Below are 57,671 nucleotides of genomic sequence, written 5' to 3' on the forward strand. Positions count from 1 at the left end.
GTAACTTAACTTTAACACAAAAATGAGATCTCGCAATTTTTTTTATTCAGTTGTAACACATCTATTGTAAACCTACACAAACTCCTCAGTCTCTCCTAAATACTATTTGACAATCCCGTCCAAAACCCATATAATAATATGTGCGACTAAAACGTACAAACTTTGTAGAGAAAACTGAATCATTGCCCTTTTATAGCTTCGCCTGGTATGGTTTGGGTCCTGCGCAATGGGATGCCGTGAACCTTGTCAGGTCCGGAAGGAAGCAGCAATAAGCGGAAGTTCTTATGTGCCGCAGATAAGCCTTCTCCAACGCCTGCGGAGCTATAAAAGGGCAATTTTTTTATAACATAGGAAATATCCACTGGTCGATATTTCCATATGTTTCGAGAAAAGCACTTTGTGAAGCGTCGCCGCGAGGCAGACGCCATGTGTGCATAGGAATTTATAATTCTGTCATGTACACTTTTCTTATTCGGAAACAGTCAGAGCAGTGTGATGTGCATATATAATAAAAAAGTATCGAAAATATGCACACCGGTGTGCATATTTTCGGCAAAATAGAGAAATTTATGCATATTTGCTCGGATAAAGGCTGAATTTTGTAGCGTATTTCGGTGTAATTCCTTGATTTTGGAAGGGGAATGTGCATATTTTCAGGTATTTTTTGAGAAATATGCATAAGGGAGCGATAACTTGTGCATATTTTAGGGATTTTTTTAAAAAATATGCACAACGAGCCGGAGAGCAGGCACGCTGCGCGGGGCACAACGAGCCGAGCCGAGTCAGGAAGCAGCAGGCACGCTGCGCGGGGCACAACGAGCCGAGCCGAGTCAGGAAGCAGCAGGCACGCCGCGCGTGGCACAACGAGCCGAGCTGAGCCAGGAAGCAGCAGGCACGCCTCCTACCACATTAAGCACCGTTAAAAACAAGGAGAGGAACTTCATGTATACAGCTTTATATAGGGCGCAGAGACCGGAGGTCTTTTCCGAGGTGATCGGGCAGGACCACATTGTCAGAATCTTAAAGAATCAGATTCAGACTGGAACGGTCAGCCACGCATATTTATTTTGCGGGACCAGAGGGACGGGTAAGACCACGACTGCAAGGATTTTAGCTAAGGCAGTTAATTGTCTTACAGAGGAAGAAAAACCCTGCGGTCACTGTGCAAACTGCATGGCGATCAAAGATGGAACTTTTATGGATGTCATTGAGATTGATGCGGCGTCCAACAATGGGGTGGATAATATTCGAGAACTCAGGGAAAGTGTAAAATATCCGCCGGCAGTGGGACGGAAAAAAGTCTACATTATAGACGAAGTTCATATGCTGTCAACAGGCGCTTTTAATGCACTGTTGAAGACTTTGGAGGAACCGCCGGAAAATGTAATCTTTATTCTTGCAACTACCGACCCGCAGAAACTGCCTCAGACGATTCTGTCAAGATGTATGCGTCTGGATTTTAAAAGAGTACCGGAAAAAGTGCTCATCGACCATATGGGTAGAATTTGCGCAGAGAAGGGAATTGAAATTACAGAGCGGGCGTTGCGACTTCTGGCAGCCAATGCAGATGGCTCTGTCCGTGATGGACTCAGCATCTTAGACCAGTGCCTGTCAGCAGGTGATCGTAAACTTGACAGAGACATTATTCTGGAATTTCTGGGAACGGTTTCCGAAGAATTCTTTATCAATCTGACAGACAAAGTTTCCCTTCATGACGTTGCAGGGGCGCTGGTGATTCTGGATGAAGCGCTGCAGGAAGGTAAGGATGTCAAACAGCTGATGAAAGACTGGATGAGTCACTACCGAAGCCTGTTGATTACAAAATACATTAAGAATGCAGAAGACATGCTGAACATGTCTACAGAAAATATAGAAAAGCTGCGGGCTCAGAGCGGTCAAATCTCTTTGGATGAAATTAACAGCGGAATTGTTACTTTGTCACGAACTATCAATGACGCAAGATATTCCAGCCAGCCGAGGATACTGCTGGAGCTTGCCATCGTAACAATTGCTTCAGGTCTGACGGAGGCAGCGCCTATAGGCAAAAGTGTTCGTCAGGTGCAGCAGGCAAGCGTAAGACCGCAAGGGCAGCCACAGATGGCACAGCCAGCGCCAGTGGGAGCAGCAACAGCACCGTTGCAGCAGCCTCAGGCGGCATCAGTGCAGGCAGCAGCCTCAGCGCAGGTAGTTTTAGAAGAAAACGGTGCAGGCAATGCACTGCAGCAACAGCCGCAGACCGTGCAAATACCCAATTACGATTTGGATGAAATCTGGGAGCGCATTTTTGAAGAGGGCGAGGATATTAAGGGTAGCTTTAACCTGATTCGTACCGGTGCAGTACTGGCAGAGATAAATGACAGTCAGTTTAAGGTTATCGCACAAAACGCTTTCACCAAACAGTATGTAGAGAGTAATCAGCAGCAGATTTGTCAGCTGATGGAGAAGATTACGGGAAAGAACCTGAAACTGGTCTGCAAGACAGAGGAGCAGAATGAAGAAGTATCACCTCATAGACAGGAAGCGGAACAGCTGGCATCAGAGGTTCGCAGCAAACTGGATTTGGGTGTGGACATCACGATTAAATAAAGAGTAAACCATAGGAGGATAAAGACATGGGAAAAGGAATGAGAGCAGGAAAGAAACCGAAAGTTGGCGGAGGAGCAGGCAATATGCAGAAGCAGCTTGCGCAGATGCAGCAGATGCAGCGCCAGATGGAGCAGATGCAGGCAGAACTTGAAGAAAAGGAAATTACCACAACTTCTGGCGGTGGTGCAGTGAGCGTAACTGTAAACGGAAAGAAAGAAATTGTTAGTCTGAATCTGGATAAAGATATTGTAGATCCTGATGACGTGGAAATGCTGCAGGATTTAGTGATTGCCGCTGTCAACGAGGCAATGCGCCAGATTGACGAGATTTCTAATACTGAAATGAGCAAGCTGACCGGCGGGCTCAACATTCCGGGATTGATGTAATGAGACAGTATCCAAGACCATTGGGAAAACTGGTCAATGAACTGTCCAAATTGCCAGGAATCGGCGGAAAAACAGCACAGCGCCTTGCATTCCATATTCTGTCGTTGACAGATGGAGAGGCGCAGGGGCTGGCGCACTCTATTCTGGAGGCAAAACAGACGATGAAATATTGTTCTGTCTGCGGAAATCTGACCGATCAGGATCCGTGCAGCATTTGTACTGACCAAAACCGCAGACAGGATGTGATTTGCGTAGTGGAAAGTCCGAAAGACGTAATGGCGATGGAGCGTATCAAAGAATTCGACGGGCTTTATCACGTGCTTCATGGAGCAATCTCTCCTATGGATGGCATAGGACCTGAGGATATCAACTTGAAGCAGCTGATTGTAAGGCTGCAGAACAGTCAGGTCAAAGAACTGATTTTGGCAACAAATCCTAATATCGAAGGGGAAGCGACGGCTATGTATATTGCAAGGCTGATTAAACCCTCCGGAATCAAAGTCAGCAGAATTGCTAACGGTATACCTGTAGGCGGCGATTTAGAATATGCTGACGAAGTAACACTTTTGAAAGCTATGGAAGGGCGCAGAACATTATAAAGGGACAGATTTTTGGAATCTGTCTCTTTTTTTGGATTATGAAGGTAAAGGGGCAAAAGGGGCAGACTGGTGCAATGAGACTTCTGCACTGCGCAAAATTGCCGAGCCGACTGTCATCCTTGCACCCGCAGCCCTTCTTCCTTTGCAATCTGCATAAAATAGTTATATTTCTTTGTTGCCGCAAGAAGACTGTAAGCAGCACAGTCGATAGCGGCAGTATCGGTCAATTCATTGAAAAGGTTTGTCGCTGCTTCCATTTCGGAGCGGGCGATTTTGATACAGGACAAAATTTGGTTCTCTTTGTTTTTCAATGGAATCACATCCTTTGTAGTTATTTTATTCTATTTTATTCCACCTGCGCATATTTTATACAACGAGTACATTATTTTAGGCGGAGGATTTACTATGGGCACAGAACTGAGCGTATTTTTGACTTTTGGCGGTACGTTGATTTTAATCTTTTTATTGGGAAAAGCACTGCTTGTTCCAGTGAAAGTAATTTTGCGGCTGCTGGCGAACAGTCTGATGGGTGCTGTTTTAATTATTGTAATAAATTACATTGGAATGAATTTTGGAATTCTCGTCCCTATTAACGTTGTTAATTCTTTAACAGTGGGTGTTTTAGGGGTTCCTGGCGTTGTCACATTGCTTTTGTTATGCAATTAAATGTATATTTTGTGCATATTTATATGTATATTGTATTTTTAGTTGTACAATCTTGACAAAGTTACTTTTCTGTATTAAAGTAGATACATTACGATTTTTATTACAAAAAATTAGAGTTTAAAACTATTTTTTAGAAATGAGAAGAGAGAATGGGAGGAAAATCTTATGACTAAAAAAAGAATGAAAACTATGGACGGCAACACCGCAGCAGCGCAGGTTTCCTACGCTTTTACCGATGTGGCGGCTATTTACCCGATTACACCTTCATCGACAATGTCAGAGGTGGTAGATGAATGGGCAGCATATGGCAAGAAAAATATTTTTGGACAAACTGTCAGAGTTGCGGAAATGCAGTCTGAGGCGGGCGCTGCAGGAACAGTGCACGGCTCTCTTTCATCAGGCGCTTTGACGACTACATATACTTCGTCACAAGGGCTGCTTTTAATGATTCCAAATATGTACAAGATTGCAGGCGAAATGCTGCCGGCAGTATTTCATGTAGCAGCAAGAACTGTTTCCAGTCATGCCCTTTGTATCTTCGGCGATCATTCCGATGTTATGGCAGCAAGACAGACAGGCTTTGCAATGCTGGCTTCAAGTTCTGTGCAGGAGGTTATGGACCTGGGTGCTGTAGCGCACCTTGCGGCAATCAAAGGCAGTCTGCCTTTTGTACACTTCTTTGACGGTTTCAGAACTTCTCACGAGATTCAGAAAATCGAAACCATCGAGTACGATGAACTGCGAAAGTTAATCGATTTAGATGCAGTCGATAAGTTTAGAAAGAGAGCGCTCAACCCGGAACATCCGATGATTCGCGGTACTGCACAGAATCCGGATATCTTCTTTCAGGCAAGAGAAGCTTCCAACAAGTTCTATGATGAGCTGCCGGAAATCGTAGTAGAATACATGGATAAGATCGGCGAGGTAACCGGTCGCAAGTACAAGCCTTTTGACTATGTCGGTGCGCCTGACGCAGAGAACGTAATCGTGGCGATGGGATCTGTCTGCGAAACCATCGAAGAATCCATGGAAAAACTTCTTGCGGACGGTCACAAGGTTGGTCTGATTAAGGTTAGACTTTACCGTCCTTTCGTAAAGAAATATTTTATGGATGTTCTGCCAAAGACTGTTGAGCGAATTGCAGTGCTGGACAGAACCAAGGAACCGGGTGCCATCGGCGAACCTTTGTATCAGGATATTAAGACCATGCTTTACGGCGAAAAGTATGCACCGGAAGTTTACGGCGGCAGATACGGTCTGGGCTCCAAGGATGTAACGCCGGGTATGATTCGTGCGGTCTTTGATAATCTGTATCACAAGCATCCGAAAGACCACTTTACCGTAGGTATCGAAGATGATGTAACCGGTCATTCCCTGGGATATACCGTGGGCATTTCCAGAGAACCGGAAGGCACCATCAAATGCAAGTTCTGGGGTCTGGGCTCTGACGGTACAGTCGGCGCTAACAAGACAGCCATTAAGATTATCGGTGATAAGACTGACTTATATGCACAGGGATATTTTGCGTATGACTCCAAAAAATCTGGCGGCGTAACCATTTCTCATCTGCGTTTTGGTAAAAATCCGATTAAGTCGGCTTACGGCATTAACAGAGCGGATTTCGTTGCCTGTCATAACCAGGCATATCTGAGACAGTACGACATGCTGAAGGATCTGCAGAAGGGCGGCACCTTCCTGCTCAACAGTTTGTGGGCACCGGAGGAAATGGACGAACATTTGCCTGCAAGCGTAAAGCGCGCACTGGCAAAGAAAGAAATCAACTTCTATACCATCGACGCATGGAAAATTAGTGAAGCCATCGGTCTTGGCAGCAGAATCAACATGATCATGCAGGCAGCTTTCTTCAAACTGACGGAAGTAATTCCTGTAGATGATGCGATCAAATATCTGAAAGAAGGTATCGAAAAGACATACAAGAAAAAAGGTCAACAGGTCATCGAGATGAACTGGAAGGCTGTTGATGAAGGTATCAACGCAATTCAGAAGGTCGAGATTCCGGCAAGCTGGCTGGATGCAGAAGATCCGAAAGAAAAGGTTCTGGATCTGCCGGTATTCGTAGAAGAAGTGCTGATTCCGATGAATAAACAGGAAGGCGAAGATCTTCCGGTCAGCACCTTTATCAATCACCCGGATGGCTCTTTCCCTCTGGGCACCAGCAGATACGAAAAACGCGGCGTAGCTGTACATCTGCCGAAGTGGGATATGACAAAATGTATCCAGTGCAATCAGTGCTCCTTTGTCTGCCCGCACTCTGCAATCAGACCTGTGCTGCTCAATGATGAGGAACTGGCAGCAGCGCCAAAAGGTTTTGAGACCATCAAAGCGCAGGGCGCACAGCTTGACGGACTGCACTACAGGATGCAGCTTTCTGCTCTTGACTGTATGGGCTGCGGCAACTGCGCAGACATCTGTCCAGCAAAGGAAAAGGCACTTAAGATGGAAGCTTATGCCGATGTGGTTCACGAAGCAGACAACTGGGATTATGCTATGACCATCAAGAAAAAAGACCTGCCAGTTGAAAAGACCAGCGTAAAAGGTAGTCAGTTCTTCCAGCCTTACTTCGAGTTTTCCGGCGCATGTGCAGGCTGCGGTGAAACGCCTTATCTGAAGGTTATCACACAGCTCTTCGGCGACAGAATGATGATTGCCAATGCGACAGGCTGTTCCTCCATCTGGGGCGCATCTGCGCCGTCCATGCCATACTGCACGGATGAAAAGGGACACGGACCTGCGTGGGCAAACTCCCTGTTTGAAGATAATGCAGAATTTGGATACGGTATGGTTCTGGCAACCAAACAGATCCGCGACAAGATTGAAAGCAACATGAAAGCGCTTCTCGAGCTGGATATCGATGACGAAATGAAAGACGCTTTCAAAGACTGGTTAGAATACAAGGACCACGGCGAAGAATCTATTGCAGCCAGCCAGAAGGTTCTGGATGCAATAGAGAATATGAAGACTACCGACGAAGTGCTGAAACAGCTTTGTGACAGAATTTTAAGATACAAGGATTACCTCGTAAAGAAATCTATCTGGGCTATCGGCGGTGACGGCTGGGCTTACGATATCGGCTACGGCGGTCTGGATCACGTACTGGCTTCCGGCGAAAATATCAACGTACTGGTATTCGATACAGAGGTTTACTCCAACACTGGCGGTCAGGCATCCAAGGCGACACCGGCAGCAGCAATTGCAAAATTTGCAGCCTCTGGTAAAAGAATCAAGAAGAAAGACCTCGGCATGATGGCAATGTCCTACGGCTATGTATACGTAGCGCAGGTAGGCATGGGCGCTGACAAAGCCCAGTTCATGAAAGCAATCGCTGAAGCTGAAGCTTACGATGGACCATCTCTGATTATCGCTTATGCGCCTTGTATCAACCACGGCATCAAGAAAGGCATGGGCAAATCTCAGGAGAACATCAAGGACGCTGTAGAATCTGGCTACTGGCATCTCTACAGATACAATCCTGAGTTAAAGAAAAAGGGCAGAAATCCGTTTATTTTGGATTCCAAGGCGCCAAGCAAACCGTTCAAAGACTTTATCATGGGTCAGAACAGATATGCTTCTCTGGCAAAGGAATTTCCGCAGAAAGCGGATAAGCTCTTTGAAATGACAGAACAAGACGCTCGTGAAAAATACGAAAACTACAAAAAATTGTCGGAAGAATAATCTCTAAGGCTTTCGATAAAAAGAGAATCGATGACGGCATCAGCCGAATCATCGGTTCTCTCTTTGGTTCAAATCTATTTTACCCCTTTCTGCCAACTTTCGCTGACTGCCGCTGCGATGTATTCTGTAACTTTCGGGTTAAATACATCTGGGATGATATAGTCAGCGGATAGTTCTTCTTCGGGGATAACTGCTGCAAGCGCCTGAACTGCTGCTATGCACATCTCTTCTGTGATTTTTTCCGCACAGGCGTCGAGCGCGCCGCGGAACAGAGCAGGGAAAACCAGCACATTGTTAATTTGATTGGGAAAATCAGAACGGCCTGTACCGACTACGGCAGCGCCGGCTTTTTTTGCTGCATCCGGGTGTATTTCCGGATTTGGATTTGCCATAGCGAAAATAATCGAATCCTCTGCCATGGAAGCTGCCATTTCTTCAGTAACGCAGTTTGGCGCAGAAACACCGATAAAGACATCGCTTCCACTCAGTGCGTCTGCTAGAGTGCCGGACTGGTTTAAAGGGTTCGTAAAGGTCAGCAGTTTTTCTTTTGCGGGATTAAGCGGGCGACTGGCAGAAATAATGCCCTTACTGTCGCAGACTAATATTTGTGAAAATCCAAGCTTTGACAGCATTTCAGCGATTGCGCAGCCTGCAGCACCGGCACCGTTTATGACCACTTTGGGTTTTTCAGGAGTACGGCCGGTAACTTTGAGCGCGTTGAGCAGGGCAGCACAGGTTACAATAGCAGTTCCGTGCTGATCATCGTGAAAGACAGGAATGGAAAGCTCTTCTTTTAATCGCTGTTCGACTTCAAAACACGCGGGTGCAGCGATGTCCTCCAGGTTAATACCTCCGAAACCCGGCGCGATATTTTTGACGGTTGCGATGATTTCCTCCGGATTCTGCGTCGCAAGGCAAATGGGAAACGCGTCCACATCAGCAAAGCGTTTAAACAGTACGGCTTTTCCTTCCATAACGGGAAGTCCGGAAAGGCTTCCGATATTGCCAAGACCTAAAATAGCGGAACCATCCGTTACAACAGCGACAGTGCGGGGTTTTGCCGTGTATTTGGACGCCAGCTTTTCGTCTTCTGCAATTGCAAGGCAGGGTGCGGCAACGCCGGGTGTGTAGTAAACAGAAAGATCTTCTCCGTTCTCTACTGAAACAGTAGGCGTGATTTCAATTTTTCCATGAGCGGCCTCATGAAGGCGCAGTGACTTCTCACCGTAATTCATAGTATTAGCTCCTTTCCGTGTATCGGATTTATTTGCCTATAGTATAGTGCTATCTGCTTTTTTCGTAAAATACCGAAAAAACAGTTTGCCATAATTAAAAATTATGGAAAATCAAATTTTTAGTATTTTACAAATATTAAAAGCAGAGGCATAATAGAATCGTAAAAGGAATTATCAGACAATTCAAAAGAAAGGTGGAGCAATTATTATGAAAGAAACAAAGAAACGTTTTAAGGTGCCGCATACATATGTAATTCTGTCAATTGTTGTTTTGATTATGACAGTCTGTACGTGGATTTTACCGACGGGTGAATACGATCGTGTAGAGGTTGATGGAAGAACGGTTGTGGATGCAAGCAGCTATCATGCAGTTGATGCTAACCCAATCGGATTCTTTGACTTATTTAAAGAAATCCCGAAAGGCTTTAACGATGGTGCGACTGTTATCTTCTTTATCTTCTGCACTGCCGGTATGTTCAACATCATTATGGCATCAGGTGCTATTGAGAGAGGTATCGGCAAGCTTGCACTGGCAACCAGAGGAAAAGAAAAATTACTGATTCCGGTAGTTATGGCAGTATTTGCTCTGGCAGGTGCTACATTCGGAATAAATGAAGAAACGATTATCTTTGTGCCGGTGGGAATTGCACTTGCAAGGGCACTGGGGTATGATGCCATCGTAGGCATGTCGATTGTTATGCTGGGGGCATCCATCGGATTCAGTTCTGGTATCATGAATGCATTCACTGTAGGTGTAGCTCAGGGTATTGCAGAATTGCCGATTTTCTCTGGATATGGCCTCAGAATAGCAGTTTGGGTTGTGATGTTGATAGTTACAGTGATTTATGTATCTCGCTATGCAAAAAAAGTGAAGGGGAATCCGACTTTGTCTTATGTGCGTGATTTGGAAGTGGAAGAGCATGGACAGAGCATGAATTTGGACACATTAGAAAAAATGAACAAGAGGGACATTCTGATTCTTCTGTGGGTGTCAATCTGCTTTAGCATTATGATTTTTGGTACATTCAATTATGGCTGGTACATGACAGAACTGTTTGCTATGTTTGTCATTATGGGAATCGGTGCCGGAATTTTAGCAGGCTTCGGTCCAAGTAAAATAGCGACAGAATTTGTCAATGGTGCAAAGAGCATTGTTTTCGGCGCGCTGGTCGTAGGTGTTGCCAGAACTATTCTGATGGTCATGAGCGACGGTATGATTATCGACAGCGTATTACATGCGTTGTCAGGTGTGATTGCATATTTGCCAAAGAGCGTTGCTGCGGTAGGAATGCTTTTTGTGCAGGCAATTACCAATTTCTTTATCCCGTCAGGAAGCGGACAGGCAGCAGCGACGATGCCGTTGATGACGCCGCTTGCCGATGTATTGGGACTGACAAGACAGACCGCTGTACTGGCATTTCAGTTTGGCGATGGCTTTACCAACAATATCATTCCGACTTCGTCTGTTTTGATGGGATGTCTTGCTGCAGCGCACATTCCTTATGAGAAATGGGTGAAATATATTGCGCCGCTGATGGGCATTTGGGTTTGCATTTGCGCGGTATTCATGATCATCGCTACAGCGATAAACTATGGTCCGTTTTAAGCGTAGGTGTGAATAAATCTTCGGAGTGCGTACCGATATAGTGATAAAGCTGGGAGGCGCCTTTTGCCAGGCGCTTTCCCTTTTTCTTAATCAGGCAGATCGGCAGCGGAATATTGTCTGAGAGGGGAACAGCGGTAATCTGCGGGTAATGGGCGAAAGCTTCCGGAAACTGCAGGGTTGACGCCAGATTGGCAGCTAGATAATTGCAGATTGTCAGCATTTGATTGGACTTCAGAATATATTTTGGTGTGACGGAATGACGCTCAAAGGTTTGCTGCATCAGTTCGCCAGGATAAAAGAAAATGATTTTTTCATCTGCAAGCTGTTCGATTTTGATTTGCTTTTCTTTTGCTAGGGGATGGTTGATGTTGGTGCAGAAGCAGAGAGATGTATCTTTTAGCACATAATACTCCAGCATCGGATATTCCTGATCGCCAAGAAGACAGATTGTAAAATCCAGGTTGTCATTTTCTATTGCAGTGAGCGCATCATAGGAGGAGAGCTCAGAAATTTCCAGCTCCAGTTGGAACTGCTCTGCGGCAATGATAGGCAGGCGTGGTAAAATCAGCGTGCCAATAGTTGGCGGCACACCGATGCGAATGCTGGTGCGGCGCAGATATCCTAAATCACGCATTTCATCGGTCAGTGAATCGAGGTTTGACAGGATTTCGGAGGAACGGTACAAGAACAGCTTGCCTTCGTTAGTTAGAGAAACATTTTTGTTGGTACGGGTGAATAAAGTGACGCCCAGTTCTTCTTCCAAGTCATGGATGGAACGGGTGATGGCAGGCTGCGAAATATGCAGCTCTTCCGCGGCTTTTGTGATATTGCTGTGTTTGCACACACATTTGAAGTAGTACAGCTGATTGAGTTTCATATTGTTTACCTCCTAAAAGGAGTATATAATAAATTTTGAAAAAAGGAAAGGAAAAAGTATATGTGGAATATGGAACAATTCCGCAAAGAACTTGCGGAAATCGTAAATTTGGACAGCAGCAGCGAGAATTTGCAGGATATTGCCGTGATAGGCAGAATGCTCGCGAACCGATTGAGAGACGAAGGCTATCTGGTGGAAACCTTCGATGAGGATACACGCATTGAGGCAAGGACACATTCGGAGAAGGATTTTGATGTGATGTTTGTCGGTCACATGGACACAGTATTTCCGAAAGGAACTGCAGCAGAAAGACCGTACAGAGAAGAAGGTAATCTGGCTTATGGACCGGGCGTTACTGATATGAAAGCGGGGCTGATTTTAGCCATACATCTGGCGCAGCGCCTTCGGGAGGAAAGACCGGAACTTCGAATCTGCTTTGCATTTAACAGTGATGAGGAAATCGGTTCAGGGCGTTCTAAGACTTGGCTGCAGGGACTGGCAAAACATACCCGATATGCCTTTGTTTTTGAGCCGGGAAGATTAAACAACGGCTTTGTCAGAAGCAGAAAAGGCGGCGCAGATTTGGAAGTGTCTTTTCAGGGGATTGCTGCCCATGCCGGGGTTGCGCCGGAAAAAGGGGCCAATGCCCTTGTGGAAATGGCACGCTGGATTACAGAACTGACGGCGCTGCAGGATTTTGACGCAGGTACATCGATTACAGCGGGAATTGCGTCCGGCGGCACGGCAGTTAATGTAGTAGCTGAACATGCACAGGTAAAGCTTGACATTCGTTTTAAGAACCCTGGAGAGATTGAGCGGATTCGCGAGACGGTTTCTCGTTTGCAGCAGAATCCTGTGGTTTCCGGTGTGAGTGCGGGGGTGGTGTTTAAAGATGTGGTAATGCCGATGAATCCGTCGGAGGTAACAGAGCAGCTAATGGAGAAGATGAACCAAGCAGCGTCCGGTTTGGGGCAGAGTATTTGCTGGATAGATACCGGCGGCGTATCAGATGCTAATCACATCGCAAGTTTGGGTGTGCCGACTCTTTGTGGATGCGGACCTGTGGGTAACGATATGCACAGCAGCGGAGAGTATTTGGAACTGGACACCATCGAAAAAAGACTGGAACTGATGTATCGACTGATTGTACAACTATAAATATCCTAATTAAAAAAATGCCGCGTCGGTTTTCAACCATGCGGCATCTTTGTGGTCTATATTATGAGAAAATACCCATTTTAAAGAAGGTATCGATTTGTCCCAGAAGAACCAGAACCATCAGCAGCGGCGCTGCGAATTTGATGCAGAAATCGAAGAATTTCTGGGTTCTGAACTTGTTGCCGTTCAGGGTCACTTCTTTGTCTACCAGTTCTGTCGGCAGGATGATTGCCATGTAGCATGCGCCCAGCGGCATGAGAATACCCTCGGATACTAAGTCGAAGGAATCAAGCCAGGTGCTCTGACCAAAAATCTGCGGGAATCCATTGCCGCCAAGTCCATCCAGCGCTACGAAAACGCCTTCCAGACCTACGATAATACCCATAATAGTTACAACCAGTTTTCTGTCAATCGGTTTGCCTTTTTCTGCGCGCTTGTCCATGACGGTGGAGCTGACAGCTTCCAGCAGAGCGATGGAAGAGGTGATAGCTGCGATGAATACCAGACCGTAGAAGATGAATCCGAAGATTGGACCAATTCCTCCCATTGCAGAGAATACAGTCTGCAGTGTTACAAAGAGCAGACCAGGACCGCCTTTAGGATCAAGACCGGAAGCGAATACTGCTGGCATGATGGCAAGTCCTGCCATGATGGCGATGATCGTATCTGCAAGTGGAATAATCAGTGCGCTGCGTTCCAGACTGGCGTCCTTTGTCATATAAGAACCGTAAGTAACAGTGATGCCCATGCCCAGCGACAGGGAGAAGAACATCTGACCGCCTGCTGCGGCAAGAACATTGATAAAGCCTGCGCCCTGGAATACGTCCCAGTTTGGTTTAAACATAAATTCCAGACCTGCAGCTGCGCCCGGCATGGTAACGCTTCTTGCGATAACAATGAGCAGACATACGAATAGCGCCGGCATAGCCACTTTGGTAAACTTCTCAATACCGCTGGAAACGCCGCCGCGAACGATAAAGATAGTCAGCGCGACGAAGATAATGGTGTAAACAGAACTTTGCACCATATCGGTGGAAAATGTACCGAAAAATTCACCGCTATCTGTGGATCCAACGCCAAAGCCTGCACCAAAGAGATCTCCGATATTGGCAATCGCGTATTTCAGACAGTAGCCGCCCAGCATGCAGTAAAAGCCCAGAATCAGCAGCGGAGAAATCCATCCGAACCATCCGATAAACGCATATTTTTTACTTAATGCTTCGTAAGCGCCGACAACACCTTTGCCGGAGTTTCTTCCCAGAGAAAGCTCACCAAGGCAGATTACGTAGCCTACCAGTACGACTAAGATTAGATACAGGATGAGGAAAGCAAATCCTCCACTGATTCCCATCTTGTACGGGAATCCCCATAAGTTGCCAAGACCAACAGCGGAGCCGATTGCGGCCATTAGAAAGCCGAAATTGCTCGCCCATTGACCTTTACCTTGTTGTTGTGTCATGAGATAAAGTCCTCCTAATTGATAATTGCAAATATATAGTTTGTCCTACCATTATATCTGGCTGTAGTGAAGTTGTCAATCATAACATAAAGCCTTTTGGAAATTTGTTATATGACATAAAAAACTGAATAAAATTGGATTCCTTTTAATGTATGAAAATAGACGAAAGAAAGCAGAAACCGGGATTGAGAAGAATCCCGGTTTCTGCGTCGTTTATGCAAATCGTGCATATGTATGTGGTCTTATTAGAATAAATCTGTGAAGTCGAAGAATCCGTCTAGAGATACGATAATCAAAATACCGCAGATGATTGGATCCAGCCATTTTAGACAGAAATGTACGAAACCTTTTGTTTTGAAGTCGGAACCTTCTGAAACTTCCTCGTCGAGGAATCTCAGTCTGGTCCAGCCAAGCATGACTGCCATACCGGTAGCACCGATTGGCATCAGCAGACCTTCTGCAAACAAATCGAAGAAGTCCAGCCATACCTTATCAGCTTCAGGCCCAAGGAGTGCAGCCAGCGGATTCCACCAACCGGAAGAACCAAGACCATCACCGGTTACGATTAAGTTACCAGCAAGAGCAATTACTGCAGTCAGGGCAACGCATTTTGCTCTTCCGCCCATCTTGCCTTTTCTTTCCTGTGCGTCTACCATAGCCTGGATACCGCCTTCCATCATACCGATGGAGGAAGACAGTGCTGCGAAGAATACCAGCAGGAAGAAGATTACGCTGAAGATAGGACCGATTGCGCCCATGTTCTGGAATACAGTTACCATAGTGGAGAACAGAAGCCCAGGACCTGCACCCGGTTCCAGACCGTATGCGAATACTGCAGGGAAGATGCAGACGCCAGCCATAACCGCAACCAGAGTATCTGCAACAGCTACGATTGCTGCGTTCTTTTCTAGGTTTTCACTCTTGTTCAGTTTAGCACCATATGCAATCAGACAACCGGATGCCAGTGACAGTGAGAAGAAGCACTGATTTCCTGCAGCGCCCAGAACACCAATCCAGCCAGTGCCTTTAAATGCGCTCATATCAGGCTTGAAGATGAAAGCGAGACCTTCGCCTGCGCCTGGCAGAGTAACTGCTCTGATAATGATGATAATCATGCATACAATCAGGGCAGGAATGGCTACCTTACAGAATTTCTCAATACCGGATGTACCCAGATAAACGATAAGTACAGTCAGTGCCCAGAAAGCTACCATGTAGAGAATTGCCGGCATACCGCTGGAAATGAAACCGCTGAAGTATTCACCGGCATTAGCGGTACCAAGATCGCCGGCACCCACTAACCAGCCGATGGATGCAACCAGATATTTGGTGATGTATCCGCCGAATGTGCAGTAGAATGCAACCAGGAAATAAGGTACGATTGTTTCAATGATACCAAAAATCTTGAAACTCTTGTTTGTGTTTTCAAAGCCCTCAATTGCAGCTTTGCCTGTTTTACGACCGATGGCAAATTCACCCATCAGCAGCGGATAACCTACGACTACCAGGAAGAACAGATAACAGAGCAGGAATACAAATCCACCCATGTTACCCATCTTAAACGGGAAGGACCAAAGGTTACCCAGACCTACAGCCGATCCGATGGAAGCCATCAGGAATCCAAAGTTACTGTTAAAGCCTTTGTTGTTCTTGTTGTCCATTGAACTACCTCCTAATTAGGATAAAATAAATGCATAAAAATAACTTATACAGCTTCATTATATGTGAAAGATGGGTAAAAAGTCAACATGTATACACATCTGAACAAAGAAAAATCTGATAATTGAAAAAACACCACCAAAAAAGAAAGGTTTTTTGGTTCGGTGACACAAAAATGCACAATCTGGCATATATTACATGTAATATGACTTTAGGACAAGAAGGTTTGATATGGGAAACAGAAATTTTCTGATTGGTAACTATTGAGATTTAGATAGATTTCACGTATACTAATTAGAAAGCTTTTTATAGGAGGTATACTTGTGGCAATAGAGAAAGTGAGAGAATATTTTGGGCAATATGGACTAGAAGATAGAATTCAGGAGTTTGACGTTTCTAGTGCAACTGTGGAATTGGCGGCTCATGCGGTAGGTGTTTCGGGCGCAAGAATTTGTAAAACGCTGTCTTTCAAAAGTGAAGACGGCTGTATTCTGATTCAGATGGCGGGAGATTCGAAGGTAGATAACCGGAAGTTTAAGGACTATTTTGGATTTAAGGCAAAAATGCTGTCTGCTGAAGAAGTGGAATTCTATACAGGACATGCCGTTGGCGGCGTTTGTGCTTTTGCTGTCGAAAATCCCAAAGTGCGGATTTTTTGTGATGTGTCTATGAAACGATTTGAGACGGTGTTTCCTGCCTGCGGCAGTGCAAACAGTGCCATCGAACTGACTTGCGATGAGATTTTCGGGTTTTCCAAGTCAGAAGCGTGGATTGATGTAAGCAAACTGCCAGAGGAGGAGTAAACTGCATGGAACTGACAAAAAAACAGAGAACAAAAAAAGAATTACGAAGAATTCTTTTCTGTACGGCAGGGGCACTCCTTTACGCTTTTAATCTGAGAAGCTTTGTTCGAACCGGGGGATTGTTTCCTGGAGGCTTTGCGGGAATTACGATTCTGCTTCAGCAGATTGCGGATACATTTCTGGGACTGTCCATTCCGTATACGGTACTGTATATTCCGCTGAATTTGGTTCCTATTTATATAGGTATTAAGTATCTGGGAAAACGATTTACATTTTATTCCGTTTATGTGATTGTATTGAGCAGTTTCATGACGGATATTCTGTCAGCTGTGACAATTACTTATGATGTACTTCTGATCTGCATTTTCGGAGGCATTCTAAACGGTGTAGCAATCAGTCTGGCGCTTTACGTGGGGGCCAGTGCAGGTGGTACCGATTTCATATCCATTTACTTCTCTCAGAAGAAAGGCATTGACGCGTGGAACTATATCTTTATGGGCAATGTGTGTATTCTTGTTGCGGCAGGCATTCTTTTCGGTTTTGATAAAGCATTGTACTCAATTATTTTTCAGTTTTGCTCTACGCAGGTTATACAGATGCTGTACAAAAGATATCAGAAGCATACGCTGCTGATTATCACGGAGCAGCCCAATGTAATTTACGGTAGGATCAAGGCGATTACCAACCATGACGCAACCCATTTTAAGGGAATTGGGTGTTATCAGGGAACAGAACGGAATATGCTGTATTCTGTGGTTTCCAGTGAAGAGGTAAACAAAGTTCTTGCAGCGATTATGGATGCTGATCCGGGCGCGTTTGTTAACGTGATTAAGACGGAACAAATTGGCGGCTGGTTCTATAACAGACCTAACGACTAACATATATTTAAATACAAAAAAGGGATGCATGACTGCACCATTTTCCTTAAACGGTATCCGCACCATTTATGAACCAATAAGGTCTTATGGTGCGGATTTTTACGTTCCACTTTGAGATGGCTTCCTTTAGAGCAAATTGAAAGAAAAACGAACATTTGTTTGCAAAGGCGATGAGTTTATGGTATAATAAACTCATTCTTGCAAAGAATTTTTTATTAGATTAAGATTAAGAAGGAACTCTTTTGGGTAAACAGATTGAATTGCTGTTTTTTACAGTAGTTCCAAAGATATTCAAGACAAAGACTGATTCATAGGGGAGGAACTTTCATGAGTCAATTCAAATTAGTATCAGAATATAATGCTATGGGTGACCAGCCACAGGCAATAGATAAGCTGGTCAGCGGGATTCTGGACGGAAAGAAGCACCAGACACTCATGGGCGTCACCGGTTCCGGAAAGACCTTTACCATGGCGAACATCATAGAAAAGGTACAGAAGCCGACCCTTGTTATTTCTCATAACAAGACGCTGGCAGCTCAGCTTCACGGTGAGTTTAAGGAGTTTTTTCCAGAGAACGCGGTAGAGTATTTTGTGTCCTACTACGATTACTATCAGCCGGAGGCGTATGTGCCGTCTACCGATACCTATATTGAGAAGGATTCCGATATCAACGACGAAATAGAAAAGCTGCGCCACTCGGCAACAGCAGCTTTGGCCGAGCGGCGCGATGTCATCATCGTGGCATCTGTTTCCTGCATTTATGGACTGGGAAGCCCTTTTGATTATGAAAATCAGATGATTTCATTGCGGCCGGGGATGGAGAAGCCCCGCAATGAAATTTTGCGCAAACTGATAGACATCCAGTATGCCCGAAACGATTTGGAATTTGAGAGAGGCACCTTCCGCGTGCGGGGAGATATCATCGATATCTTTCCGGCAGGGTCCGATAAGGCAGTTCGCATAGAACTCTTCGGTGACGAGGTGGAGAGTATTAAAGAGATGAATCCGCTGACAGGAGAAATTCTGGGACTTAGGAACCACATCGCAATTTACCCGGCATCCCACTATGTTACCTCCAAGGAGAACATGGAGCGGGCGCTGGTCACCATAGAGGATGAGCTAGATCAGAGAGTGCGCTGGTTTAAGGATCGGGGTAAACTGCTGGAAGCGCAGAGAATTGAGCAGAGAACCAGATACGATATGGAAATGCTCAGAGAAATCGGCACCTGCAAGGGAATCGAAAACTATTCCCGTCATATCAATGGCCTTGCGCCGGGCACCAGACCGTATACTTTGATAGACTATTTTCCTGATGATTTTCTGCTGATGATAGACGAGTCTCATGTCATGCTGCCGCAGCTTCGTGCCATGTATGCAGGGGATCGATCGCGGAAATCATCGTTAGTAGAGTACGGATTCAGACTGCCGTCAGCGCTGGATAACAGACCGCTGCAGTTTGAAGAATGGCAGGGACTTGTCAATCAGGCAGTGTATGTCAGCGCCACGCCGGCACCTTATGAAAAGGAAATGGCCGGCGGCATTACAGCAGAGCAGATTATCAGACCGACAGGTCTTTTGGACCCGCCGATTGAAGTGCGAAAGACCGAAGGACAGATTGACGACCTGATTGGCGAACTGAAACAGACCGCTGCCAAAGGAGAACGTGCCTTTGTCACCACTTTGACCAAGAAGATGGCAGAGAGCCTGACAACCTATTTGACCAATGCTGGAATCAGAGTCAGATACCTTCATTCGGAGGTGGATACTTTGGAACGCCTTGAGATTATCAGGGATTTACGCCTCGGAGAGTTTGACGTGCTGGTTGGCATCAATCTGCTGAGAGAGGGACTGGATATTCCGGAGGTATCGCTGGTGGCAATTTTGGATGCCGACAAGGAAGGTTTCCTCAGAACGGAGACTTCACTGATTCAGACCATCGGCCGTGCCGCTCGTAACGTAGATGGCAAGGTTGTTATGTATGCAGATTATATCAGCAAAGCTATGAAGGCGGCAATCGACGAGACGCAGCGGAGAAGAGGCATTCAGGCGAGGTATAACGAGGAACACGGAATTACGCCGAAGAGTGTACAGAAATCAGTCCGCGCGGTCATTGAGGCAACCAAACCAGCAGAGGATGAGGGCAGATATAAGGGCAAGAAGCCGATAGAAATGACCCAGAAGGAACTGAAGGATTACGTAAAGGAATTAGAAAAAGAAATGAAGGATGCTGCGCAGAACTTGCAGTTTGAACGTGCGGCGCAGCTGCGTGACCAGATATTTGAATATAAGAGCCGGCTGTCATAAGGTTGGCGTGATTTGCGGCGCAACCGTCGGTATAGACTAGACGTAACATAGAGATAATTTTACAGAAACGGAGTTAGATATATGGCAAATGAAATTATTGTAAAAGGTGCCAACGAGAATAATCTGAAACACATCGATGTAAAAATCCCGAGAGATAAGATGGTGGTTTTGACCGGTCTTTCCGGTTCAGGAAAATCTTCGCTGGCATTTGATACGATTTATGCAGAGGGACAGAGACGATATGTGGAGAGTCTTTCTTCCTATGCGAGACAGTTTCTGGGACAGATGGATAAACCGGATGTAGAGCTGATTGAAGGGCTTTCACCTGCGATTTCCATCGACCAGAAGACCACCAGCAAGAATCCCCGCTCCACAGTGGGAACGGTGACAGAAATCCACGATTACCTGAGACTGCTTTATGCGAGAATCGGACAGCCGCACTGCCCGGTCTGCGGACAGCCTATCACCAGTCAGTCTGTGGATCAGATGGTGGATACGATTATGGAATTCCCGGAAGGCACCAAACTGATGATTATGGCGCCGGTTGTCAGGCAGCGTAAGGGCGAGCACGAGAAGATTCTGGAGCGAATTCGCAAAGAGGGATTTACCAGAGTCAGAATCGATGGGGAAATCAGGCTAATTAATGAAGAAGAAATCAAGCTGGACAAAAAGTTCAAGCATACCATAGAAATTGTCGTCGACCGTATCATCATCAAAGACGGACAGGAAAGCCGTATTTCGGAAGCAGTTGAATTGGCAATGCATCAGGGTGACGGTCTGGTTGTGGTGCAGTTTGTGGACAAGGATTATTCTGTAGAGAAGACCTTCTCTACCAAGCTGGCGTGTCCGGAACACGGTGTCAGCATTGAGGAACTGGAACCGAGAATGTTCTCTTTTAACAGTCCCTTCGGGGCGTGTCCGTCCTGCAACGGGCTGGGATTTACCCAGAAAATTGATCCGGAGTTGATTATCCAGACGGACAAGAGCATTATCAAAGGAGCCCTCGGCAATATTTTTGCGTCCATGGAATTTTCTGGGTTTTACAGACAGATGATTGATGCTTTGGCAAGAGACCACGGTGTGGATTTGAATACCCCTTATGAGGAACTACCTGAGAAGTTCAAGAAAGAACTGCTCTATGGCACAGGTACGCGCCACCTGAAATACACTTATGTCAGCAGAAGCAGCGGAAGCAAATCCGAAAGAGATCATCCTTTTGAAGGGGTAATCAACAACTTAGAGCGGCGTTATCGTGAAACTAATTCTGATTTCATGAAAGAGCGTATGGCAAAATATATGACAGTGCGGGATTGTCCCGACTGTAAAGGAAAGAGGCTGAAACCGGAGGTTCTTGCAGTTACTGTAGGAGGAAAGAATCTGGCAGAGCTTTCCGACCTTTCTATTCGTGAAGCTTACGAATTTATTGATCAGCTGCAGCTGACCGAAAAGGAAGCAATCATCGGCAGACAGATTATCAAGGAAATCAAAGAAAGACTGAATTTCCTGATTAACGTAGGACTGGATTACTTGACCCTTTCACGGGCAGCGGGGACCCTTTCCGGCGGTGAATCCCAACGAATCCGTCTTGCGACGCAGATTGGTTCCAGCCTTATGGGTGTGCTTTATATTCTGGATGAGCCTAGTATCGGGCTGCATCAAAAAGATAATGAAAAGCTGCTGGCAACATTGCGGGAGCTGACTGATTTAGGAAATACCCTGCTGGTCGTGGAACACGATGAGGATACTATGTACGCCGCGGATCACATCATCGATATCGGACCTGCGGCAGGCGTTTACGGCGGTGAACTGGTGGCGCAGGGAACAGTCGAGGATATCATGGCGTGTCCTGACTCCATTACGGGGCAGTATCTATCCGGCAAAAAATCCATCGCTGTACCGAAGTCAAGAAGGGAAGGAAACGGTAAGTGTATCACCATCAAAGGTGCTGAAGAAAACAACTTAAAGAAAGTAAACGTGGACATACCCCTTGGGAAATTCGTCTGCGTCACTGGGGTTTCCGGTTCAGGCAAGAGCAGCCTTGTCAACCAGATTCTGTATAAAGGCGCGGCAAAGCTGATTAACAGAACAAAGGACGAAGCTGGCAAGTTTAAGAATATGACCGGACTTGAACACATCGACAAGGTCATCAACATTGACCAGTCTCCAATCGGAAGAACTCCTCGTTCCAATCCGGCGACATATACCGGCATGTTCACCCACATCAGAGACCTCTTTGCAAGCCTTCCGGAATCCAAAATCCGCGGTTTTGAAAAAGGCAGATTCAGCTTCAATGTAAAAGGCGGCAGATGTGAGGCGTGCAGCGGTGACGGTATTATCAAGATAGAAATGCACTTCCTGCCTGATGTTTATGTACCTTGCGAAGTGTGCAAAGGGAAGAGATATAACAGAGAAACATTGGAAGTGAAATATAAAGGCAAGAGCATTTTTGACGTGCTGGATATGAGCGTATCCGAGGCTTTGGACTTTTTCAAAAACCTTCCTACTATCAAACGACAGCTGGATACTCTCAACGAGGTGGGACTCGATTATGTCAAACTGGGACAGCCATCAACCCAGCTTTCCGGCGGTGAAACGCAGAGAATCAAGCTGGCGTCGGAACTTTCCAAGAGGAGTACGGGAAAAACACTGTATATTTTAGACGAGCCAACTACAGGGCTTCATTTTGCTGATGTAGATAAACTGATTGCAGTGCTTGATAAGCTGGTGGACGCAGGCAATACTGTGGTTGTCATTGAGCATAATTTGGATGTCATCAAGAGGGCGGACCATGTAATCGACTTAGGACCGGATGGTGGAAACCGTGGAGGCACCATAGTTGCTACAGGAACTCCGGAGGAGATTGCAGCGTGCAAAAAATCTTATACTGGAGAGTTCTTGAAGAAAATTCTGAAATAGTGTATAATACTAAATTGTACCTTTCGATACGTGCCTGTGGCGGGCAGAGAAAGGCATAGATATGATTTGGATTGTATACTAAAGGAGATTATCCCAATGATGAAAAATGAAAACCTGACGATGCTGACGGATTTCTATGAAATCACTATGGCAAATGGATATTTTCAGTCAGGTAATGTAGAAGAAGATATCGCTTATTTTGATATGTTCTTTAGAAAAGTGCCCGATGGCGGCGGCTATGCAGTGATGGCGGGAGTGGAACAACTCATTGACTATTTGAGAGATTTGCATTTTACAGAAGAAGACATTGTCTATTTAAGAGAGAAAGGAATTTTTTGTGAAGATTTTCTGGATTATCTGAAAGACTTTAAATTTTCCTGTGATGTCTGGGCGGTACCGGAGGGAACACCAATTTTTCCCCATGAACCGATTTTGACGGTGAGAGGGCCTGTAATTCAGGCGCAGTTCATTGAAACAATGGTGCTTTTAATCATTAATCACCAGAGTTTGATTGCAACCAAGGCAAATCGTATCGTCAGAGCGGCACAGGGAAGACCTGTCATGGAGTTTGGGACGAGAAGAGCCCATGGCACTGCAGCAGCGGTCTACGGCGCTCGTGCGGCATATATCGGAGGCTGTGCAGGAACAGCATGTGCCATCGCAGACAGAGATTTTGGCATTACAGCCCTTGGGACTATGGCTCACAGCTGGGTCCAGATGTTCCCGTCCGAATACGAGGCATTTAAAAAGTATGCCGAAATTTATCCAGAAAATTGTACCTTGTTGGTGGATACCTATAATGTGCTGAAGTCCGGCGTGCCTAATGCAATCAAGGTGTTCAAGGAAGCACAGCCAAAGAAGATGGGCATTCGTATCGACAGCGGCGATGTGGCTTACCTGACAAAGAAGGCCAGGAAAATGCTGGACGAAGCCGGTCTTACGGATTGTACTATTACGGTATCTAATTCGCTGGACGAGTACATCATTAGGGATGTCATTATGGAGGGCGCACAGATTGATTCCTTTGGCGTGGGTGAACGACTGATTACAGCCAAGTCAGAACCGGTCTTTGGCGGTGTATATAAACTGGCGGCTTTGGAACAGGAAGGAAAAATCATTCCTAAGATTAAAATTTCTGAGAATGTGGAGAAGATTACGAATCCTGGCTTTAAGTCTCTGTTCCGACTCTTCGACAAGGAGACAGGAAAAGCTTTGGCAGACGTTTTAACTGTAGATGGTGAAGAAATTCCTGAAGTAGACGGATATGAAATCTTTGATCCAAATGCAGTATGGAAAAAGAAAAAACTTTATAATTTCTACGTAAAAAATCTTAGAGTACAGCTCTTTGACAAGGGGGAATGTGTATATGAAAACCCATCTATCGAAGAGATTAGAACGTATTGCTCACAGCAAATAGAGACGCTTTGGAGTGAGACACTGCGTTTTGAAAATCCACAAACATATTATGTGGATTTATCCCAGAATCTGTGGAATATGAAGAACCAGCTTCTGGAAGAACATACTGTGCGGTAGACTGTAGAATCGGACAATAAATTTTTTAAAGACCAGCATATTTTTGCTGGTCTTTTGGTATATTCCATAGTAAAATAAATAAAAGTAAGCTTTTGGATAGAGAGGATCTTGTATGCGACATGTTATTGTCTTTCTTTATATATTTGCAATTCTGATAGGCGCCTGCGGGCTGACCATACAGTGGCTGGCAGGAAAAGGAGATAAAGAAAAGCAGTTTGCTTCCATGAAACCCTTTGTAATCATGCTCCTGTTCATGAATGTTTATGACTTTGTGATTTACTACTGTGATAACATTATACACATAGAAACTTCCTTGCTGATTAGTATCGGCGATTGTTTCATTGCAGTTCTGGTATATCTGTGGCTCCGGGTCAGCAACAGTATTACCGGCGTAGAGGAAGAGAGCCGGTTTACGGGTTTTGCGTCGGTCTACGTGTTTTTTTATGGAATTATCTGGATGGCGGCGATCATTCTGTTTAGAGAAATTTACTGGATTAGACTGATTATTGATGTGCCTCTCATTGGTCTTCTGATTGTGGGCAGTATCAGCAGCATTTTAAACAGTGTTCGCAGCAAAGCGCCTAAACGATTTATCGCCTATAAGATCGTTATTACGTTTTTTATGACGGTAAACTATATCAGCTATTTCATCAGTGAAAGCGGCTGGATTGACGGTGATAAAGAGGTGGTTATGAATATAACCATCTACTATTGGCTGGTAATCAACGCAGCAAATATGGTACTGCAGTACAAGAGGGATTTCAGAAGTTCTTATACGTCTGAGGCGCCGGTAGTAATGGAACTTTCTGAGGCGCTTGCCAATGTGCAGAACAAATATGAATTGACTAAAAGAGAGATTGAAATTCTCGAAGAAATTTACAGCGGCAAGACCAACACACAGATTGCCGAAGCTCTGTTTATTTCAGAAAGCACCGTAAAGGCGCATGTCTACAACTTATTTAGAAAGCTTGGTGTTAAGAGCAGAGTAGAAGCGGTGTGCATAGTAAGAGAAGAAAAAGAACCGAAAGCATAAAAGAGGCTGTCTCAGACAGCCTCTTTTTCTACATTTTACATTTTTCCTGATGCGTTAAGCATATCTCTGATTTTGTGCTGTACCATTCTAGTGATAGCGTCTCTTCCTGGTCCCAGATATTTTCTTGGATCGAATTCTCCTGGATTTTCTGCGAGAACTCTTCTGATTTCAGCGGTCATGGCAAGACGCAGGTCGGTGTCTACATTGACTTTGCAGATACCGTACTTAACGGCTTCGTGGATCATATCCTCAGGAACGCCCTGAGCACCCGGAATTTCTCCTCCATACTGATTGCATCTATCGACAAATTCTTTCAGGACAGAGGAGGCACCGTGAAGCACCAGTGGAGTATTTGGAATCAGTGAATGAATTTTCTTCAATCTTTCGTAATCCAGATAAGGTTCTCCCTTGAATTTGTATGCGCCGTGACTGGTGCCGATGGCGATGGCGAGAGAGTCTACGCCGGTCTTTTCTACGAATTCTGCAGCTTCATCCGGGTCTGTAAAGGTTGCAGAACGAGCGTCAACCTTGATATTGTCCTCCACTCCTGCCAGCTTGCCTAGCTCAGCTTCTACCACAACACCGTGTGCATGAGCATATTCTACCACCTGTTTGGTCAGAGCGATGTTTTCTTCCAAAGGATATTTGGAGCCGTCAATCATAACAGAAGTAAATCCGTCGTCGACGCACTTCTTGCAGATTTCAAAATCTTCACCGTGGTCCAGATGCAGTGCAACATCTACACCGGTATCATCGATGGCAGCCTCCACCAGTTTGGTTAAGTAAGATGGTTTTGCATATTTTCTGGCACCTGCAGAGACCTGCAGAATCAGCGGTGCCTGTTCTATCTGGGCCGCAGCGACAATACCCTGAATGATTTCCATATTGTTTACATTGAAAGCACCAATTGCATAGTCACTGTTAATTGCTTTTGCGAACATTTCTTTTGTTGTTACTAAAGCCATGTCATACCTCCTTAAAATGTATATGTCTATTATACACTAAAGCGGTAATTTTTCAACGATTTCCATCATTTTTTTCATATCAGGAAGGCTGCCTTGCCCGCTGACCTGGGCAAAACCGCGGAGTTTTTCGATGGTATGTATCATGGAATGAGCATTGTCCAGCATGGATTCCAGCTCCAGGGTATTCATAACCGGTGGTCTGAAACCGGTTCCAGTATTTTTGGATTTTAAAAGAAACAGCACAGCCAGAATGGGAATAGGGTTGTTTGCCATATGTCACCTCCGTAATTTCTATATCATATTATGAAATACCGGCGCATTTGGTGCATATAGTGTAGTAGAAAGGAGTGTATTCATGCAATTAGACGATAAGACCATTTTAGATTTGGCAGGACAGCTGGGAATCTCCGCTGACAAGAAAACCACTGTGGCTAAGGCTAAATCATACGAACAGAAAAGCGACGCTGAACTTGTATCAGAAATTATGAAAATCAAGAATCAGCTCGAAGCAGCTAATATTCCTTATGAGAAACAGATGGCAGCGGTACAGAGCTTAATGCCCATGATGAATGGACAGCAAAAAGCTCGATTGACAAGAATCATCGAGCTTTTGAAAAAGTAAAGTTTACTGTGTAACCATTCTGGCAATGTCTGTCTGGGTACTGCCGGCAGGGAATGTAAAGGTTGTTGCCTTGATGTTCTCAGGTTTGTACCCTGCAGCATTGCAGACTGACGAATACTCGTCATAAGATGCGAAGAGTTCTGCATCGATAAGACTTTGCACTGCTTCGGTAGCTGTGCCGCCCCGGACCGTGACAGTAATGTCCTTTGTCAGTACGCCGGCTGTCCAGATTTCGTTGGCCTGCTGGGAATTCTCGGGACTGTCGACAGCCTCTGGTTCCGTAGTATCAAGGGTGCCGGTTTCTTCAGCGAGGGTCCTCGGATAATCCATGATGATCTCCATGCGCCACACGATGAGGAGTGCAGCTATAATTAAAATCGCAAGTGCAATAAGAATATCGTTTTTGTCGTAGAAAAAATCTTTTAGTTTTTTCATCAAGATTCTCCTTTCGTCTTTTTCTATATATAATTTAACATACTTTTCGCAAAAGAACAAATACATTTTGCTTTAGAGCGGGGAATGTTGTATAATAAAGGGTATGATTAGGATTGAAATAGGCAAAAACGAGCAGGAACAGCGTTTGGACAAGTTCCTTAGAAAATATTTGGAAAATGCGCCGCTGAGTTTTATCTACAAGGCTATTCGAAAGGATGTCAAGGTCAACGGAAAGCGAGGAAAAGAAGATACCGTGCTGCATTTTGGCGATGAGATATTGCTGTACATCAGCGATGCGGATATGGAGAAGTTCCAAAAGCGCAGAAGGGTGAACCGGACGCGAAGGCAGTTCGGTATTGCTTATGAGGATGACAATCTTTTAGCGGCAGTAAAACCCCTTGGTCTTCTAACTCATGGAGACAGCAGCGAGAAAAAGAATCATCTGGCGAACCAGGTAGTGGATTATCTCATCGACAAAGAGGAGTTCAATCCCAGGCTGGAGAAGACTTTTACGCCGGCTCCAGTCAACAGACTGGACAGAAATACAACTGGTCTGGTGCTCTTTGGAAAAAACGCCATGTCGCTGCAGACGCTAAATCAGATGGTTCGTGAAAAAGATAAAATCCGCAAGATGTATCTGACTATTGTCGGAGGAAGAATGGAAAAGCCTCTTCACCTGATGGACAGGATGGTTAAGAATGAAGAGAAAAACCGCATTGCTGTAGTACCGATAACAGAGAGCGGCAAAGAAATGGAAACTATCGCTGTGCCGCTGCAGTATGGAACCTTTTGCGGCAGAGAGTGCACTCTGGCGGAGGTCGAAATCATTACAGGCAGAACGCACCAAATCAGAGCCCATCTGGCAGCAGCCGGCTATCCTGTGCTGGGCGATTCCAAGTACGGAGACAAAATGATAAATGCAGCAGCAGGCAGAAAATTTGGACTGTCTTGTCAGTTGCTTCATGCGTACAGGCTGAAATTTGAAAACTGTCCGGATAGCCTTTCTTATCTGAGTGGCAAAGAATTCACGGCGGAACTTCCGGAAAGCTTTATGAGAATAAAAAAGCATATTTTTGAACAAGATGAATAGAGGGGAATCACAAAACATGAAAGAGTGGATCAAGGATATTTTATTCGCAGTAGTTATTGCTGTAATTGTAATACAATTTGTTAAACCGACCATTGTCAAGCAAAGCTCCATGGAACCGAATTTTTATGAGGATGACTATCTCTTTGTGAGCAAGCAGTCCTACACTCTGTTTGGTGAGCCGCAGCGCGGGGATGTGGTTGTGGTGCATTCTTCACTGGTACAGGAAAACGGTGAGGAGAAAATGCTCATCAAGCGTATTATCGGGCTGCCGGGAGAGACCATCGATATCATTGATGGAGAGGTGTATATCAACGACAAGAAATTGGAAGAGGACTATCTAAAAGAAGATTTTACTTCGGGCGAGGTGAAACGTCTGGTGATTCCTGAGGGCAAGATTTTCTGCATGGGTGATAATCGAAGAGTCAGCATTGACAGCAGGGACGAAGATGTAGGATGTATTGAGATAGACGACGTCATTGGAAAGGTGGTACTGCGTGTCTATCCGTTCAGCGAATTTGGGATTATTCAAAATCCGTACGATAAATAATATGCAGGAGAGGGAAATCATGGGAAAAAGCAGAAGAGAAAGAAAGAGACAGCGAGAACGTGAAAACCGAATAGACTGGCTGAAATCGGTGCTGTCAGCAAGTGCGGCGGCGCTGATTGTAGTGCAGTTTGTGATCCCTACAGCGGTTTATGGCAGATCTATGGAGCCTGGATTTGAGCATAGGGATTATCTGCTGATTCATAAACAGGCCTATGTAGGGGAGGCGGAGCCTGAAAGAGGTGATGTTATCGTGTTTCAGTCAAAACTTAGAGATAATAACAGAGGAACTTTGAAAAAACTCATTAAGAGAGTCATCGGCGTGCCAGGTGATATTGTAGAGATTCGAGAAGGAAAAGTGTACATAAATGGAGAGGAACTGAAAGAGCGCTATATTAAAGATGGTGTTACTAACGGGGATGTGGGACCTGTTGTCGTACCGGAAAGCAATTATTTCTGCATGGGGGATAACAGACTGCACAGCACTGACAGCCGTTTTTTGGAAGTCGGATTTGTTGAGAAAGACAAAATCGTAGGAAAGGTGGTATTCAGACTTTATCCATTTAGTAAATTTGGAATGATTGGGAGTACACAGTAAATGAAAAAATCAGTCGTCTTTCTGCTCGCCGTTATATTAGGTACAGGTGCAGGGCTTTTAGTATCTCTAGCTTTTCAGATTACGGAGGTTACGGACCACAGCATGCTTCCAGCCTATGAGAACGGAGATCAGGTGCTGGTTAGCAGGCTTGCGTTTGCGGGGAAAAAAGGACCGCAGCAGGGCGATGTGATTCTGATGAAGAACAAAATTTATGCGGTGTCCGGCGAAAACACTGTCATGTTGAAACGCGTTATTGGTGTAGAGGGTGATCGGATTCTGATTACGGAGGGGCAGGTCTATGTAAATAATCAGAAGCTGGACGAAGAATATGTGTTTACGCAGGGTATCAGCGGCGATATGGAAGAGATACAGATTCCCGCAGGGAAGATTTTTGTGATGGGAGATAATAGAGCAGCCAGTACAGACAGCAGACATGAATCTGTGGGGCTGGTTGATGAAGAGGATTTACTGGGAAAGGTGATTTTAAAATGGTAAAAAGACAGAAGAAGATGGTGGCAAACAACAAAAAAGCGCGCCACGATTATTTTATAGAAGAGGTTTACGAAGCGGGTATCGTGCTGACGGGCACAGAGATTAAGTCCATTCGTGCAGGAAAGGTCAGCATCAAGGAAAGCTATGCAAAAATTGAAAAGGGTGAGATGATTGTCTACGGTATGAACATCAGCCCCTATGAGCAGGGTAATCGTTTTAATACAGAACCTTTGCGCCCGAAAAAACTTCTCTTACATAAGCAGGAAATCAGAAAGCTGATTGGATATACAACGCTGAAAGGTCTGACTTTGGTTCCGCTGAATTTATATATCAATGAAGACGGACGGGCGAAGATGGAGCTGGCGGTAGCGCGCGGTAAGAAAAATTATGATAAGCGTGACGACATGGCAAAGAAAGACGCGGCTCGTAAAATCGACCATGCCATGAAGCAGAGGTGGTAGTATGCCAAGTTTCACCAAGCAAGCGATTAAAATGTCTTTTATGAAGCTGCTCAGCGAGCAGCCGCTAAATAAAATCAGCGTTCGCAGTATCGTAGAGGAGTGCGGTATCAATCGAAATTCTTTTTATTATCACTTCCAGGATATTCCTGCTCTGATGGAAGAAATCATTGTGGAACTGGCTGATGGGCTGGTAAAAAAATATCCAAAGATTGAGTCCCTGGAGGACTGTATCAGCGAGGCTTTTGACTTTGCCCTGCATAACAAAAAAGCGGTCTTACATATTTTCAATTCTATGAATCGAGACCTCTTTGAGCGGTATTTGATGAAATCCTGCGAGTATATTGTCAGAACTTATTTGGATACGGTTTTTGGAGAGAGCCTTGTCAGTGCTGAAGACCGGGAAATTGCCATTCGTTTTTTCCGTTTTGAACTGTTTGGAGCTGGTCTTGATTGGCTTTCCCGCAGTATGCCGGAGGATTCTATTGAAGAAATTCATCATTTGATTCACCTATGTCATGGATTGTCCGATGAGATGATCAGGAGATGTAATCAAGCAGAAATTTAGTCACATTAGACCCCGTTGCCTAATTTTTAGGCAGGGGTTTTTCTTTTGCCCATTTTTAACCAGAAGAAAATCTGGTAAGTTAAATACAGAAAGAAAAAGCGCTGTAGATGTTTGATATGAGATGGAAGGATGGATAGTGATGCGTTCAGTTGCACCGATGAAAACAGCGAAAATCGGATACATTGTCATTTCCCTTGGTCTATGCGTGCTGGGGATTTTGCTGATTACAGCACCGGTATTGTCTAAAGCGCTGCTGGGCAGCTGCTGCGGCATACTGTTTCTGCTGTTTGGCGCAGTCAAACTGGTTGGATACTTTTCAAAGGACCTGTACCGGCTGGCATTTCAGCACGATTTGACACTGGGCATTCTGCTTCTGATTCTTGGCGGTGTGATACTGGTACGACCTGAAAGTCTGATGTTATTTATCTGTATCACCTTTGGCATATTTATGGTGATAGATGGACTTCTGAAAATACAGGTTGCCGGTCAGTCGAGAACTTTTGGCATAGGAAAGTGGTGGCTGATTTTTGCAAGTGCGGCAGTTACAGAGGCTCTTGGACTTGTCCTGCTGCTGCGTCCGGGTGAGGGTACGGATTTGCTGATGATTCTACTGGGCATAGGCATGCTTTCGGAGGGGATTTTGAATCTTAGCACAGTTATTACAGCGGTAAAAATTATCAGACATCAATGGCCGGATATGATAGAAAACGTGTATTGCGAGGAAAAGGAGGACTGACAGAAAATGCGTTTTTCAAGGGCGGTGGTCAAACACCGGATTACGATTTTAATTGTTGCGATTGTTTTAATGGTTCCTTCCCTGTTTGGAATGCTGGGAACGAGAATCAATTATGACATGCTGGATTATTTGCCGGAGGATATGGACACGGTAATTGGTCAGGAAGAACTTTTGAGCGACTTCGGAAAGGGTGCTTTCTCCCTGATTGTAGTGGAAGATATGGAGGATAAAGATGTAGCGGTTCTTTGTGAAAAGCTTGAAGAGGTGGATCATGTAGAAAGTGTCCTGTGGTACTCCACGCTGGCGGATATTTCCATTCCGATGGAGATGGTGCCGGATAAACTCTTCGATGAATTTAATGAGGGAGATGCAACTCTGATGGCGGTCTTCTTTGACAGTGCTACCAGTGCTGACTCAACCATTGATGCAATTGCTGATGTGCGCAGTGTCTGCGGCGAGCAGTGTTTTGTATCGGGCATGTCGGCGTTGGTAACGGACTTAAAAAATCTGTGTGAACAGGAAGAACCGATTTATGTAGGGCTTGCAGTGCTTTTTGCAACGGCAGCCATGGTGCTGCTTTTGGACGGCTGGCTGGTGCCTTTCGTATTTCTTGTCTCGATTGGCATGATGATTTTGCTCAATTTAGGAACGAACTATTTTTTTGGAGAAATTTCATATATAACAAAGGCTCTTTCGGCGGTTCTGCAGCTAGCGGTTACCATGGACTATTCCATCTTCCTGTGGCACAGCTACAGTGAGCAGAGGGCGCTTTATGACGACCACAAGGAGGCCATGGCTGTCGCAATCAGAAAGACCCTGGCAAGTGTTGTTGGAAGCTCTATTACTACAGTGGCAGGCTTTGCGGCACTGTGCTTCATGAGCTTCACTCTGGGTAAAGACTTGGGCATTGTCATGGCAAAAGGTGTCATCTTCGGCGTTATCGGCTGTGTGACTGTATTGCCGTCCTTAATCCTTGTACTGGATAAACCCCTTTATAAGACAAAGCATAAATCGCTTATTCCCGATATGGGAAAACTGGCAAAACGTGTGACAAAAGTCTTTCCGGTGCTTCTTGCAGTCTTTATTGTTGCAGCGCTGCCAGCGATTTACGGGTACAGCAAAACCAATGACGAGGTTTACTATGACATGGGGAAATGTCTGCCGGATGATATGGAATACGTCATTGCAAATTCTAAGCTTTCGGAAGAATTTAATATCGCTTCAACCCATATGGTGCTTGTGGACGCAGATCTGCCTTCTAAAGAAGTTCGCGCTATGATGAAGGAAATGGAAAAGGTTGAGGGTGTAAAATATGTCCTTGGCATGGAATCAGTCCTTGGCAGTATGGTGCCTGAGGAGATTTTACCAGAGGGAGTCAAGGGAATTTTAGAAAGTGATAAAAGTGAACTGCTACTGGTCAATTCGGAATATGACGTTGCCAGTGATGAAGTGAATGATCAGATTGACAGTCTGAATAAAGTGCTGAAAAGCTACGACGAAGAGGGTATGCTCATCGGAGAGGCTCCTTGCATGAAAGATATGATAGAGACCACCAACCACGATTTTCAGGTGGTAAATGCGGTATCGATTATTGCAATCTTTCTCATTATTGCGCTGGTCGAGGGAAGTATTTCCCTTCCGTTTATCCTGATTGCGGTTATTGAACTCGCAATTTTTATCAATCTCGGAATTCCTCACTTCCTGGGACAGTCGCTTCCGTTTATTGCGCCGATTTGCATCAGTACCATTCAGCTAGGGGCGACGGTGGACTACGCAATTCTGATGACGACCAGATACAAAACGGAGCGGCTTTCCGGGAAAGATAAGAGAGAAAGTGTTACGACTGCTCTTGCAGCTTCTATCCCATCTATACTCGTATCGGGAACAGGGCTCTTTGCTGCGACCTTTGGAGTGGCAATTTACTCGGATATCGACATCATCAGCTCCATGTGTATGCTGATGGCAAGAGGTGCGGTAGTCAGCATGATATGTGTTATCTTCCTGCTGCCGGCGCTGCTTATGCTCTGTGATAGATTGGTCTGTGCAACGACCAGGGGAATGAAACATGTAGTTAGAACAAATTCGGAGGTGTCAAATCTATGAACAATAAATTAAAAAAATGCTTAGTGGTGGTTTTGTGCATTGCTCTTACTGTGGGCAGCGGTGTGACTATGGCATACGCCGATGATGGGGAAGACGCGAATCAGAAAGAAGAAACGGTTTACGTTCTTGCGGAAAGCGACGGTTCCGTGCAGAAAATCATCGTCAGCGACTGGTTGAAAAACCTGACAGGAAGCCAATCTCTCTACGACAAGTCAGCTTTGACAGATATTGAAAATCTGAAAGGTGATGAGGAGTGTAAGAACGAAGGAAAGTCAGGAAAAATTTGGAATGCTGAGGGAAAAGATATCTATTACAGGGGCAGTATAAAAAAAGAACTGCCGATTAACATGGAGATTTCCTATAAGCTGGACGGAAAAGACATCGAGCCAGAAGAACTGGTCGGAAAAAGCGGCGAAGTGACCATTCGCTTTGACTATGAAAACAATCTGTATGAGATGGCAAAAGTCGGCGGCAGAACAGAGAAAATCTATGTGCCTTTTGCGGTACTGACCGGTATGGTTATGGACAATGACGTTTTCAGCAATGTGGAAGTTTCCAGCGGAAAGGTGATTAACGACGGGGAACGTACCGTTGTGGCAGGCATGGCGCTTCCGGGACTTGCAGACAATCTTAATGTAGATTCTTCTGACCTGGAGCTTCCGGATTATGTCGAAGTGACCGCTGATGTGGACAAATTTGAAATGACTAATACGGTAACCGTAGCGGACAGCAGCATTTTTGCTGACTTAGATACAGGAAAGATAGGTTCGGCAGATGAACTGGCAGGTGCCCTTAATCAGTTGACAAATGCTATGAAACAGCTGCTGAACGGTTCATCACAGCTTTACGACGGACTGGATACGCTGTTAGATAAATCGGGACAGCTGGCGCTGGGAGTTCATGAGCTGGCTGCAGGCGGAAAAAGCCTGAAGGCTGGCGCAACAACTTTACAAAACGGGGTGCAGGAACTTTCTGGGGGTATTACAGGATTAAAGGATGGATTGACAACATTAGACGGCAACAGTGCAGCTATCACTACAGGTGCAAAGCAGGTATTTGAGTCTATGCTCGCAACAGCAGACGCACAGCTTGCAGCAGCAGGGGCAGCGCTTCCAAAATTGACCATTGAGAATTACAGTCAGGTGCTGGAAGGAGCAGCAGCGGCTGCTCCCGACGCCGGTTCTGCGCCAATTCTTGCACTGAAAGCGCAGCTGGATAGTTATAACCAGTTCTACCTAGGCTTGCTGCAGTATACGCAGGGCGTAGCGTCTGCAAAGGCCGGCGCTGAGCAGCTGAATACAGGGGCAGCGCAGCTTACGAAAGGCACAAAGAGTCTGTACGACGGTGTCAACGCACTGAATACAGGTATTAGGACTTTAGATAAAAATATGCCTGCCTTGGTAGATGGTGTAACGGAGCTTCGCGGCGGCGCTAAAAAACTGAACAATGGGCTGAAAGAATTTGATAAAGAGGGAATTCAGAAGCTGGCAGGAGCTGCCGGCGGAAATATCGGAGACTTACTCGATCGAATGAAGGCTACCGTAAACGCTTCCAAAGCTTATCAGTCTTTCTCAGGCATTTCTGACGACATGGACGGACAGGTGAGATTCATATACCGTACCGAAGCGTTGGAAGAGAAATAAATATAGGGAAAAAGAAACCAGCTGGCGGATTGCGCCAGCTGGTTTCTTAGCATATATATTGATAACGTTTATTTGCTCATCAAAATATTATCCAGTGTTTCCAAGAGGGTTTCAATATCAATTGGTTTTGCGATGTGATCGTTCATGCCGCAGCGCAATGCCTCTTGCTTATCTTCTTCGAAAGCATTTGCAGTCATAGCGATAATTGGAATGGAGGCAAGCTCCCTGTTTTCCAGCTTTCGTATTTTCTTGGCAGCCTGATAGCCGTTCATCACTGGCATCTGAATATCCATCAGCACCAGCTGATAATATCCAGGCTGGGAAGATTTTAGCATTTCTACAGCAATTTGACCGTTTTCAGCAACCTCTGCAGTAAGACCGGCTTCTTCTAAAATAGCTACTGCAATCTCCTGGTTCAGCTCATTATCTTCTACAAGAAGAATATGTCCGCTGCGCAGGATTTCTTTTGAGTCAAGAATGTCATCGGTAGCCTGCTCTTTCTTCACAATGGAGTGGAGACAGCCTCTGAGTTCTGACAGGAACAGCGGCTTGCTGCAGAATGCGGTAACGCCGGCTTCTCTTGCCTCTTCTTCAATATCGGACCAGTCATAAGCGGTGAGAACAATAATCGGAACTTCCTTTCCGGTTTCCTGACGGATTCTCCTGGCGACTTCAATACCATTCATGTCAGGCAGCAGCCAGTCGATGATGTAGACAAAGTAATGATCATTTCTTGAAACTGACTGACGGGTGCGCAGCACTGCTTCTTTTCCTGACATAGTCCATTCTGCCCGCAGTCCAATCTGCTGCAGCATGCAGGAAACGCTGTCACAGGTGTTGTAATCATCGTCTACGACCAGTGCACGTAACCCGTTGAGCTCTTCGATTGCAACCGGTTCTTTTCTGCCGGCCTCATCCAGTCGCAGGGTCAGACAAACGGTGACTTCTGTACCAACGCCATGTTCGCTCTGGACGTCGATGGTACCGTTCATCATATCGACGATATTTTTCGTGATCGCCATGCCAAGTCCGGTGCCCTGAATGCCGCTGCTGGTAGAATTCCGTTCCCGTTCGAACGGTTCGAAGATATGGGCGACAAATTCTTTTTTCATGCCAATTCCCGTATCTTTGATGTGGAATTCAAAATTAGCAAAGCCCGGCGAAGCACCTGGTTTTTCGATGACTTTCAAGCTGACCATGCCGCCTGCACCGGTGTATTTGATAGAATTGCTCAGAAGGTTTAGGAGTACCTGATTGAGCCGCAGCCGGTCACAGCAGATCTGCTCGTTTTGGATGTCGATGGCGTCCAGATACAAGTCAAGCTGTTTGGCATTGATATCCGCCTGGATGATATTGTGCAGTTCGTGAAGGATTTCCGGCAGACTGCAAGGCTGTTCTTCCAGATGAATTTTGCCGCTTTCGATTCGGCTCATATCCAGTACATCGTTGATCAGACTCAGCAGATGATTGCCGCTGGTCATGATTTTTTTCAGATATTCTGCCACCTGCTCTTTACGGTCGATGTGGGTGATTGCCAGTGCTGTAAAACCGATGATTGCGTTCATCGGCGTACGGATATCGTGGGACATGTTGGAGAGGAAGGTGCTCTTGGCTTTGTTGGCACGGTTTGCCTGCGAAAGGGCATCTTCCAGCAGTGCCTTTTTCTCTCTTTCGTCCCGCATTTCCTCATCCAGACAGCGGAATCCCAGTACGATGCTGTGGGTCTTGTCCCAGTCTCCAGCCCGTACTGCTTTCATCTGGAAATAGCGGATTTCGCCGCAGCAGGTGGTACGGTAGTTGATATAGCACATATCTTTTTCGGAAAGTTCCTGTTCCAGATGGGCTTTCGAAGCGGTTTTTCGGAACGCTTCTTTATCTTCTTCGTGAATGCTTGTGGCTGCATACTGTTCGAGGCAGGTTTCCAGAGACAGCGCATCATGAAAGATGGCAGGCATGATGCCATTTTTACATTCGCCCATACGCAGGACTTTGCCTTCGCCGGTGTCTAAATCGAAGAAGCAGACCAGCACATACTCGATACTGAGGGCATGCACCAGTTCCATCTGCCGACGCTGATCTTCCAGGCGCTCTCGCTCTTCTTGCAGTCTCTGTGCAGTACGGTCTAACAGATATCTCTGATAATAACGTTCACCATTTTCTTCGATGAGTTTGATATTGCCGGTTACATAGAGAATTTCGCCGTCTGCATGCTGCACACGATAATCGACACTGACGTTGTCGCCTTCCTTTTTAAGGGACTGAATGGATTTCCGCAGTCGCTTTCTATCTTCTTCGAAAACAGTGGAAGCCACCAGGTCAAAGCCGTCTGCAAGGAGTGCCTGCTCGTCGGGATAGCCTAGAATGCGCAGCGCAGCCTGATTGATGCTGAGAATCCTGGAACCGTCCAGGCTGTGGCACATGATGCCGCAGTCCATGGTAGTAAACAGCATCTCCAGAGTTTGATTCTGCTGAATCAGTTCATCGGCGTAAGCCCGCTCCTGGGTGATGTCGATACCGATGCCCATGGTGCCCATAACAGTGCCGTCCAGATTGTATAATGGTGATTTATATGTAGTTAGAATTTTGGTTTCACCGCTGCTGAGAATGGTCTCTTCGGAAACGCAGGTTTCTTTGGTTTCCATGACGATGCGCTCCGATTCGATGCAGGCAGGATCGTCATGTTCTACGTCCCAGATATAAGCATGACCGCGACCTTCCACCTGCGCTTTGGTCTTGTTGACGGTTTGACAGAAACTGTCGTTGACTTTTTTGTGAATGCCGTCTTTGTCCTTATACCAGATTAAATCCGGTGTGCTGTTGATGGTGGTTTCTAGGTACTGGCTGGTCTGCCAGGCGTCTTTCTGCGCTTTGTAGTCCTGATACCATTTTTGGATGCGGAACATTAATAACGCGTCGGAAGCGGATTGCGACCAGATATCGGTCAGTGCTGAAACGCAATCTGTGAACGCTTCCACGTCTGTATCCTCTGCCGTAAGCAGGATGAGCTGCGCCTCCGGCTTTTTCCACGTCAGCAGCTGTGACAACTGCGCTTGTAAATCTGCTGTCAGCAGACTTGCGAAAATGACATCAGCTTGTGATGCTGAGACTTTTTCGACCCGATCACTTTCGAGAAATGCATGGGAAAACTGTGAAAAAGGGGTCAGTGCCCTGAGCTGTTTCAATACCCGATGCCGGTCGCCGATGCAGTAGAATCGTATATGACAATGGTACATAAAACGAATATCCTCCCTAATTTGTGGCTTGCGATTCTGTGATGGCATGATTGCATACCTATTCTAAATTTTACTGCGCTTGCGGGGTAATGTCAATGTTTTAAGAGGATTTGAAATGGAAAATAGTAGCCGCAATCGTATTTTGGGGAATTTTTTCGTTATTTACAGAAAAACGGAAAAAATACGTTTTATATACAGAAAAAATACGCTTCTCAGATACAATCTTAAAATAGGAGGAGCACAAGAGAACGATGAATAGAACATTCTATTATAACGGAACAATGATTACGATGGATTCTGACCATCCCATGGCTGCAAACTTTCTGGTTGAAGATGGTGTGATTCAGGCAGTGGATGTGGACGAGGAGGACATTGGTTTTACAAGGCAGGATGAAATGACGGAATGGGTTGATTTGCAAGGCCGCGTGGTAACACCCGGGTTTCATGACAGTCATATGCATCTGGTGGAGTATGGGTATAATCAGCGGTATTGTGTGGACTTATCGGAAGCCGTTTCTGCAGAAGATGTGGTGCGGCGTATGCGAGCATTCATTGCAGAACAGCAGATTCCTGCAGGAAGCTGGATCATCGGAAGCCGTTGGAATCAAGAACATTTTCCGGACAAACGACTGCTTAGCCGGGAAGATTTAGACCGCGTTTCAGACTGTCATTATGTCTTTGCCAAGCGGGTCTGCATTCATATTGCGGCGGTAAACAGCAAAGTTTTGGAATTGGCAGGAATTGACCATAATACCTATCTGGACAATCAGAATATCGGCAGATATCCTGACGGTATGCCAGATGGGAGAATTTATGAGGATGCGATTGCTGACATGGTACTGGTGCATAAACCGGCGCTTTCCGTCAAAGAAATTGAACAGATGATTGAAGAGACGTTAAGGGAAATCAAGGCAAGGGGCTTTACGGCGGTGCAGTGTGATGACATGAAAGCGTTTTCGGATTTTACGTCGAAAGAGAGAATTTTACGTGCCTATGATAACCTGCGAAAGCAGCAGCGCCTGCCTGTACGCGTGTTTGCGCAGATTCAGGTATCTTCCCTGGAAGAATTCCGGCAGTTGCAAAAGATTCTTGTAGAGATTGCTGATGACCAGTGGTTCTCCTGGAAACGATTAAAACTGATCTTGGATGGCTCTTTGGGTGCTGAGACGGCAGCATTAACCGTACCTTACAGAAATCGCAGGCAGCGGGGACTTCTCAATTTCAGCGATGCAGAGTTAGAGTTGCTGGTTCGGGAAAGTTATGAAAGCGGGATGCAGCTGTTATGTCACTGTATCGGTGATAGAGCAATGGAACAGGCCATACGTGTGATCACGCCTTTCCAAAACAAGTATGGAACAGATTGCCGCCCTAGACTGGTGCATTGCCAAATTGCGACGGAGCCTCTTTTAGACCGAATGGCGCAAGCGGGGATTTTGGCAGACATTCAGCCGGCGTTTGTACCGACCGATTATGCAGTGGCGGAGCAGAAACTGGATCTTCGTCAAGCATATGCGCTTTATGCATGGCGCACCATGTTAGAAAAAGGTATGATGATTAGTGGCAGTTCGGACTGCCCGGTGGAGCGCTGCGATGCGCTTTACGGGATGCAGGCAGCTGTTACCAGGATGGATTTGCAGGGGAGACCGACTGGCGGATTTTTACCGGAAGAAAGGCTGTCGCCTTATGAGGCATTGGCGCTTTATACAAAGGCGCCTGCCTATACAGTAAAAATGGAAGGACAGATGGGGCGCATTGCGCCAGGCTACTTCGGTGATTTTACTGTACTGGATGGAAATCCGCTTCTGGTTCCTCCGCAGCAGATCCATAGTATTTCTATCGTAGAAACCCACTGCGGCGCGTAGTGGAGAAAGGAATCAAATATGAAGAAAGTATTTATCAATGCCAACGGATACACCATGGATGCAGCAGAGCACCGCTTTGAAGCCGTTGCGGTAGAAGACGGGCTGATTACGTGTGTTGGTACTAATGAGGCGGTGCAGGAAGCAGCGGGGACCGCATGCCAGATCATCGATCTGCAAGGAAAGACGGTACTGCCAGGATTTAACGACAGCCATCTGCACCTTTTGAGTTATGGGTATAGCCTGGAAGTCGCAGATTTAAATGACTGCCGGAGCCTGGATGAATTGAAAGACCGTTTGCGCCGCTATATCAAGGAGAATGGAATTAAACCCGGCCAGTGGGTAGAAGGCCGCGGATGGGATCAAAATCAGTTTGATACTAAGAAAATGCCGACAAGAGAGGACTTAGACGAGGAATTCGGCGCATATTTTTTGGTATTGACCAGAACCTGTGCACAAATTTGTGTCGTAACCACCAACGTGCTGGAACTTGGCGGTCTGCTGCACAAACCACAGCAGATTGAGGGCGGTATGATTCTGACAGACGCCCATGAAGTGGCAACAGGCGTGCTGACTGGACTGGCAACGGAAATCATTTACAGAATGATTCCAACGTTGGGGGTAGAGCGCATTAAAAAGTGTATTCTTGCGGCGTGCAATCGTTATGTTTCAGCGGGAATGACTTCTGCGCAGACCGATGATTTTGAACTGCTTCGTGCTGGCCATTTTACAGAAATTTTGCAGGCATACGAAGAACTTGACAGAGAAGGGCTGCTGCCGATTCGCGTCAATCTAATGCTGCACCTTGCCACGTTAGAAGAACTTTCTGATTTTCTGGCACTTGGGTATCGCACAGGAGACGGAAGCCCGTATTTTCGGATTGGACCGTTTAAGACGATTACAGACGGGTCGTTGGGAGGAAGAACTGCTGCCTTGCGGGCACCATACAGCGATAATCCGGAAGGAATGGAAGAAAATATGGGTGAAATGTATATCAGTCAGCAGGAACTGGAAGCACTAACGCAAATGGCTTTTGACCATGGTCTGCAGCTAGTTTCAGACGGCATCGGAGATAGAGCCATGCGAAGCGTACTGGATGCATTCATTAAGATTATAGAAAAGCATCCAGAAGAAGATTTGCGCTTTGGTATCGACCATTGCCAGATTACGACAGAAGGGATTATTGAAGATTTTGCCAAATACCATATCATCGGCGGTCTTGAACTGATCTTTTTGGCTTCTGACATCGCCATTGTAGAGGAGCGGGTCGGAGCACAGCGGGCAAGTATGTCCTATAACTGGAATCGGTTTAAAACGCAGGGCGTAACAATTGCAGCAGGTTCGGATAGTCCAGTAGAGGAATACAGTCCGCTCCACGGAATTTATGCGGCAGTTACCCGCTGTACCTATGATAAAACACCGAAGGGTGGTTATCATGCGGAACAGAAACTCAGTGTACACGATGCCATTCATGCCTTTACGACAGGACCTGCATATGCGACATTTGAAGAGGACTGCAAGGGAACGATAGAGGTTGGAAAGTATGCGGATTTTGTTGTCCTAGCGCAGGATTTGTATGAAACTGCGCCGCTGGATCTGGCAGAAGTACAGGTCGCGATGACAGTCGTAGGTGGAAAGGTTGTTTATGAAAAATAATCCAGATTATATTTTATATAACGGCAATTTTATTTCAATGGAAAGACCGGATAAGCAGTACTGTGCCATTGGGATTACGGGTGAGACGATTACGGAGGTATGGGAAAAGCCATGCAGGATGCCGAAACGGTTTTTTGGTACGAAGATGCTGGATTTGGAAGGCAGAACGGTTTTACCTGGATTCATTGACAGCAATGTCCATATGGTACAGGGCGGTTTGATGCAGTACTGTGTGGAAATTAAAGCGGATACCAGAGAAGCCTTTCTACAGCAGCTGCAACAGAAAGTGCAGGCATTTGAAGCGGGAGAACTGATTTGGTGTATTGGCTATAATGAGGATACTGTGGAATTGAATCGATGGGATTTGGATCAAATTACTTCCATACATCCTGTTGTGGTCAGCAAGACAGAATTCCATAAAACGATTTTAAATACTTCTGCTTATAATTTACTTAAAATTCCCTATAGTATTTCTGGCATTCAGCGGGATGAAAAAGGGATGCCCACAGGGGTTTTGCAGGGAGAGGCCAGCGGATTTGCAAGACGGAAATTATACACCTGTTTTGTAACGGATGACATCCGAAGACTTGCCCTCGCAGATATGGAGCGAAAAGCGTTCCGCTGCGGCATTACAACGGTCAATGCTATGGAAGGTGGCGCCTTTTTTTCAAATCAGGATATCCGCATGGTGCAGCGGTTTGCAGAGCACAGCAGGCTGGAAATTTTTCTGTTTCCGCAGACCATGGATGTGGCAACGGTACAGGCGGCAAAACTGCCGCGGATTGGAGGCAATATATATCTGGACGGTTCTATTGGATCTCAGACGGCGGCACTGTATGAACCTTATATAGATGGTGAGCACCAAGGGGTACTGTATTATTCACAGGAAGATGTAAATCAGTTTGTGCTGGAAGCCCATACTGCCGGCCTGCAGATTGCATTGTCGTGCATCGGACCAAGGGCGATTGAACAAGCGTTGGCAGCTTTTGCTGCGGCATTTGAAATAGCAGGCAGAAAAAATTTGCGTCACAGGCTGGAACTTTTTGTTCTGCCGACAGAAGCACAAATCACCTGGGCGATTTCTATGGGGCTGATTTTGTCTATGCGAGCTAATTATGACAGGCAGTGGGGCGGTGCGGAAGGTAAATATGCTGCACTGCTTGGGGATCGGTGGAAGGGAACCAATCCCATCGGCGCTGTGGTGGCGCAGGGAGGCATTGTGGCGGGTGGTTCTGAATATGCAGTTACACCGTTGAACCCTCTAAAATCAATTGCTTCTTGCCTGCTGCATCACAATGCAGTACAGCAGCTTTCCCTTTATGATGCGCTGCGGACCTATACTGCAAACGGTGCCTATGCCAACATGGCAGAAGACAGAATTGGAAGTCTTGGCATCGGTATGCAGGCAGATCTTGTCGTACTGGATCAAAATCTGTGCACCCTTTCTCCTGCAGAAATTGAAACCCTTCGCGTGGAAATGACCATTAAAAAAGGGGAAATTGTATATGCGCGGGAGGATGTATTATGGAAATAAAAGTTTACCTTTTGCAGAGACCGCACATTGAAATCGATGGACGAGAGGCGCTTGCCAAATTGAATCACAAAGCGCTTGCGATGATTTTTTATCTGGCGGCCAGGAAAGGGCAGATGGTTTCTAAAGAACTGCTCAGTGAAATTTTTTGGCCAGAACTGCCAGAAGAAAATGCTCGCTCTAATTTGCGGCAGAGCCTTTCTTATATTAGAAAAATCTGTGCAGAAGAATGGGGTGGACAAGAGGAGGCATCGATCATTTTTTCGGAGCGGAACATGTGCAGTCTTAATGCATCTTTAGGCGTTTTCGTGGACGTGGCAGAATTTCGCAAAGCGCTGAAAGCAGCGTCTGTTTGTGACAGCAGGCAGGAGAAAATTCGGCATTTGCAGCATGCAGTGAATGTACATGGCGGCAGCTTTTTAGACGGTATATCGGTGCGTGGAAGTGTGGCTTTTGAAGAGTGGGTTATGATGGAGCGGGAATCGGTAAATCAGGCATTTATTGATGTATCGAAGCAACTGGCGTTTCTGTATCGGGAAAATGGACAGTTCGCCCAGGGGATTTCCTGCCTGAAAAAACTGCTGCTGATGGATCCGCTGCTGGAGGAAGTCCATTTGCAGCTGATGGAACTGTACTGCCAGAACCAGGAGCGGGCAAAAGCAATCTGCCAGTACAAAGAGTGTGTGCGCATTCTTGGTGAAGAGTTAAATATTGGTCCTATGGAAGAGACGCGGGCTCTCTACAGAAAGATTCTTGAAGATGCGCCGGTGGAAATGGGACACATTACGATAGTAGAAGAGAAAGATGATTTATGTGAGCTGCAGCTTTATACTGCATCTGCACAGCCAATAGACTTTGAAGGGATTTATCGTATGCTGGAGCCAATCATCGAGGAGGATGTGAAAGTGCCAACTTATCTCAAACCAGGGCTGGCCATGTTGTTTCCTCAATATTCGGAATGGCTTGCAGCACAGAATTTGTCGGAATCGTATCTTTTTTACTGCATTAAAAAACTGCTGCAGGAGATCAGTCTCAAAGGGAAAGTGGAGATTCAGGTGTCCCATCCTAAGAGACTGGATCAAAAGTCAGCGCAGCTGTTACAGTATCTGATTGGCAATCTGCATATGGCAGATGTTGATATTCATATGTTTAAGGAGGAATAACATGTCTGAAAAACAAGAAAAAGCAGGACTGAGAAAGGAACTGGGACTATTTCACAGCGTATCAATTGTCAGTGGAATTATGATTGGTTCAGGTATTTTTTATGTCAGTACATATGTGCTGAGCAGAGCAGGATTATCCGCAGGATTTTCCATTTTAGCATGGGTTGTTGCCGGCTTTATGTCGCTGATGGCGGCATTATGTTATGCGGAGCTGGGTACTTCCATGCCGCAGGCAGGAGGTACCTACAACTATATTTCTAAAGCTTATGGACCAGGAATCGGATTTTCTATGGGAATTACGGACTTTTTTATCTCACAGTCTGGTTCGATCAGTGCCCTTGCAGTAGGATTTTCTACTTATTTTAGTATTCTGGTGCCATTGACGGAGTGGCAGATTAAGGCAATGGCGATTGGGATTATCATCATGCTGTCACTGATCAATATGTCTGGTGTGAAAAAAGGTGGAAATGTGCAGGGAATCTTCATGATTGCAAAGCTGGTGCCGATTGCGATTATTATCGTATGCGGTCTTATGATGGGCAGCATGAATAATCCGATGGAGATTGTACCGGGAGAAGGTTTGAATCCAATGAGCGCTTTTGCGCTGTCCATTGTAGCGGCGTTATGGGCATATGACGGTTGGAGCTCGGTCTATATCGTAGCAGAGGAACTGAAGAACCCTCAAAAAGATCTTCCGAAAGCAGTAACAATCGGGGTTTTAGGTGTGACCCTTGTCTACGTTTTGTTCAATTTTGCATTACTGAAAATTTTACCGATTGATCAAATTGTTGCGACTGAGGCACCAGGAACCATGGCTGCAGAGGCACTCTTTGGCAAGCCAGGCGCAGTTTTAGTCACCATCGGTGCACTGATTGCAATCTTTGGTTCCTGTAATGGTTGCATTTTGGCGTATCCGAGAGAATACTATGCAATGGCTAGGGACAAGCGATTTTTCGATGTCTTTGCGAAAGTCCATCCGAAAACTGGTACGCCTGTCAATGCACAGATTGCGACCATGATTGTATCTTCTGTATTAATTCTGTTTGGTACGTTTGAGCAATTGACTGCCCTTGTGGCTTTCTGTGCATGGATTTATTACACGCTGGGTGTATCTTCGGTCTATGTGTTTAGAAAGAGAAATCCGCAGATGGAAAGACCATATAAGGTTTGGGGCTATCCCGTGCTGCCCGCAGTGACCATTCTGCTGTCGCTGGTGGTACTGGTAACAACCCTTTGGGAAGATCCAATGAATTCCGTCATCGGTGTCGTAATTCCGATTGCGGGGTATATTCTCTATCACGCTTATTTTAAGAAAAAAGAGCAAGCGGAGAACTAAGGTATCGTATGCACATCTGCTAGTATGTGCGCATGATAATCTGCAGGAGCTGAGGAAAGAATTTTTCCAGGCTCCTGTTTTTCTTTGTGCTGGATGCTGTAGCGCGCAATGTGTCAAAAATTACTGGTTGAAAACAGTACAAAAGTAATGTAAAATGAATACAGTAACAAATATGGGGGTGTAAATGTATTGGATTGAAATTTATAATGAGGGAAAAGATATCAATCGAGACTTAGTCATATGACAGCAAAGAAATTTTTGAAGGTATTAGATAAGGCTGCGTCCCACCGTGGGACATAGAAGTAAAACAGAGTTTGAGATTGTCACTTTACATTCAAGCAGAAAAAAGGTATAATTATACCATAAAAATGATATATGGAGGTGGCCTGCATGATTATTAAAGCGTCAACTACTCTGAGAAATGATTATAATGCGGTTTCAAATATTGCTAAAGAGACAAATGAGCCAATCTATATTACGAAGAATGGTGAAGGGGATATGGTCTTGATGAATATTGAAGCATTCGAGAGAAGAGAACAAATCTTACAGATGAGAGCAAAAATCCTCCAAGCAGAGCAGGAGCGTCTGAGCGGCACAAAGACATACTCTCTTGATGAAGCGCAGGCGATGCTGGAGGAAAGATTAAATGACATGTAAAGTAACGCTTCTACCAACAGCCTGGGAAGATTTGAAGCGTATAGAGGATTGGTACTATTATCAATTTGGAAAATCTACGGCTTTAAAAGTGTCTTCAACCATTCTTAAAATAATCGGTAGACTGGAGTCATTTCCTGACTCTGGCTCATTAACTCCCGATAAATGGCTGAATGAGCAAGGCTATAGGATGGTCATTTGTGAGAAGCATATTGCAATATATAGACGAATTCAGAATGAGGTTTTTGTTTACCATATTGCTGATACGCGAACGGAGTATACCAAGGTGTTTTACAATTAAATATATGCGTCCCACCGTGGGACGAAACTACGATGAGATATGCGCATTTAGGAAAACGGTTTTTAAAATTACATACTGCTTCATGCATTGAAAATACTCTTCTGAGAGACCATGGATGAACTTTCTTTTGACAAATATAGAGAACTGGCGGTTTTTTTTATAAATATTTCAAAATAATACAATTTATTCCTGTTGAAAACAAAGTGAAAGTGTTGTAAAATAGCCATATAAACATTTATGGGGGTGTAAAGGTTTCGACGGGGGTGTAGAAGCTATATAAGATGCTTACTATATTTTGAAACTTGCATTTTCAATGGATTGAAAGGTCATATTTCTTTATAATTTGATGAAAATAGAGAACTAACAGAGAACAAATAGAGAACACGCTCACTAAGGGACATATTCGTTATGTCCCTTTTTTAATGCCAAAAAGGAGAATAATTATATGAGATTTCAGGTCGAGATAACACAAAAGATGGCAGCCGTTGTAGAGATAAATGCACCAGATGAGGATGCTGCTTTGCAAGAGGCGAATGAAATGATATCTAAAGATATAATTTCTTCAGATTCTTTTCATATGGAGGAAGCAGCTGCTGTGATAAAACAGTCAGATAACATTCTGATATTTACTAGGCCTGCAAACGGAAGGTTGCAAAGAAAGTTTTGACTTATATTTTGTCCCATGATGGGACGGAGAGGAAATGTCCCACTGTGGGACGGAAAGGAAGAAAAAGCATGGGAAAAGTAATTGCTGTAGCAAACCAAAAGGGCGGCGTTGGAAAAACAACAACCGCGGCAGCGTTGGGGGATATGTTAAATCATGCTGGGTTCAAGGTTCTGCTGATAGATATGGATGGACAGGCTAATCTGACATATAACATGGGTATTGAACGACCAGATAAACTGTCGCATACAGTTACAGATTTGATTATGGCAAAGGCAAATGGAGAGGCAGCAGAGTATAATGCAGTTGAATTTGTCTTAAAACCTGGAATAAGCCTTTTTCCGGCAAATATAGTTCTATCAGGGCTGGAAATGTCGTTAATTAACGCATTCCAGCGAGAACAGATTTTGCGGCTGATTATTAACGATATTCGAGATCAATATGATTATATTATCGTTGATACATCACCTTCGCTGGGGTTATTGACAATTAACAGTCTAGTTGCAGTTGATGAGGTAGTCATCCCAGTACAGGCACAGGTTTTTGCAGTTAAAGGGATGGAGCAGTTGTTTAAGTCAATATCTCTTGCAAAACGGATTAATCCAGATCTGCAGATTGCGGGAATCCTGCTTACGATGGTAGACGGCCGCAGCGGAAGTCAAAAAGATACTGTGTTGCAGCTTGATGCAGCCTTTGGAAATACCATACCCAAATTTGAGACAGTTATTCCTTTGCAGGTCAATGGCTCGAGGGCATCAAAGGAGCAGGAGGCAATCACTTCTTTTGATCCGGATGGTGCGGCTGCCAAAGCATATCAAAATTGGCTGACAGAGTATATGGGTATTACGCAATATGTAAACTTGGAAGGAAGCCAGATTGAAATTGGTGATGTCCTGCAAATAGGAACTGATCGATACCTGATTCACTATGGTTACTACGACAGGAGAACAAGAGACGGGAAAATAGTGAAAACACTGGGTGCATATGCTGAAATGCTTACTGATGAAATGTCCCACGATGGGACAGAGGGAATTTTTCTGTCGATAGGCAGTTTTATGCAGCGATATAAAAGCTATAACAGAAGGAAGGTGGTGAACGGTGATGGGTGAAAGAAAAATCAATTTTACACCATTGGAAGAAATGTTCGGACTACCTGCAGATAATTCTGCGAATCAAGAGGAAGTTAATAAGCAGGAGCAGGATATTATAATTGACATTGATAGAATGCTGGACTGGCATACAACAATAAATGTTCCCGGTGTAAAGGTACATCCGTTCAATCGACTTTCTGAAGCTAAACAGTTGGAGTTATGCAAAAGTATCGAAAAAAACGGATTGATATCGCCGATTATACTGAGAGTTGATCGAGGTCGGACCGGATACTATGAAGTCATTGCCGGGCATAACCGAAGAGATGCAATGCGTAAACTTGGACATCATAGCCTAAGCAGCCAGTTGGGGCAAATTCGAGTCTTAGAAGATTGTAATGATATTAAGGCTGCGTATTGGATGCTTGATTCCAATATCCAGCGTGAGGAGCAGCTTCCCAGTGAGCGTGCTGATGCATACAGCACTAAATATGCATTGATAAGAATGGAAGCACAGCAGAACCCGGCAATACTGTCCCACAATGGGACAGAACGGACAGATGAAGTAGCTGCCAGAATTATGGGTATCAGCAGAACAACATTGCAGAGATATCTGGCACTGAAGAAACTCATACCGGAAATTCTGAAAATGGTTGATGACAAGAAATTGACGATTCCGGTCGCCGAATTGATTGCAGCCATGAGTGAGGAGCAGCAATCAGCACTTTTTGATGCGATGCAGGAAACGAAATGTCCGGGCCTTGCTTTGATTAAGCAAATCAGAGAACGCTGTAACGAGCAGTATCTTTCTGCTGAAGAACTCTGTGAAATGATTAGCCCCACGAAGCCGATGAATCGGATTAACCTGACGCCGGTTCTTAAATCGACAGCGAAAGCTTTTGCAAATCTGGATGTTCCGGAGGCTGACCAGGTAGAGTCAGCGGAACTGGAGCGAGTCATCACGGAGGCAATCAAGGCATATTTGGCGCAGATTTCTACCGGTAACCAAAAAAAGTAATGAACAGGTGAAATGTTACCAGTTTATTTTCGGTAAGAGTTGGTAATTTAGCACAGCTATCGGTATTCTGCAGCCTTTTTTGTTACCAGTAATAGTATTTAAAAAAATAAGTAGAGATTTTATTGGTAACGAGGTTCTTTGAGATGTGACGTTGGGAACGGAATGTGTATTATATAGTAGTTCAGACTATGGGAGTAGTAACTGTGGTGTATCTGACGAGTTAAGATAGAGGTGGGGATGTTTGGTATGCTGAGGATGTTATCCGTCAGGCAGCTACGGTTGGCAGACATTCATGACGGGGCGGAACACGGGTCGCATTGGAGTAAAAGAAAACAATCAGTCAGAAAAAGAGGCGGTGTTTATTATGATTACAAATGGAGATAAAGTTATTATGAACGAAAAATATCATGTGACAGAAAAAAATAAAAACAAAGTGTTCCTTGTAAGCTCAAGTCCGTTTGAAGTATGCGGTCAAATGTGCGTGATGCTGGAAGGCTATACAGGTTGCTATGCGCTTGATGGATTGAAAAAGGTTAAGGGAGGCACTGAAGATGCTTGAGAAGTATGATCCAAATATTTGCTTTGGGAGACACACTATCAGAATTACATTGATGCAATGGGACTATGTGGGACACGTTGCAGTTGAAGTAAACGGAAACTGCAAAGGAGCAATCCTATTGGATTCCTGCTATATTGTTGAAGCTGATGAGGATGACATACAACATTTTGTAGAGAATGACTGTAATTTTTTCAAGGAAAGCGGCATTTTCTCGGCAAAGCTGAAAAATCAAAAGGGTGAAATACTTGAAATTGAGGATTTTGTAGATGAAATTGAGAATTTGATTGTTGGTATAGAGATTGTCGATTATGTTCAGAAAGAATGGTGAATTTGCCAATGTCCCACAGTGGGACGGAAATGAAGACGGCAATTGGATAGGTTAAAAGTAAGAATCAGGTGAAGTAATATGCGTATAGGAATGATTTCTGCATTTGCCAAAGAATCGGCACGATGCACAAAAAAGTTGAAAGGATTGGAAGAACTCAGTGATAGTTTGGTACATACTGAAGTAGGCCAACAAATATTGAATGGTGATAAAAATTTAGCAAATGAGACAGCAAGACGATTTACGAAGATATTAGATATTAACAGTCTGCAGGATACAAATTTACAAGTGATTTCAGATTTCAATAATATCCTGCAAATCATAAAAATATCATATTTTGCTCACCGTGATTAAGTGGTGTCCCATCATGGGACAGGGAGTTACAAATGGATGGTGTTTTACTAATTAGAATTTTTTTATCGGTTGTTGATGAACTGATGTCTCAGCCACGACTATATGCGCTGAGCAATCGAGAACGATATATCAATTTTAGAGCCGACGATTTTAAACGAAAATTAAAAGAAGTTATGTTAAGAAATCATAGTTGCCTTAGTTCCTCTAAAATAAAACCTATTTTAGAGGACTTCAAGGTGTTGCAATGGATTATCTGTGATAAGGAACGATTTACGAATGTCCAAAAAATTAATGAAAAATCTGCTCGAGTATTAACAGTAGATCGCAGCAAATATGAGTTACTGAAATCTCTAGATTGGGAAGATTCTTAGTTAAGGGAATTGAGTGTCCCACAATGGGACAGAAAGAGAAACTGAATCATGAAAAAAATCATTATAGGCTTCGGAATAGGAAGTCTTTTTTTGATGGTAATGATGATATTCGTGCTGATTGCGGGTATTTTGGGCGGTGGTTTAGATGAGTCGTCGGCTTACGGTGCTAATGTGGCGCTGCCGATTACGATTACCGGTGATATCCGGGGCAATTCGATCACAATGGATATTTCCGGGGGTATCAACGCAGCAGATATTAAAGGAACTGTCTCAGGCGGAAAATTCACTGCGAGCTCAAAAAACTCTGAAGTACAGATGGAAGTGCCTGGATCACCGGCACGGACGGATTTTTTCTCCTATATGCCGCAGTTTGATCAGCGCCTTTATACAATCAAACTGGATACATCGTCACCTCAGTTTAAGTTAAATCAAATGTGCCGGACTGACGCCGAGGGGTTTCGGCGTAAGGGTGATGCTTATCTGGTGGCGATGGGTACATATTACGGCGGCAGGGACAACATCGGAGATCAGTATAGATTAACCTTCAGTGGAGGAACGACTAAGGAAATCCTTGCAATATTGGGTGACTGCAAAAGTGATGCAGAAACGGATGCAAAGCATCAATATCATGCCAAAGGTGATAAGACTGTAGTTGAGTTTATCATGGGCGCCCGGGATAGCAAAAATAATTCCGTCATCAATGAAAAATTTGGAACTCTGGTTGGAATTTCAAAAATTGGAATGACAATCAAAGTAGAGGGAAGTATTTCAGGCAATTCTATCAAGATTTCAGGCACTGCCAATGGTACGCCATTTTCCGCATCTGGGGAGATCAACAGCGGACATTTTGAAGCAACGGGCTATTATGGCTCTGGTGCAGGAGGAGATCTGCTGTGGCCGACAACTTCTACATACATTACTTCAGAATTTGGATATAGAACAGATGCGTCCTATGTCGGCGGCAGTACGAATCATGCAGGCATTGACATCGGAGTAGCAGAAGGGTCAACGGTCGTAGCAGCAGCACCAGGCACGGTTGTCATCGCTGGCACCTATGGGGGCTATGGCAAGTATGTAGAAATCGATCACGGGAATGGACTTGTGACCTGCTATGGGCATAATAGCATAATCAAAGTAAGACAGGGACAGAAAGTTAAAACTGGAGATGTAATTGCATTATCCGGAAATACGGGTGTTTCTACCGGGCCACATTTGCATTTTGAAGTGCGAGTAAATGGTACGCCGGTGGATCCAATGAAATATTTGCGAGCAAAAGAGTAGGAGAACAATAGTGATGAGAAGAAAAAAGGCCGCTATAGCAGTAGTTTTACTGTTGGCAGCGGTTCTGGCGGCAGCTTTGCTGATCATGGGACCGCGAACAGCGGGGACAGAATCTGCAGATATTGCAAATCCTAGTGAAGTGGGTACTGCAGATAAGCAGCAGTCTAATCAGCAGTCATCTCAAATTGATGACAATGAGGAATTGTTTAATCAGAGCCAAGAGAAGAAGTTGGAGAGAATCTTTAAAAACACGTATATCTATTATGATGAATTTCTTGAAGGAAAGCCAATTACCTATACTTTTTACGAAGATGGGACGATGGTGGCCTACTATTGGGAGGATACGGAGTCAGAATCCATACCATTAAGTAGCCAGTGGGCACAGTATAACGTTAATGACGATGTGACTGAGATAACGCTCGATTGGGGAGATGGGACGAGGACAACGGAGTCATTTAAAATCAAGAGAAGAGGTATCGTAATCGGAAAGATAGAATTTCAGCTTTCTGATCGAGAGATTCATCTTAATTAGTTCAATCCGGACCAGAGGATTAGATACCTTTTACATATAAAAAACAGGAAGAGGAGATGAGAAAATGACATATTTAACACATGCCTTGGGAGGCGCCTTGGCGGGAACAGCGGTAATCGCGATACTTAATCCTGGAGACAAGGTTGCTGCAGCCGCAATTATGTCTGGCGCTGTTATCGGTTCGTTGCTGCCAGATATTGATCACACCAGGTCTAAAGTATCTCGGTCATCAGCTGCAGCGAAAATTACATCTTATGCAGTTTCAGCTGTGACAAAGCACAGAGGTTTCTTTCATACTCCACTGTTTGTTTTGATCCTGGCATTGGCGCTTGGAACGGTAATCAATATTTTGCCGAACGATGATTTTGTCTTGGCCGCATGGAGCCTATATTTCGGTCTTTTACCGGGAATGCTGTCTCATTTGCTGTTGGATACCTGCAACCCCGGAGGTATCATGTGGCTTTATCCCGTATCGAACAAAAAACTCAGTATATTGCCAATCAAAACCGGCAGTCTTGGAGAGATAGCTGTCGCCATTATATTGGCAGTGCTTTTAGCTGGGTGGTATGGTATAGACATTATGAGTATTTTGCACAGATAGTGGAGGTGGATGATGTTTGATATTGACGCATATCGCAAGCATCTGTATCAGCTGGTCAGAGCGCAAAAGATGTCACGCTTGACCGCTGCCGGGTATATCAGTTGCTTGGAAAGACTTGATGAGCAAATCAATCCAGGACAGAGCGTAGCTGGGGCTATCAGAGAGCTCTGCAAAGATACACAGCAAGGCGGAAAATATATTGCTGCAGTCAAAAAATATGAACGGGATATACTTGATGCGCCTAAAAGCCTGCTCTACGGGCAAGAACTGTTCGATCTACGCAAGCAGTGCAAGCAGGCGCCAATCGGCAGGGAACCGGTTCTGCCAGAGCAGACATATTTACGCAAAATCAATAGGTTGAATAATGAAACGGTCAGGGTCGCCCTGCGTCTGCAGGTGCGGTCAGGCTTGCGGATTGCAGAGATTGGAGATTTAAGAGCAGCGGACATTGAGATTACCGAAGACGGTATTAAGCTTTTCATCAGGTGCGGAAAAGGTCGAAAATCCCGGCACGTAGATGCCATAAAGGATGTTTTTCTTGAAACCCATCTAAAAGAGCTGTTAGAGGGCAAGTCTGGCGATGACAGGGCGTTTGATTATTCGACTGCTTATTTAAAGAAGAAGGCAAACGCACTAGGCATACCTACACATGATCTGCGTCGGATCAATTCCCGGATGCGATATCGGCAGCAGCGGGGAAATGGATTTGGAAGAAGGGAAGCTCGCAGACAAGTACAGAAGCAGCTGGGACATGCTCAAGCTGCTACAACAAGCGCATATTTAAGGAAGGAGTGGAGTGAGTAACAATGAATCAGAGCAAGCTTGACCGGCAGCTAGAAGCCGGTGCGGAAGTTTTTTTTCGGGGTGTTGGCAATGGAGTTAAGAAGATGGTCAAGAACCCCAACTTGATATTGGCGTTTATTTTGGTCACCCTTGGCTGCGGGGTGATTTTTTATTTACGGGATGTCATTTTAGGACAGTTTTTTTCGGAGGGAGAGTTCAATATCTTCACGATTGCGATTCATTTAATTTGGATAGCACCAATTCTAACATTATATGGATTCAGCAGAATGGAAGGTCAGACGACGGATGCAGCAGAGGCATTTGCATCGATTAAGTTTTGTAATCGCCAGGGCCAGTATCCGGAGCAAATTGGTAAGGAAGTTGACGGGAAAAAGGTTATTCTGTCATTTAGATCTCCCGGTTTGACAGTCGCTGATTGGCGGAGTCGTAAATCGGAGTTGGAGACCGCTTTCGACTGCAATATTGTTAAATTTGAGGCTCCTCCACACACGAAGCAAATCATCAAGATGCACACTGTGCCAAGCAGCGATGGTCTTAGCACCAATCTTCCATGGTCAGATCAGTGCATCAGTGACAAAGAGTTCGTTATTGTCGCCGGTGAAGATCTGCTGGGATCGGTGGAGTTCAATCTGGATAAATATCCTCACGCGTTAATTGCTGGAGTCACCGGATCAGGCAAGTCTGTAGCATTGCGCTGTCTATTCTGGCAGTGCATTTATAAAGGGGTAAAACCGTATATGATTGATTTCAAGGGTGGAATTGAGTTTTCCGCTTTTGAAAGCTTTGGTGAGGTCATCACCCGGCGTCAGGATGCACTGGATCTGCTGAAAGATTTGAATCGTGAGATGATGATGCGACTTGATCTGTTCCGGCATACAGGAACGAAGAATCTGTCAGAGTACAATCGGAAATATCCCAATGATGAGCTGGCAAGGATTGTGTTGGTATGCGATGAGATTGCGGAAATGCTGGACAAGACTGGTTTGCAGGCAGCCGACAAAGCCATTTTCTATGAAATTGAAAAGGAGATGTCATCTTTGGCAAGGCTTTCTCGTGCAGCGGGAATACATATGCTTTTGGCTACGCAGCGTCCCGATGCAAAGGTGATCGTTGGACAGATCAAGAATAACCTACCAATCAGAATAAGCGGCAGAATGGTCGACTCTCAGGCGTCTGAGATGGTGCTGGGTAATACCAAGGCTGCAGAGCTTGGAGATACGCTCGGCAGGTTTATGTATTCTGTGGGTGCAGACACTTGGGAATTTCAGGCATATAATTTCCAAGACTCAGACATCAGGCCAGGAAATTATCAGCGGGGGAAAATGTTGCTTGACGAGCAGGAAGGTTTGGATGTAGTTCGGCAGGGCGATGAAGAGTATTACGATGAATATGATAGTCCGAAAGATTTTGAAATCGACAATGAGTATAGAGGGTTTTAGAAAGGAGGAAAAAGTTGAAAAAGGAGAAAAAAGTAAAAGTATCCAAAATCAAATCTACAAGGATGCGAACTGCAGGGAGGATTTTGCTTTGGATCATGCTGGGAGCAGTTTTTATCAAGGGTGCCGCCGACATCATCATGGGAAATACCATTTCAAAGCAGCGTGAAGCGCTGGAGACGTACATGGCGGTAGTCAGTTCAGAGCAGGAGTTAAGAGATGGTTCTATGGCATTTGCCGAAGAATTTGTACGAGAGTACCTTACTTTTGATGGAGAACTTGGCAGCGACTACGAGAACAGAATTGCAGCTTATACAGCAAGAAATCTTCGCATTGAAGCTCCGGACGAAGGAGCGGCAATCACTGTTATCGCCGTAAATGCGGTGGATGTGCAGCTGCTTGATGGGAATCGTGTGAATGTTACAGTAACTGTAGAGGCACAAATTGGAAAGATGACTAACAAGTTCAACTTGAAGGTGCCGGTGGTCTCCAGTGGAGGCAGGTATGCTGTGGATGAATATCCACAGATTATGCCGGGCATGGAGGTGGCAGACGTCGGGGCTGCGTCAGGTACGATTAGTGGAACGGAAGTCTCCAATAGCGAAAAAGATCAGATTACATCTGTTGTAGAGAGTTTCTGTAAGGTTTACTATGGCGGCAGCGACAATGATCTGTTGTATTACGTTTCGGAGGGCAGCGGTATAACGAATACTGTGGAGGGCATGGAGTTTGAGAGCATTGACAACTTAAGAGCAGTTTATGTCGCAGAAACCGATAACTATGTGATTGACGTAAAGATTAAAGTTGCTAACAGCGGGGTGGCTCTGCCTCAACATCTGTATCTGACTGCTGAAAGGGACGGAGACAGGTTTTATATCAAAAAAATAGACACGAGAATTTAGAGGGAATGAAAAATGAATATCAATTACTTAAACAAAAAGATGGAAAGAAGAAATATGATTATGAGAGCGGCTGTTATTGCTATAGCTGCAGTGCTGCTAATCCTTTGTGCGACGGCACCGACATTTGCTGCCAGCAGCGGTGATTTACAGACAGGTAAAAACTTTGGAGAATGGGCATTAGACCAGATTTGGTATTTGGCCTTGGCAGTATGCGCATTTATGATTGTGCGATTCCTTATTAAAAAGGCTTGGGTACAGATGGTAATTTTTATTGTCTTGGGAGCGTTATGCCTGTTTCTCATTTCTTCTCCAGAGTCGCTAAAGGGAATTGGCGAAAAGCTGTTCAACATGATATAAG

General features: G+C 45.0%; 53 protein-coding genes and 1 other RNA gene. 45 read left to right on the forward strand and 9 right to left on the reverse strand.

Annotation, left to right across the window (positions count from 1 at the left end; translation table 11 throughout):
• Positions 1-131 precede the first annotated feature (131 nt).
• The 4 genes from ffs (at position 132) to recR (ending at position 3,571) form a co-directional block, all read left to right on the forward strand.
• Positions 132-343: signal recognition particle sRNA large type (gene ffs, locus D1155_RS08810), an RNA gene on the forward strand.
• 599 nt (positions 344-942) lie between these two features.
• Complete coding sequence (dnaX, locus tag D1155_RS08815) at positions 943-2,586, forward strand: DNA polymerase III subunit gamma/tau (protein ID WP_160202031.1); 1,644 nt, start codon at positions 943-945, stop codon at positions 2,584-2,586.
• Between the two features lie 38 nt (positions 2,587-2,624).
• Positions 2,625-2,972 (forward strand): YbaB/EbfC family nucleoid-associated protein, encoded by a 348-nt coding sequence (locus D1155_RS08820; protein WP_347560987.1) that lies wholly within the window; start codon positions 2,625-2,627, stop codon positions 2,970-2,972.
• The gene (gene recR, locus D1155_RS08825) at positions 2,972-3,571 is read left to right on the forward strand and encodes a recombination mediator RecR (RefSeq protein WP_160202033.1); all 600 of its coding nucleotides are present in this window, start codon (positions 2,972-2,974) and stop codon (positions 3,569-3,571) included. The genes D1155_RS08820 and recR overlap by 1 nt, the downstream gene beginning before the upstream one ends.
• Positions 3,572-3,684: 113 nt before the next feature.
• Here recR and D1155_RS08830 read toward each other — a convergent pair whose 3' ends face one another.
• Entirely contained in the window at positions 3,685-3,882 is a 198-nt protein-coding gene (locus D1155_RS08830; RefSeq protein ID WP_160202034.1) for a DUF2508 family protein, read from the reverse strand.
• Positions 3,883-3,976: 94 nt separating this feature from the next.
• Between D1155_RS08830 and D1155_RS08835 the strand changes: the two genes are divergently transcribed.
• Positions 3,977-4,237 (forward strand): pro-sigmaK processing inhibitor BofA family protein, encoded by a 261-nt coding sequence (locus D1155_RS08835; RefSeq protein WP_160202035.1) that lies wholly within the window; start codon positions 3,977-3,979, stop codon positions 4,235-4,237.
• Between the two features lie 165 nt (positions 4,238-4,402).
• Positions 4,403-7,930 (forward strand): pyruvate:ferredoxin (flavodoxin) oxidoreductase, encoded by a 3,528-nt coding sequence (nifJ, locus tag D1155_RS08840; protein WP_160202036.1) that lies wholly within the window; start codon positions 4,403-4,405, stop codon positions 7,928-7,930.
• 74 nt (positions 7,931-8,004) lie between these two features.
• Here the strand turns inward: nifJ and D1155_RS08845 are convergent, their stop codons facing one another.
• Positions 8,005-9,165 (reverse strand): malic enzyme-like NAD(P)-binding protein, encoded by a 1,161-nt coding sequence (locus D1155_RS08845; RefSeq protein WP_160202037.1) that lies wholly within the window; start codon positions 9,163-9,165, stop codon positions 8,005-8,007.
• 208 nt (positions 9,166-9,373) lie between these two features.
• Between D1155_RS08845 and D1155_RS08850 the strand changes: the two genes are divergently transcribed.
• Positions 9,374-10,771, forward strand: coding sequence for a TIGR00366 family protein (locus tag D1155_RS08850; RefSeq protein WP_160202038.1), 1,398 nt, complete (start codon positions 9,374-9,376; stop codon positions 10,769-10,771).
• On the opposite strand, the gene D1155_RS08855 is transcribed toward D1155_RS08850, so the two are convergent.
• Positions 10,743-11,648 carry a LysR family transcriptional regulator gene (locus tag D1155_RS08855; protein ID WP_160202039.1) on the reverse strand — a complete coding sequence of 302 codons (906 nt, stop codon included), beginning with the start codon at positions 11,646-11,648 and terminating at the stop codon, positions 10,743-10,745. The genes D1155_RS08850 and D1155_RS08855 overlap by 29 nt on opposite strands.
• A 60-nt stretch (positions 11,649-11,708) precedes the next feature.
• Here D1155_RS08855 and D1155_RS08860 point away from each other — a divergent pair, with 60 nt between their 5' ends.
• Complete coding sequence (locus tag D1155_RS08860) at positions 11,709-12,806, forward strand: M20 family metallopeptidase (RefSeq protein WP_160202040.1); 1,098 nt, start codon at positions 11,709-11,711, stop codon at positions 12,804-12,806.
• A 61-nt stretch (positions 12,807-12,867) separates the two neighbouring features.
• Here the strand turns inward: D1155_RS08860 and D1155_RS08865 are convergent, their stop codons facing one another.
• Together D1155_RS08865 and D1155_RS08870 are read right to left on the reverse strand one after the other, a co-directional pair.
• Complete coding sequence (locus D1155_RS08865) at positions 12,868-14,265, reverse strand: sodium-dependent transporter (protein WP_160202041.1); 1,398 nt, start codon at positions 14,263-14,265, stop codon at positions 12,868-12,870.
• A gap of 245 nt (positions 14,266-14,510) precedes the next feature.
• Positions 14,511-15,926 carry a sodium-dependent transporter gene (locus D1155_RS08870; RefSeq protein ID WP_160202042.1) on the reverse strand — a complete coding sequence of 472 codons (1,416 nt, stop codon included), beginning with the start codon at positions 15,924-15,926 and terminating at the stop codon, positions 14,511-14,513.
• Between the two features lie 321 nt (positions 15,927-16,247).
• Here D1155_RS08870 and D1155_RS08875 point away from each other — a divergent pair, with 321 nt between their 5' ends.
• The 6 genes from D1155_RS08875 (at position 16,248) to D1155_RS15995 (ending at position 25,391) form a co-directional block, all read left to right on the forward strand.
• Positions 16,248-16,727, forward strand: a complete 480-nt coding sequence (locus D1155_RS08875; protein ID WP_160202043.1) for a YbaK/EbsC family protein — start codon at positions 16,248-16,250, stop codon at positions 16,725-16,727.
• 5 nt (positions 16,728-16,732) lie between these two features.
• Positions 16,733-17,605, forward strand: coding sequence for a YitT family protein (locus tag D1155_RS08880; RefSeq protein ID WP_160202044.1), 873 nt, complete (start codon positions 16,733-16,735; stop codon positions 17,603-17,605).
• A gap of 327 nt (positions 17,606-17,932) precedes the next feature.
• Positions 17,933-19,909: an excinuclease ABC subunit UvrB gene (uvrB, locus tag D1155_RS08885; protein WP_160202045.1), complete on the forward strand. Its 1,977-nt coding sequence runs from the start codon at positions 17,933-17,935 to the stop codon at positions 19,907-19,909.
• 81 nt (positions 19,910-19,990) lie between these two features.
• Positions 19,991-22,825, forward strand: a complete 2,835-nt coding sequence (gene uvrA, locus D1155_RS08890) for an excinuclease ABC subunit UvrA (RefSeq protein WP_160202046.1) — start codon at positions 19,991-19,993, stop codon at positions 22,823-22,825.
• Between the two features lie 99 nt (positions 22,826-22,924).
• Positions 22,925-24,358 (forward strand): nicotinate phosphoribosyltransferase, encoded by a 1,434-nt coding sequence (locus D1155_RS08895; protein WP_160202105.1) that lies wholly within the window; start codon positions 22,925-22,927, stop codon positions 24,356-24,358.
• A gap of 112 nt (positions 24,359-24,470) precedes the next feature.
• Positions 24,471-25,391, forward strand: a complete 921-nt coding sequence (locus D1155_RS15995) for a response regulator transcription factor (protein WP_275557582.1) — start codon at positions 24,471-24,473, stop codon at positions 25,389-25,391.
• A gap of 35 nt (positions 25,392-25,426) precedes the next feature.
• On the opposite strand, the gene fba is transcribed toward D1155_RS15995, so the two are convergent.
• Positions 25,427-26,356: a class II fructose-1,6-bisphosphate aldolase gene (gene fba, locus D1155_RS08905; protein WP_160202047.1), complete on the reverse strand. Its 930-nt coding sequence runs from the start codon at positions 26,354-26,356 to the stop codon at positions 25,427-25,429.
• Positions 26,357-26,392: 36 nt separating this feature from the next.
• Positions 26,393-26,629, reverse strand: a complete 237-nt coding sequence (locus D1155_RS08910) for a hypothetical protein (protein WP_160202048.1) — start codon at positions 26,627-26,629, stop codon at positions 26,393-26,395.
• Between the two features lie 82 nt (positions 26,630-26,711).
• On the opposite strand from D1155_RS08910, the gene D1155_RS08915 reads away from it, so the two are divergent.
• Positions 26,712-26,978 (forward strand): hypothetical protein, encoded by a 267-nt coding sequence (locus tag D1155_RS08915; protein ID WP_160202049.1) that lies wholly within the window; start codon positions 26,712-26,714, stop codon positions 26,976-26,978.
• A gap of 3 nt (positions 26,979-26,981) precedes the next feature.
• Here the strand turns inward: D1155_RS08915 and D1155_RS08920 are convergent, their stop codons facing one another.
• Entirely contained in the window at positions 26,982-27,413 is a 432-nt protein-coding gene (locus tag D1155_RS08920; protein WP_160202050.1) for a hypothetical protein, read from the reverse strand.
• Between the two features lie 103 nt (positions 27,414-27,516).
• On the opposite strand from D1155_RS08920, the gene D1155_RS08925 reads away from it, so the two are divergent.
• The 9 genes from D1155_RS08925 to D1155_RS08965 all read left to right on the forward strand — a co-directional run bounded on the left by D1155_RS08925 (position 27,517) and on the right by D1155_RS08965 (position 35,645).
• Entirely contained in the window at positions 27,517-28,503 is a 987-nt protein-coding gene (locus D1155_RS08925; protein ID WP_160202051.1) for an RluA family pseudouridine synthase, read from the forward strand.
• 16 nt (positions 28,504-28,519) lie between these two features.
• Positions 28,520-29,050, forward strand: coding sequence for a signal peptidase I (lepB, locus tag D1155_RS08930; protein WP_243151058.1), 531 nt, complete (start codon positions 28,520-28,522; stop codon positions 29,048-29,050).
• Between the two features lie 19 nt (positions 29,051-29,069).
• Positions 29,070-29,645 (forward strand): signal peptidase I, encoded by a 576-nt coding sequence (lepB, locus tag D1155_RS08935; RefSeq protein ID WP_160202053.1) that lies wholly within the window; start codon positions 29,070-29,072, stop codon positions 29,643-29,645.
• A complete protein-coding gene (lepB, locus tag D1155_RS08940) occupies positions 29,646-30,140 on the forward strand; it encodes a signal peptidase I (protein ID WP_160202054.1) in 495 nt (164 codons plus the stop codon).
• Positions 30,134-30,598 (forward strand): SsrA-binding protein SmpB, encoded by a 465-nt coding sequence (smpB, locus tag D1155_RS08945; protein ID WP_160202055.1) that lies wholly within the window; start codon positions 30,134-30,136, stop codon positions 30,596-30,598. The genes lepB (D1155_RS08940) and smpB overlap by 7 nt, the downstream gene beginning before the upstream one ends.
• A gap of 1 nt (position 30,599) precedes the next feature.
• The gene (locus tag D1155_RS08950) at positions 30,600-31,163 is read left to right on the forward strand and encodes a TetR/AcrR family transcriptional regulator C-terminal domain-containing protein (protein ID WP_160202056.1); all 564 of its coding nucleotides are present in this window, start codon (positions 30,600-30,602) and stop codon (positions 31,161-31,163) included.
• A gap of 139 nt (positions 31,164-31,302) precedes the next feature.
• A complete protein-coding gene (locus tag D1155_RS08955; protein WP_160202057.1) occupies positions 31,303-31,899 on the forward strand; it encodes a DUF308 domain-containing protein in 597 nt (198 codons plus the stop codon).
• 6 nt (positions 31,900-31,905) lie between these two features.
• Positions 31,906-34,002 carry an MMPL family transporter gene (locus tag D1155_RS08960; protein ID WP_160202058.1) on the forward strand — a complete coding sequence of 699 codons (2,097 nt, stop codon included), beginning with the start codon at positions 31,906-31,908 and terminating at the stop codon, positions 34,000-34,002.
• Complete coding sequence (locus D1155_RS08965) at positions 33,999-35,645, forward strand: hypothetical protein (RefSeq protein ID WP_160202059.1); 1,647 nt, start codon at positions 33,999-34,001, stop codon at positions 35,643-35,645. The genes D1155_RS08960 and D1155_RS08965 overlap by 4 nt, the downstream gene beginning before the upstream one ends.
• 68 nt (positions 35,646-35,713) lie before the next feature.
• Here the strand turns inward: D1155_RS08965 and D1155_RS08970 are convergent, their stop codons facing one another.
• Positions 35,714-38,878 (reverse strand): PAS domain-containing hybrid sensor histidine kinase/response regulator, encoded by a 3,165-nt coding sequence (locus tag D1155_RS08970; RefSeq protein ID WP_160202060.1) that lies wholly within the window; start codon positions 38,876-38,878, stop codon positions 35,714-35,716.
• A 251-nt stretch (positions 38,879-39,129) separates the two neighbouring features.
• On the opposite strand from D1155_RS08970, the gene D1155_RS08975 reads away from it, so the two are divergent.
• From D1155_RS08975 to D1155_RS09075, 21 genes are all read left to right on the forward strand, one after another.
• Entirely contained in the window at positions 39,130-40,740 is a 1,611-nt protein-coding gene (locus D1155_RS08975; protein ID WP_160202061.1) for an amidohydrolase, read from the forward strand.
• Positions 40,741-40,758: 18 nt separating this feature from the next.
• Positions 40,759-42,393, forward strand: coding sequence for an amidohydrolase (locus D1155_RS08980; RefSeq protein ID WP_160202062.1), 1,635 nt, complete (start codon positions 40,759-40,761; stop codon positions 42,391-42,393).
• Positions 42,383-43,927: an amidohydrolase family protein gene (locus D1155_RS08985; RefSeq protein WP_160202063.1), complete on the forward strand. Its 1,545-nt coding sequence runs from the start codon at positions 42,383-42,385 to the stop codon at positions 43,925-43,927. Before D1155_RS08980 ends, D1155_RS08985 begins: the two co-directional genes overlap by 11 nt.
• A complete protein-coding gene (locus tag D1155_RS08990; protein ID WP_160202064.1) occupies positions 43,918-45,087 on the forward strand; it encodes a BTAD domain-containing putative transcriptional regulator in 1,170 nt (389 codons plus the stop codon). The genes D1155_RS08985 and D1155_RS08990 overlap by 10 nt, the downstream gene beginning before the upstream one ends.
• Position 45,088: 1 nt before the next feature.
• A complete protein-coding gene (locus D1155_RS08995) occupies positions 45,089-46,423 on the forward strand; it encodes an amino acid permease (RefSeq protein ID WP_160202065.1) in 1,335 nt (444 codons plus the stop codon).
• Positions 46,424-46,813: 390 nt separating this feature from the next.
• On the forward strand, positions 46,814-47,080 hold the full coding sequence (locus tag D1155_RS09000; RefSeq protein WP_160202066.1) for a type II toxin-antitoxin system prevent-host-death family antitoxin: 267 nt from the start codon (positions 46,814-46,816) through the stop codon (positions 47,078-47,080).
• Positions 47,070-47,378, forward strand: a complete 309-nt coding sequence (locus D1155_RS09005; protein ID WP_160202067.1) for a type II toxin-antitoxin system RelE/ParE family toxin — start codon at positions 47,070-47,072, stop codon at positions 47,376-47,378. Before D1155_RS09000 ends, D1155_RS09005 begins: the two co-directional genes overlap by 11 nt.
• Before the next feature lie 445 nt (positions 47,379-47,823).
• Positions 47,824-48,045 (forward strand): hypothetical protein, encoded by a 222-nt coding sequence (locus D1155_RS09010; protein ID WP_160202068.1) that lies wholly within the window; start codon positions 47,824-47,826, stop codon positions 48,043-48,045.
• Between the two features lie 68 nt (positions 48,046-48,113).
• Positions 48,114-49,151: an AAA family ATPase gene (locus D1155_RS09015; RefSeq protein ID WP_160202069.1), complete on the forward strand. Its 1,038-nt coding sequence runs from the start codon at positions 48,114-48,116 to the stop codon at positions 49,149-49,151.
• The gene (locus D1155_RS09020) at positions 49,144-50,148 is read left to right on the forward strand and encodes a ParB/RepB/Spo0J family partition protein (protein ID WP_160202070.1); all 1,005 of its coding nucleotides are present in this window, start codon (positions 49,144-49,146) and stop codon (positions 50,146-50,148) included. Before D1155_RS09015 ends, D1155_RS09020 begins: the two co-directional genes overlap by 8 nt.
• A 364-nt stretch (positions 50,149-50,512) precedes the next feature.
• The gene (locus D1155_RS09025) at positions 50,513-50,707 is read left to right on the forward strand and encodes a hypothetical protein (protein WP_160202071.1); all 195 of its coding nucleotides are present in this window, start codon (positions 50,513-50,515) and stop codon (positions 50,705-50,707) included.
• A complete protein-coding gene (locus D1155_RS09030; protein ID WP_160202072.1) occupies positions 50,700-51,035 on the forward strand; it encodes a DUF5406 family protein in 336 nt (111 codons plus the stop codon). Before D1155_RS09025 ends, D1155_RS09030 begins: the two co-directional genes overlap by 8 nt.
• A gap of 78 nt (positions 51,036-51,113) precedes the next feature.
• A complete protein-coding gene (locus D1155_RS09035) occupies positions 51,114-51,386 on the forward strand; it encodes a hypothetical protein (protein WP_160202073.1) in 273 nt (90 codons plus the stop codon).
• Positions 51,387-51,418: 32 nt separating this feature from the next.
• Positions 51,419-51,757, forward strand: a complete 339-nt coding sequence (locus D1155_RS09040; RefSeq protein WP_160202074.1) for a hypothetical protein — start codon at positions 51,419-51,421, stop codon at positions 51,755-51,757.
• Between the two features lie 48 nt (positions 51,758-51,805).
• Positions 51,806-53,038: a M23 family metallopeptidase gene (locus D1155_RS09045; RefSeq protein ID WP_243151059.1), complete on the forward strand. Its 1,233-nt coding sequence runs from the start codon at positions 51,806-51,808 to the stop codon at positions 53,036-53,038.
• 13 nt (positions 53,039-53,051) lie between these two features.
• Complete coding sequence (locus D1155_RS09050) at positions 53,052-53,570, forward strand: hypothetical protein (RefSeq protein ID WP_160202075.1); 519 nt, start codon at positions 53,052-53,054, stop codon at positions 53,568-53,570.
• Between the two features lie 64 nt (positions 53,571-53,634).
• Positions 53,635-54,171, forward strand: a complete 537-nt coding sequence (locus D1155_RS09055; protein WP_160202076.1) for a metal-dependent hydrolase — start codon at positions 53,635-53,637, stop codon at positions 54,169-54,171.
• Between the two features lie 12 nt (positions 54,172-54,183).
• Positions 54,184-54,975, forward strand: a complete 792-nt coding sequence (locus tag D1155_RS09060) for a phage integrase family protein (protein WP_160202077.1) — start codon at positions 54,184-54,186, stop codon at positions 54,973-54,975.
• 2 nt (positions 54,976-54,977) lie between these two features.
• Positions 54,978-56,414 carry an FtsK/SpoIIIE domain-containing protein gene (locus tag D1155_RS09065; RefSeq protein WP_160202078.1) on the forward strand — a complete coding sequence of 479 codons (1,437 nt, stop codon included), beginning with the start codon at positions 54,978-54,980 and terminating at the stop codon, positions 56,412-56,414.
• 14 nt (positions 56,415-56,428) lie between these two features.
• Positions 56,429-57,313 carry a conjugal transfer protein gene (locus D1155_RS09070; protein ID WP_160202079.1) on the forward strand — a complete coding sequence of 295 codons (885 nt, stop codon included), beginning with the start codon at positions 56,429-56,431 and terminating at the stop codon, positions 57,311-57,313.
• Between the two features lie 12 nt (positions 57,314-57,325).
• Positions 57,326-57,670: a TcpD family membrane protein gene (locus D1155_RS09075; protein ID WP_160202080.1), complete on the forward strand. Its 345-nt coding sequence runs from the start codon at positions 57,326-57,328 to the stop codon at positions 57,668-57,670.
• Position 57,671: the final 1 nt, after the last annotated feature.

This window comes from Anaerotruncus sp. 80 (genome assembly GCF_009936115.1).
In the GTDB taxonomy this organism is placed as follows: Bacteria; Bacillota; Clostridia; order Peptostreptococcales; family Anaerovoracaceae; genus Senimuribacter; species Senimuribacter intestinalis.

Bases quoted from the DNA above. Each gene is read 5' to 3' on its own strand.
- dnaX (WP_160202031.1), top strand. From the start codon at position 943: ATGTATACAGCTTTATATAGGGCGCAGAGACCGGAGGTCTTTTCCGAG.
- D1155_RS08820 (WP_347560987.1), top strand. From the start codon at position 2,625: ATGAGAGCAGGAAAGAAACCGAAAGTTGGCGGAGGAGCAGGCAATATG.
- recR (WP_160202033.1), top strand. From the start codon at position 2,972: ATGAGACAGTATCCAAGACCATTGGGAAAACTGGTCAATGAACTGTCC.
- D1155_RS08835 (WP_160202035.1), top strand. From the start codon at position 3,977: ATGGGCACAGAACTGAGCGTATTTTTGACTTTTGGCGGTACGTTGATT.
- nifJ (WP_160202036.1), top strand. From the start codon at position 4,403: ATGACTAAAAAAAGAATGAAAACTATGGACGGCAACACCGCAGCAGCG.
- D1155_RS08845 (WP_160202037.1), bottom strand. From the start codon at position 9,165: ATGAATTACGGTGAGAAGTCACTGCGCCTTCATGAGGCCGCTCATGGA.
- D1155_RS08850 (WP_160202038.1), top strand. From the start codon at position 9,374: ATGAAAGAAACAAAGAAACGTTTTAAGGTGCCGCATACATATGTAATT.
- D1155_RS08855 (WP_160202039.1), bottom strand. From the start codon at position 11,648: ATGAAACTCAATCAGCTGTACTACTTCAAATGTGTGTGCAAACACAGC.
- D1155_RS08860 (WP_160202040.1), top strand. From the start codon at position 11,709: ATGTGGAATATGGAACAATTCCGCAAAGAACTTGCGGAAATCGTAAAT.
- D1155_RS08865 (WP_160202041.1), bottom strand. From the start codon at position 14,265: ATGACACAACAACAAGGTAAAGGTCAATGGGCGAGCAATTTCGGCTTT.
- D1155_RS08870 (WP_160202042.1), bottom strand. From the start codon at position 15,926: ATGGACAACAAGAACAACAAAGGCTTTAACAGTAACTTTGGATTCCTG.
- D1155_RS08880 (WP_160202044.1), top strand. From the start codon at position 16,733: ATGGAACTGACAAAAAAACAGAGAACAAAAAAAGAATTACGAAGAATT.
- uvrB (WP_160202045.1), top strand. From the start codon at position 17,933: ATGAGTCAATTCAAATTAGTATCAGAATATAATGCTATGGGTGACCAG.
- uvrA (WP_160202046.1), top strand. From the start codon at position 19,991: ATGGCAAATGAAATTATTGTAAAAGGTGCCAACGAGAATAATCTGAAA.
- D1155_RS08895 (WP_160202105.1), top strand. From the start codon at position 22,925: ATGAAAAATGAAAACCTGACGATGCTGACGGATTTCTATGAAATCACT.
- D1155_RS15995 (WP_275557582.1), top strand. From the start codon at position 24,471: ATGCGACATGTTATTGTCTTTCTTTATATATTTGCAATTCTGATAGGC.
- fba (WP_160202047.1), bottom strand. From the start codon at position 26,356: ATGGCTTTAGTAACAACAAAAGAAATGTTCGCAAAAGCAATTAACAGT.
- D1155_RS08910 (WP_160202048.1), bottom strand. From the start codon at position 26,629: ATGGCAAACAACCCTATTCCCATTCTGGCTGTGCTGTTTCTTTTAAAA.
- D1155_RS08915 (WP_160202049.1), top strand. From the start codon at position 26,712: ATGCAATTAGACGATAAGACCATTTTAGATTTGGCAGGACAGCTGGGA.
- D1155_RS08920 (WP_160202050.1), bottom strand. From the start codon at position 27,413: ATGAAAAAACTAAAAGATTTTTTCTACGACAAAAACGATATTCTTATT.
- D1155_RS08925 (WP_160202051.1), top strand. From the start codon at position 27,517: ATGATTAGGATTGAAATAGGCAAAAACGAGCAGGAACAGCGTTTGGAC.
- lepB (WP_243151058.1), top strand. From the start codon at position 28,520: ATGAAAGAGTGGATCAAGGATATTTTATTCGCAGTAGTTATTGCTGTA.
- lepB (WP_160202053.1), top strand. From the start codon at position 29,070: ATGGGAAAAAGCAGAAGAGAAAGAAAGAGACAGCGAGAACGTGAAAAC.
- lepB (WP_160202054.1), top strand. From the start codon at position 29,646: ATGAAAAAATCAGTCGTCTTTCTGCTCGCCGTTATATTAGGTACAGGT.
- smpB (WP_160202055.1), top strand. From the start codon at position 30,134: ATGGTAAAAAGACAGAAGAAGATGGTGGCAAACAACAAAAAAGCGCGC.
- D1155_RS08950 (WP_160202056.1), top strand. From the start codon at position 30,600: ATGCCAAGTTTCACCAAGCAAGCGATTAAAATGTCTTTTATGAAGCTG.
- D1155_RS08955 (WP_160202057.1), top strand. From the start codon at position 31,303: ATGCGTTCAGTTGCACCGATGAAAACAGCGAAAATCGGATACATTGTC.
- D1155_RS08960 (WP_160202058.1), top strand. From the start codon at position 31,906: ATGCGTTTTTCAAGGGCGGTGGTCAAACACCGGATTACGATTTTAATT.
- D1155_RS08965 (WP_160202059.1), top strand. From the start codon at position 33,999: ATGAACAATAAATTAAAAAAATGCTTAGTGGTGGTTTTGTGCATTGCT.
- D1155_RS08970 (WP_160202060.1), bottom strand. From the start codon at position 38,878: ATGTACCATTGTCATATACGATTCTACTGCATCGGCGACCGGCATCGG.
- D1155_RS08975 (WP_160202061.1), top strand. From the start codon at position 39,130: ATGAATAGAACATTCTATTATAACGGAACAATGATTACGATGGATTCT.
- D1155_RS08980 (WP_160202062.1), top strand. From the start codon at position 40,759: ATGAAGAAAGTATTTATCAATGCCAACGGATACACCATGGATGCAGCA.
- D1155_RS08985 (WP_160202063.1), top strand. From the start codon at position 42,383: ATGAAAAATAATCCAGATTATATTTTATATAACGGCAATTTTATTTCA.
- D1155_RS08990 (WP_160202064.1), top strand. From the start codon at position 43,918: ATGGAAATAAAAGTTTACCTTTTGCAGAGACCGCACATTGAAATCGAT.
- D1155_RS08995 (WP_160202065.1), top strand. From the start codon at position 45,089: ATGTCTGAAAAACAAGAAAAAGCAGGACTGAGAAAGGAACTGGGACTA.
- D1155_RS09000 (WP_160202066.1), top strand. From the start codon at position 46,814: ATGATTATTAAAGCGTCAACTACTCTGAGAAATGATTATAATGCGGTT.
- D1155_RS09005 (WP_160202067.1), top strand. From the start codon at position 47,070: ATGACATGTAAAGTAACGCTTCTACCAACAGCCTGGGAAGATTTGAAG.
- D1155_RS09010 (WP_160202068.1), top strand. From the start codon at position 47,824: ATGAGATTTCAGGTCGAGATAACACAAAAGATGGCAGCCGTTGTAGAG.
- D1155_RS09015 (WP_160202069.1), top strand. From the start codon at position 48,114: ATGGGAAAAGTAATTGCTGTAGCAAACCAAAAGGGCGGCGTTGGAAAA.
- D1155_RS09020 (WP_160202070.1), top strand. From the start codon at position 49,144: ATGGGTGAAAGAAAAATCAATTTTACACCATTGGAAGAAATGTTCGGA.
- D1155_RS09025 (WP_160202071.1), top strand. From the start codon at position 50,513: ATGATTACAAATGGAGATAAAGTTATTATGAACGAAAAATATCATGTG.
- D1155_RS09030 (WP_160202072.1), top strand. From the start codon at position 50,700: ATGCTTGAGAAGTATGATCCAAATATTTGCTTTGGGAGACACACTATC.
- D1155_RS09035 (WP_160202073.1), top strand. From the start codon at position 51,114: ATGCGTATAGGAATGATTTCTGCATTTGCCAAAGAATCGGCACGATGC.
- D1155_RS09040 (WP_160202074.1), top strand. From the start codon at position 51,419: ATGGATGGTGTTTTACTAATTAGAATTTTTTTATCGGTTGTTGATGAA.
- D1155_RS09045 (WP_243151059.1), top strand. From the start codon at position 51,806: ATGAAAAAAATCATTATAGGCTTCGGAATAGGAAGTCTTTTTTTGATG.
- D1155_RS09050 (WP_160202075.1), top strand. From the start codon at position 53,052: ATGAGAAGAAAAAAGGCCGCTATAGCAGTAGTTTTACTGTTGGCAGCG.
- D1155_RS09055 (WP_160202076.1), top strand. From the start codon at position 53,635: ATGACATATTTAACACATGCCTTGGGAGGCGCCTTGGCGGGAACAGCG.
- D1155_RS09060 (WP_160202077.1), top strand. From the start codon at position 54,184: ATGTTTGATATTGACGCATATCGCAAGCATCTGTATCAGCTGGTCAGA.
- D1155_RS09065 (WP_160202078.1), top strand. From the start codon at position 54,978: ATGAATCAGAGCAAGCTTGACCGGCAGCTAGAAGCCGGTGCGGAAGTT.
- D1155_RS09075 (WP_160202080.1), top strand. From the start codon at position 57,326: ATGAATATCAATTACTTAAACAAAAAGATGGAAAGAAGAAATATGATT.